General features: G+C 39.6%; 32 protein-coding genes, 1 tRNA gene and 1 other RNA gene (2 of these 34 cut by a window edge). 24 read left to right on the forward strand and 10 right to left on the reverse strand.

The features are described 5' to 3' along the window. The 5 genes from Q0192_RS14310 to Q0192_RS14330 all read right to left on the reverse strand — a co-directional run. Positions 1 to 745: the 5' portion of an aminotransferase class III-fold pyridoxal phosphate-dependent enzyme gene (locus Q0192_RS14310; RefSeq protein WP_299290286.1), read on the reverse strand. 413 nt of this gene lie to the left of the window's left edge; the window shows 745 of its 1158 coding nt (coding positions 1-745); the start codon lies at positions 743 to 745; the stop codon falls past the left edge of the window. Between the two features lie 54 nt (positions 746 to 799). Next, a complete protein-coding gene (locus Q0192_RS14315) occupies positions 800 to 1159 on the reverse strand; it encodes a four helix bundle protein (RefSeq protein ID WP_299290288.1) in 360 nt (119 codons plus the stop codon). 71 nt (positions 1160 to 1230) lie between these two features. Then, positions 1231 to 2292, reverse strand: a complete 1062-nt coding sequence (gene argC / locus Q0192_RS14320) for an N-acetyl-gamma-glutamyl-phosphate reductase (RefSeq protein WP_299290290.1) — start codon at positions 2290 to 2292, stop codon at positions 1231 to 1233. Positions 2293 to 2296: 4 nt separating this feature from the next. Continuing rightward, complete coding sequence (argG, locus tag Q0192_RS14325; RefSeq protein WP_299290292.1) at positions 2297 to 3496, reverse strand: argininosuccinate synthase; 1200 nt, start codon at positions 3494 to 3496, stop codon at positions 2297 to 2299. A gap of 2 nt (positions 3497 to 3498) precedes the next feature. Beyond that, positions 3499 to 4179 (reverse strand): GNAT family N-acetyltransferase, encoded by a 681-nt coding sequence (locus Q0192_RS14330; protein WP_299290294.1) that lies wholly within the window; start codon positions 4177 to 4179, stop codon positions 3499 to 3501. Between the two features lie 593 nt (positions 4180 to 4772). On the opposite strand from Q0192_RS14330, the gene Q0192_RS14335 reads away from it, so the two are divergent. The 8 genes from Q0192_RS14335 (at position 4773) to Q0192_RS14370 (ending at position 10893) form a co-directional block, all read left to right on the forward strand. After that, positions 4773 to 5351 (forward strand): 2'-5' RNA ligase family protein, encoded by a 579-nt coding sequence (locus tag Q0192_RS14335; RefSeq protein WP_299290296.1) that lies wholly within the window; start codon positions 4773 to 4775, stop codon positions 5349 to 5351. Between the two features lie 16 nt (positions 5352 to 5367). Next, on the forward strand, positions 5368 to 5562 hold the full coding sequence (locus Q0192_RS14340; protein WP_299290298.1) for a hypothetical protein: 195 nt from the start codon (positions 5368 to 5370) through the stop codon (positions 5560 to 5562). Between the two features lie 59 nt (positions 5563 to 5621). After that, positions 5622 to 5721, forward strand: an RNA gene (ffs, locus tag Q0192_RS14345) — signal recognition particle sRNA small type. 149 nt (positions 5722 to 5870) lie between these two features. Continuing rightward, complete coding sequence (locus Q0192_RS14350; protein WP_299290301.1) at positions 5871 to 6851, forward strand: YpdA family putative bacillithiol disulfide reductase; 981 nt, start codon at positions 5871 to 5873, stop codon at positions 6849 to 6851. Positions 6852 to 6970: 119 nt separating this feature from the next. Next, positions 6971 to 8176 carry a DEAD/DEAH box helicase gene (locus Q0192_RS14355; RefSeq protein WP_299290302.1) on the forward strand — a complete coding sequence of 402 codons (1206 nt, stop codon included), beginning with the start codon at positions 6971 to 6973 and terminating at the stop codon, positions 8174 to 8176. Positions 8177 to 8498: 322 nt separating this feature from the next. After that, positions 8499 to 9848, forward strand: coding sequence for an OmpA family protein (locus Q0192_RS14360; RefSeq protein WP_299290303.1), 1350 nt, complete (start codon positions 8499 to 8501; stop codon positions 9846 to 9848). 207 nt (positions 9849 to 10055) lie between these two features. Beyond that, on the forward strand, positions 10056 to 10526 hold the full coding sequence (locus Q0192_RS14365; RefSeq protein WP_299290304.1) for an RNA-binding protein: 471 nt from the start codon (positions 10056 to 10058) through the stop codon (positions 10524 to 10526). A gap of 295 nt (positions 10527 to 10821) precedes the next feature. Continuing rightward, positions 10822 to 10893: transfer RNA gene (locus tag Q0192_RS14370), tRNA-Glu, on the forward strand. A 360-nt stretch (positions 10894 to 11253) separates the two neighbouring features. Here Q0192_RS14370 and Q0192_RS14375 read toward each other — a convergent pair. Both Q0192_RS14375 and Q0192_RS14380 read right to left on the reverse strand, forming a co-directional pair. After that, positions 11254 to 13455 (reverse strand): GH92 family glycosyl hydrolase, encoded by a 2202-nt coding sequence (locus tag Q0192_RS14375; RefSeq protein WP_299290305.1) that lies wholly within the window; start codon positions 13453 to 13455, stop codon positions 11254 to 11256. A 375-nt stretch (positions 13456 to 13830) separates the two neighbouring features. Next, entirely contained in the window at positions 13831 to 13974 is a 144-nt protein-coding gene (locus Q0192_RS14380; RefSeq protein ID WP_299290306.1) for a hypothetical protein, read from the reverse strand. 258 nt (positions 13975 to 14232) lie between these two features. Here Q0192_RS14380 and Q0192_RS14385 point away from each other — a divergent pair, with 258 nt between their 5' ends. Together Q0192_RS14385 and Q0192_RS14390 are read left to right on the forward strand one after the other, a co-directional pair. Then, positions 14233 to 15657: an inorganic phosphate transporter gene (locus Q0192_RS14385; RefSeq protein ID WP_299290307.1), complete on the forward strand. Its 1425-nt coding sequence runs from the start codon at positions 14233 to 14235 to the stop codon at positions 15655 to 15657. A 344-nt stretch (positions 15658 to 16001) separates the two neighbouring features. Further along, entirely contained in the window at positions 16002 to 17030 is a 1029-nt protein-coding gene (locus tag Q0192_RS14390) for a LacI family DNA-binding transcriptional regulator (RefSeq protein ID WP_299290308.1), read from the forward strand. 244 nt (positions 17031 to 17274) lie between these two features. Here the strand turns inward: Q0192_RS14390 and Q0192_RS14395 are convergent, their stop codons facing one another. Both Q0192_RS14395 and Q0192_RS14400 read right to left on the reverse strand, forming a co-directional pair. Next, positions 17275 to 18948, reverse strand: a complete 1674-nt coding sequence (locus tag Q0192_RS14395) for a RagB/SusD family nutrient uptake outer membrane protein (RefSeq protein ID WP_299290309.1) — start codon at positions 18946 to 18948, stop codon at positions 17275 to 17277. A 10-nt stretch (positions 18949 to 18958) separates the two neighbouring features. After that, complete coding sequence (locus tag Q0192_RS14400) at positions 18959 to 22174, reverse strand: TonB-dependent receptor (protein ID WP_299290310.1); 3216 nt, start codon at positions 22172 to 22174, stop codon at positions 18959 to 18961. A gap of 1363 nt (positions 22175 to 23537) precedes the next feature. Between Q0192_RS14400 and Q0192_RS14405 the strand changes: the two genes are divergently transcribed. The 5 genes from Q0192_RS14405 to Q0192_RS14425 all read left to right on the forward strand — a co-directional run bounded on the left by Q0192_RS14405 (position 23538) and on the right by Q0192_RS14425 (position 34270). Further along, a complete protein-coding gene (locus Q0192_RS14405) occupies positions 23538 to 26297 on the forward strand; it encodes a glycoside hydrolase family 2 TIM barrel-domain containing protein (protein ID WP_299290311.1) in 2760 nt (919 codons plus the stop codon). A 542-nt stretch (positions 26298 to 26839) separates the two neighbouring features. Further along, the gene (locus tag Q0192_RS14410) at positions 26840 to 28255 is read left to right on the forward strand and encodes a glycosyl hydrolase family 28 protein (RefSeq protein ID WP_299290312.1); all 1416 of its coding nucleotides are present in this window, start codon (positions 26840 to 26842) and stop codon (positions 28253 to 28255) included. Between the two features lie 105 nt (positions 28256 to 28360). Continuing rightward, positions 28361 to 30322 carry a glycoside hydrolase family 97 protein gene (locus Q0192_RS14415; protein WP_299290314.1) on the forward strand — a complete coding sequence of 654 codons (1962 nt, stop codon included), beginning with the start codon at positions 28361 to 28363 and terminating at the stop codon, positions 30320 to 30322. A gap of 711 nt (positions 30323 to 31033) precedes the next feature. After that, the gene (locus Q0192_RS14420; RefSeq protein ID WP_299290315.1) at positions 31034 to 32410 is read left to right on the forward strand and encodes a glycosyl hydrolase family 28 protein; all 1377 of its coding nucleotides are present in this window, start codon (positions 31034 to 31036) and stop codon (positions 32408 to 32410) included. Between the two features lie 357 nt (positions 32411 to 32767). After that, positions 32768 to 34270 (forward strand): glycoside hydrolase family 76 protein, encoded by a 1503-nt coding sequence (locus tag Q0192_RS14425; protein WP_299290316.1) that lies wholly within the window; start codon positions 32768 to 32770, stop codon positions 34268 to 34270. Positions 34271 to 34420: 150 nt separating this feature from the next. Here Q0192_RS14425 and Q0192_RS14430 read toward each other — a convergent pair whose 3' ends face one another. Further along, positions 34421 to 38494: a hybrid sensor histidine kinase/response regulator transcription factor gene (locus Q0192_RS14430; protein WP_299290317.1), complete on the reverse strand. Its 4074-nt coding sequence runs from the start codon at positions 38492 to 38494 to the stop codon at positions 34421 to 34423. A 906-nt stretch (positions 38495 to 39400) separates the two neighbouring features. Between Q0192_RS14430 and Q0192_RS14435 the strand changes: the two genes are divergently transcribed. The 9 genes from Q0192_RS14435 to Q0192_RS14475 form a co-directional block, all read left to right on the forward strand. Next, a complete protein-coding gene (locus tag Q0192_RS14435; protein WP_299290318.1) occupies positions 39401 to 42670 on the forward strand; it encodes a TonB-dependent receptor in 3270 nt (1089 codons plus the stop codon). 17 nt (positions 42671 to 42687) lie between these two features. Continuing rightward, positions 42688 to 44427: a RagB/SusD family nutrient uptake outer membrane protein gene (locus tag Q0192_RS14440; protein ID WP_299290319.1), complete on the forward strand. Its 1740-nt coding sequence runs from the start codon at positions 42688 to 42690 to the stop codon at positions 44425 to 44427. Positions 44428 to 44519: 92 nt separating this feature from the next. Next, positions 44520 to 46754, forward strand: a complete 2235-nt coding sequence (gene bglX, locus Q0192_RS14445) for a beta-glucosidase BglX (protein WP_299290320.1) — start codon at positions 44520 to 44522, stop codon at positions 46752 to 46754. Between the two features lie 344 nt (positions 46755 to 47098). Beyond that, positions 47099 to 50389 (forward strand): VCBS repeat-containing protein, encoded by a 3291-nt coding sequence (locus tag Q0192_RS14450; RefSeq protein ID WP_299290321.1) that lies wholly within the window; start codon positions 47099 to 47101, stop codon positions 50387 to 50389. An 83-nt stretch (positions 50390 to 50472) separates the two neighbouring features. Continuing rightward, the gene (locus Q0192_RS14455) at positions 50473 to 52125 is read left to right on the forward strand and encodes a peptidylprolyl isomerase (protein WP_299290323.1); all 1653 of its coding nucleotides are present in this window, start codon (positions 50473 to 50475) and stop codon (positions 52123 to 52125) included. A gap of 47 nt (positions 52126 to 52172) precedes the next feature. Continuing rightward, positions 52173 to 52526 (forward strand): hypothetical protein, encoded by a 354-nt coding sequence (locus tag Q0192_RS14460; RefSeq protein WP_299290325.1) that lies wholly within the window; start codon positions 52173 to 52175, stop codon positions 52524 to 52526. 6 nt (positions 52527 to 52532) lie between these two features. Next, entirely contained in the window at positions 52533 to 53054 is a 522-nt protein-coding gene (locus Q0192_RS14465; protein WP_299290327.1) for a hypothetical protein, read from the forward strand. 164 nt (positions 53055 to 53218) lie between these two features. Next, on the forward strand, positions 53219 to 54553 hold the full coding sequence (locus Q0192_RS14470; protein ID WP_299290329.1) for a vanadium-dependent haloperoxidase: 1335 nt from the start codon (positions 53219 to 53221) through the stop codon (positions 54551 to 54553). Between the two features lie 495 nt (positions 54554 to 55048). Next, positions 55049 to 57671 carry the 5' portion of a glycoside hydrolase family 2 TIM barrel-domain containing protein gene (locus tag Q0192_RS14475; protein WP_299290331.1) on the forward strand. The gene runs 566 nt beyond the window's last position, so 2623 of the gene's 3189 nt are visible here — the first part of the coding sequence; it begins with the start codon at positions 55049 to 55051; its stop codon lies off the right edge, out of view.

The raw sequence follows: 57671 nt of genomic DNA on the forward strand, positions 1-57671 counted from the left end.
AAATGCCGCCAATCGGGAAACCATTGCCCATGCCTTTGGCCATCGTATAAATATCGGCATCAACGCCAGCAAAATCATGCGAGTAAAATTTACCGGTACGGCCGTAACCGCACTGTACAGAATCGGCAATAAAAACAGCACTATAATGATTGCAAAGCGAACGGATTTTTTGCAGAAAACTTTCCGCAGCAACTTGGATTCCACCAACGCCTTGGATGCCTTCAATAATCACCGAAGAAATTTCATTTTCTGCAAAAGCCTGTTCTAAAGCAGCTTCATCATTCCAAGGCAAAAAAATAACGTTATCCGTTTCATTTACCGGCGCAACAATTTTAGGATTATCGGTAACCGAAACCGCCAGAGAAGTACGGCCATGAAAGGCTTTCCTAAATGCAATTACTTTCTTCCTGCCATTGTAAAAGGAAGCCAGTTTCAACGCGTTTTCGTTTGCTTCTGCACCAGAATTGCATAGAAACAATTGGTAATCTTCCCGACCGGAAACTTTTCCTAATTTTTCTGCAAACTCTTTTTGGATAGGAATTTCGATGGAATTACTATAAAAACCCAACTGGTGCAACTGGTTTTCCAATCGCTCCACATAATGCGGATGCGTGTGGCCGATAGAAATTACCGCGTGGCCGCCGTATAAATCCAAGTATTCCTGGCCTTGATCGTCCCAAACTAAACTGCCTTGTCCGCGAACAATATTTATGTGGTTGATTGGGTAAACGTCAAATGGTTTCATGTTTTAAAGGTAAAAGGTATTGAGGTAAAAGGATAAAGGTGAAAAGCAAATTTGCTAATTGGCGCGTAAATATTTGATAAAAGAAATCAGCATTGCTTTCACTTCATTTACTGATTTATTGATTGCATCATGAAGGGCAGGTAAAATATATGAAAGATCAAAGATTAACAGGCAAGTATATTCAACTTCGTTTGCAGAACCTAAAGCAATATCTAAATAATGAACAAAATCTTTATTGGTATTTTTGCCGCAACCTTCAGCAATATTTAAAGGTATAGAATAAGTAGAACGGCGTAGTTGACTGGTCAAAGCAAACTTTTCTTCGACAGGCATTTTGGGCAAAACTTCTTTATAAATAAACAATGTAAGTTGATGGCCTTTCGACCATACATCTAATTTTTTGTAATCTCTCATACTGTTTTTATCACCTGTTTTTGTGTGAAGTTGATTTCTGCCTTTTACCTTTCAACCCTTCGCCTTTCACCTTAAAACGCATTGGCCTTCAATTTTAGCCCTGCGGTTTCTTCCAAACCAAACATCAAATTCATGTTTTGTACTGCTTGTCCGGATGCGCCTTTTAGCAGGTTGTCCATAATGCTGATAACGAAAATTTTGTTGCCGTGTTTTTTGATTTGGATAAAGCATTTGTTGGTGTTTACCACCTGCTTTAAATCAATATCGCGAATTGTAACATGCGTAAAAGGATGTTCGGCATAATAATCCGAGTATAACTTTAGTGCTTCCTCTTCGGTTAAATTACATTCGGTATAAATGGAAGCTAAAATGCCGCGTGTAAAATCGCCGCGGTAAGGGATAAAATTAAGCCGGTTTTCATCGCCGGGATAAACCGGAAAATCGGATTGCAACTGGTTTAACGACTGGCTGATCTCTTTTAAATGCTGGTGGTTAAAAGCTTTGTAAACTGATAAATTATCATTGCGCCACGTAAAATGCGAAGTAGGTGAAAGGCTTTGCCCAGCTCCGGTTGAGCCGGTTGTTGCCGAAATATGTACTTCTTTTACCAGCATATTTTTTGCCGCTAAAGGAAGCAAGCCCAACTGGATGCAAGTTGCAAAACAACCGGGATTGGCAATGTTGAATGCTTCTTTTATGGCACTTTTATTGAGTTCGGGAAGACCGTAGACGAAGGAGCGGGGAGCGGAATTTGAGGTGTGCGTTTTTCCTTCCAACCTTTCACCTTTTACCTCAAAACCTTTCGCTTCCTTCAACCTAAAATCCTGACTTAAATCAATAACTTTTATATGTTCTGCAATTGGATTTGCTTCCAGAAATTTCTGTGCATCACCATGCCCAACGCATAAAAACAAAACATCTATTTCATCCGATAATTCGCTGCTAAATTTCAATTCTGTATCGCCAAAAAGATCCGTATGAACTTCGTACAAAAAGTTTCCGGCGTTACTTTTACTGTTTACAAAAGCGATTTCTACGTTTGGATGATTGAGTAAAATGCGCAACATTTCGCTGCCAGTATAACCTGCGCCGCCAATAATTCCGGCTTTGATTTTTTGTTCTGTCGAAGCCATCTGCTTAGTTTTCTTTCGCTCCGTTTACTTTATGATAAATCACCGTTTGGTTGCCAAATATTTTGGAAAATCCTTTCACATCGTCGCCGGTCCAGGTGTTGTTCATTTCGCCGTAACTGCCAAACTTGTTTGACATTAAATCATATGCCGATTCAATTCCTAAAACCTGAAAACGGTAAGGATACAATTGTACAAACACTTTTCCCGAAACGTTTTGCTGTGTATCAGTCAGAAAAGATTCAATATTGCGCATAACCGGATCGTGAAACTGGCCTTCGTGCAGCCAATTTCCGTAGAAAGACGAAAGCTGGTCTTTCCAGCTCAATTGCCATTTGGTAAGTGTATGTTTTTCTAAAGTATGATGCGCTTTGATGATAACCATCGGCGCAGCAGCTTCAAAACCAACGCGGCCTTTGATGCCAATAATGGTATCGCCAACATGAATATCGCGGCCAATGGCATAAGGCGAAGCCAGCTCCTGCAAGTGTTGGATGGCTTTGGTTGGATGATCGAAAGTTTCATCGTTAATGGCAATTAGTTCACCTTGTTTAAATTCAAGCGTTACTTTTTCCGAGCCTTCTTTCGTGAGTTGTGTTGGCCAGGCATCGTCCGGCAAACCTTCGTGCGAAGTCAGCGTTTCTTTTCCGCCAACAGAAGTTCCCCAAATACCTTTGTTGATGGAGTATTTGGCTTTCTCGAAATTCATTTCCACACCGTGCTCTTTCAGGTATTTAATTTCTGCTTCACGGCTCAATTTTAAATCGCGGATTGGCGTGAGGATTTTTACTTCCGGGATCAGGATATTAAAAATCATATCAAACCGAACCTGGTCATTACCCGCGCCGGTGCTTCCGTGGGCCACATAATCGGCACCTATTTTTTTTGCGTACAAAGCAATTGCCGTAGCCTGGCTCACACGTTCAGCACTTACAGAAAGCGGATAAGTATTGTTTTTCAACACGTTTCCGTAAATCAAATAGCGGACGCAGGTGTTGTAAAAGTTTTCTGTTTCATCAACAACCGCGTGCGAAACAACGCCCATTTTATAAGCACGGCGTTCAATATCGGCCAATTCTTCGGCACCAAAACCGCCGGTGTTTACAATCACGGAATGAACTTCCAAATTCAAATCCTGCGACAAATAAATGCTGCAAAACGAAGTATCCAAACCTCCGCTAAAAGCTAAAACTACTTTTTCTTTCATGGTTAAATATCAGTTAGTTTGGTAATGCCCAAACCTAAAGTTTCAATTGTTTTGGTAGATTTTTTCAGCGCATTTTCGATACGTTCCAGCAGCGTTGCTTTGTGGCTTAGCTTTTTCATTTTATCTTCAATCTCTTTTGCCTTTTCTGCCGGATCAAAAAGCATGGCCGTACACATGCAGTTTTTGCGTTCTTTGCTCATCAAAATATCGTAGTTAACGCAGCTTTTGCAGCCTTGCCAAAACGCTTCATCTTGCGTTAATTCTGAGTAGGTAACGGGTTCGTAACCTAATTCAGAGTTGATTTTCATCACAGCTAAACCAGTAGTTAAACCGAAGATTTTGGCATCAGGATATTTTTTGCGGGACAATTTAAAAACTTCTTCTTTAATGGCTTTTGCCAACCCGACTTTCCTAAACATCGGATTCACAATCAAACCGGAATTGGCCACAAACTGCCCGTGGCTCCAGGTTTCGATGTAACAAAAACCTGCCCAGGTGCCGTCTTTGTGCAGCGCTATGACTGCTTTGCCTTCCAGCATTTTATTGGCTACATATTCAGGCGAACGTTTGGCAATGCCGGTTCCGCGTGCTTTGGCAGATTCGGCCATTTCATCACAAATCTGCGGGGCATAATCTGCGTGTTCGCCTGTGGCTACCTGTATTTTAAAATCTTGAATGGTCATGGAGAAATACAAATATTTTCCGTTAAAATAAAAATGCTTTTAACGCCGGAAGTTAATTTTAAGGCAATTGCACAAGCCTTTTTTCCGACAGGTGAATGTGTATTTGCAGGAAACGGTTTAAATCCGGGAAATGTAAATCCGTCGTCGTTTTAACGAAAAGAGGCGGGTAGAAACCAAAACTAACGCAGTTGCAACCGGAGCAAAAACCGCTCTGACAGTAGGCAAAATATAGCGTTGTTGATTCATTATTTGTCTAATTTAAAATGCTGCAATTATCGCGTTAATTTTTTGATTATACTACGTGCATTTTCAAAAGTTACATTAAAGACAAATTCTTTGCCGCGAAGTTTAAAACCTGTTTAAAATTTACTTATTCAGGTTTACATACTTCTTTTACCCTATAAAAATTGGTGTAATTGGTTTGTGCTTTGTTAAGTTGGCGCAGGCACCAATTTTTATAGGGTAAAAGAAGCATCGCCGTTTTTACTTGGATCTGTTTAAACAGTTTCCTTAACTGCAAATGTTGATAAGTTTGTTGATAAAATGTGGAAAAGTAGCAATATTAAAAGCTAAAATTATTGGTAATTATGTGAATGGAAACATTCAAACTAAACCCATTTGCCAAGTTAGTTAGCCAGGACTACCTGCTTGTTATCACACCAAGCGAAGAAGTTGTTTCGGAAGTGCGAAAATTGAAAGACTTCGCGAAAAAGCTGATCGGCTATTATCACTCCTTTAATAGTAAAGCGCATATCACGGTTAACCATTATTACGACGGTAAAGCTTTGTTTTTTGATGAACGCGTGCCAACTTGCAAAAGCATGACGGGCCGGATAGATGTTTTCGAGATCAAAATTTGCGGTTTTGATTTTTTTGAACACCAAGGCAATTACACCATTTATGCCAAAGTGGAATTAAGCCAAAACATCAAAGCAGCTTTTTCCAGGTTTAAAAAAGTTTTTGGTGCTGATGTTCCGCAAACGCCGCACATTACCATTGCCAGGTCTTTGTCTTACAATCAATATAAATTATTGTGGTATTATTTTAAAAAGCAAAGCTTTGAATGCTCTTTTTATGCCGATGAAATTGTGGTGCTGAAAACACCAACACGCAGGTTTTACAAGTTGCCGATGGAAGTTGAAACAGGGTTTAAGCTGAGAAACGTAGTTTAGTTAAATGTGTTAGGTAATGCCGCCGCACATTACAATTGCAAAAAATATTTCTAAAGAAAAAGCCGATTGGTTATGGCAGTATTTTGCAGGCCTGAAATTTGAATACTCTTTTTATGCCGATAAAATCAGTGTGCTGGAAACACCCACGCGCAAGTTTTTCAACCTGCCGATGCGTGTAAAAGCAGAGATCGGATTGGCGGCCGCATCATAAAAAAAATAAGGATTGTTATTTTGATGCGCTTGTTTTAATAATTTTTCTACTTTTGTGGCGGGTAAGTCTTCTACGACCAGCTCCTCTTGAACTCCCTCAGGGTGGGAACGCAGCAAGGGTAGAGAGTTGTAGCGGTGCGATAGGAGTAGCTTACCCATTTTTTATTTTTCAAACAACCTTTCCCTTTTTTAAATTATATCGTAGCCGGAGTTTTTTCCGGCTTTTGTTTTTTAATGATTTTTTACCGGTAAAAGAAGCATCAGGAATTTGTTAAAACCGATGATGCTTTTTTTATCACACTAAAATTTATGTTGGATTTATTGATTATCGGCGGCGGGCCAATTGGTTTGGCCTGCGCACTCGAAGCAAAAACTAAAGGTTTAACTTACCTGATTGTAGAAAAAGGCACGCTGGTTAACTCCTTATATAATTACCCTGCGGGGATGACTTTTTTTTCCACTTCGGATAAATTGGAGATTGGCGGCGTTCCGTTTGTTTCCAACAGCATCAAACCAACGCGTGCCGAATCGCTGGAATATTACCGGCGCGTAACCACTTCCAATCAATTAAATATCCATTTGTTTGAAGCCGTTTTAAGCAATCAACTTAAAAACAATCATTACGAAATCACCACAACCAAAGCAGTTTATCAGGCTAAAAACATCATTATTGCCACCGGTTTTTACGATGTCCCGGTGAAGATGAATATTCCGGGAGAGGATTTGCCAAAGGTTAGGCACTATTATAAAGACCCGAACTTTTACACCTTTCAAAAAGTTTTGGTAGTTGGCGCCAGTAATTCTTCGGTTGATGCCGCGCTGGAAACTTTTCGAAAAGGCGCAGAAGTAACGATGGTTGTCCGCGGCGATGACATCAGCGAACGTGTAAAATATTGGGTTAGGCCGGATATCATCAACCGGATTAAAGAAGGAACGATCAAAGCATATTATCATTCTAACTTGGTTGCAATCCAGGAAAACGAAGTGGATATCCAAACGCCAGAAGGATTTATTACGATTCAGAATGATTTTGTGCTGGCTTTAACCGGTTATCAGCCTGATTTTTCTTTCCTTCAAAAAATGGGCATTGCGCTTTCTGCGGATGAAAAACGGCTGCCCGAATACGATCCCGGAACGATGGAAACCAACCAAAAAGGCATTTATCTGGCTGGCGTGGTTTGCGGCGGAATGGACACGCATTCGTGGTTTATCGAAAATTCGAGGGTCCATGCCGAGCAGATTATCTCTAACATTGTAAAGCAAAATGTTCCGGTTTCAGCCCAAATTTAAAAGCTTCTTTAATGCTATTTTTATGCGATAAAAGAAGCATTTGGGTAAATTCAACAAATTTTATATATTTATCAGGTTCTAATAAGCCAACAATACATTCATTACCATAGCTCAGACTTTTGACATTTACCGATTTTAACTTCGATCCAAAACTACAGGAAGGATTGGACAGCATGGGTTTCCGAAAACCTACGCCGATACAGGAACAAGCCATCCCAATTATTTTAAAAAAGCACGATTTGATTGCCTGTGCGCAAACCGGCACGCGCAAAACGGCCGCTTACTTATTGCCGATCATGCACCAGATATGTGTTGCCGAGGAAAAAAGCTTGGTTAATACGTTGATTTTGGCGCCAACACGCGAACTGGTTCAGCAAATTGACCAGCAAACAGAAGGGCTGGCCTATTTTGCAGGCATCAGTTCCATTGCCGTTTATGGCGGCGGCGATGGCATCAGTTACGAGCAGCAGCGCCGGTCGTTGAATGAAGGCGTAGATATTATTATTGCCACACCGGGCCGTTTAATTGCGCATTTAACTTCGGGCGTGGTAAAATTGGGCCAGTTGCAGCATTTGATTTTGGACGAAGCCGACCGGATGCTGGACATGGGTTTTCATGATGATATTGTCCGCATTATTAGTTATCTTCCTCAAAAACGACAAACGCTGCTTTTCTCGGCAACGATGCCTGGAAAAATCCGGGCACTTTCCAACAAAATTCTAAATCAGCCGGAGCAAATTAACATTGCCCTTTCGCAGCCCGCAGTTGGCATTTTGCAGCAGGTTTACATGACTTTCGATCACCAGAAGTTAGCGTTGATCAAATCTATTTTGAAAGAAGGCAATTACGCAAGCACCATCGTTTTTGTATCTACCAAAGAAAAAGTAAAGCAATTGCACCAAGCTTTGCAACGGTCGGGTTTAAAGGTCGAAGCTTTTCATTCGGATCTGGAGCAGGAGCAGCGTGAAAATATTTTGCGTGCATTTAAAAGTCGGCAGTTGCCTATTATCATTGGCACAGATGTTTTGTCGCGTGGAATTGATGTGGAAGGGATTAGTTTGGTGATCAATTATGATGTGCCGCACGATCCGGAAGATTATATTCACCGCATTGGGCGCACTGCGCGCGCCGAAACTACCGGTACAGCGATTACTTTTATAAACGAACGCGACCAGCGGAAATTTAGCGATATTGAAGCATTGATTGGGAAACCAATTAAACGAATGCCTTTGCCGCCAGAATTGGGCGAAAGTCCAATTTATCAACCGGAAGTTAAAAGGGCATCGGGCGGTTTTAAAAAGCCCTGGCGCAAAAAGAAAAGTTAAATGCTTCTTTTACCACCTAAAAATTGATGTTGGCCTGCATACCAAAACGGTTTTCTGTCTTAAATTTAGTCCTAAACTAAATATTGTCTGCTTAATTAGTCAATCCTGCACTACGTTTCTTAATCGTTTGATTAGTTTTTTGTCATCCTTAACTAACTTTTCGCTTTTAAAAGTCAAACACTTAGCTATGGCAAAGCATATTTAACATTATAACTTCAGCTTTTGGCTCATTTTTTAATGAAAGTGTTGTGTTGCAAGTACAAATTTTAAATCGACCATTTGTACGAAGCAGCATAAGAAGTTTAAATAATAACAATTGAAAATGAAACTAAAAGTTACAAAATTAGCCCTCACGCTATCTGTAGTTGGGCTAACAACAGCAGCATTTGCCCAAGACGGAAATTCGGACACAACAAAACGTTTTGACAAAAAAAGTTTTCGCACTTGGTCCATCGGGCTTAATGGTGGTATGCTAACCCACTTTACACCTTTTAACAATGCTTTAAACGGCGATTTTCGTACGCCCGAAGAAACATGGGGCTATGGTGGCTACATCAAAAAGCAAATTTTGCCAGGTTTTGGTATCCAGGCAGATTTCTTAGGCGGTAAAGTAAGGGGTTATCAGGCCAATTATCTTCCTTCCCCAAGTGCAGCACAAAACAACAGCAGTTTTACTACTAATATTGACTGGTCTGCAGCAGTAAGTGCCAACCTTACTATTGCAAATTTAAGCCTTAACCATAAAAGGAGTGCTTTGTCCCCTTATGTAACTGGTGGTGCAGGTTATATGTCTTCCAGTGCAAACGTTCAGGGCCTTCCTACTTCAATCGTTGAAGCTGGAACTTATCACAGAAATTGGTTTGTACCGATTGGCGCAGGTTTAAAATTTGGTTTGTCCAAAACCATCAACATTGATTTAGGCTACACCGTTTCCTTTATGAAAACACCTATTTTTGATGGTGTTCGTGGCGGTTCAAATGATAGGTTTTCTTATGCACACGCAGGTTTAGAATTCTCTTTAGGCAGAAAAAAATCTTCCCAATTAGCCAATTACAGTCCAATTGCAGCACTTAGAGAAGAAAGCGCAGCCGAAAGTGCAGAGTTAAAAGGTTTACTTTCAACATCTGAGCAAAAACGATTGGCAGATGAGCAGGCACAACAACAATTGCAACAGCAATATGCCAAAGATTTGGGCGATGACGATGCCGATGGCGTTGCCAACAAATTTGACAAATGCCCTGGAACACCTGCCGGTACTGCAGTTGATGGTTCTGGTTGTGCTTTGCCAATGAACAAACCTGATGTTAAAGTTTTTGTAACCGAAGAAGACAAACAAGTAGTGAGAGAGGCGATTGCCAACTTGGAATTTGATTTGGGCAAAGCTACTATCCGCCAACACTCTTTTGCCAGCTTAGATAAAGTTGCCAATCTGCTGGTTACCAAAAACTTTACTTTAAAACTTGCCGGACATACAGATAACACGGGTTCTCCAGCGCTTAATTTAAGCCTTTCTAAAGACCGTGCAGAATCTGTAAAACAGTATCTGGTAAGCAAAGGTGCAAACCCATCACGAATTGAAGCAACCGGTTATGGCCAAACCCAACCTATTGCAAGCAATAAAACTGCTGCCGGACGTCAGAAAAACCGTCGTGTAGAGTTTACTATTTTCTAAGGTTAAGAATTAATAACCATTGAAAAAGGTGTGCAGATAATAATCTGCACACCTTTTTTGTGCGTTGGTTTTTGTTGTCAGGAATTAAGGTTTAGGTTTTCGGATACCTTAGCAAACTAAATTAAAATAAAATTTTTTTTAATAGTAAAATATAAATTTAATATAAGTATGTTTGAAATAGATATACAATCAAATTAAAAAACAATAATGAACATTTTTGTAGGAAGCCTTCCATTTTCTTTGGAAGAAACCAAGTTAAAAGAAGTTTTTGAAGCTTATGGTGAAGTGTCATCAGTCAAAATTATCATCGACAAGTTTTCAGGAAGAAGTAAAGGGTTTGGGTTTGTTGAAATGCCGGACGATGCCATGGCGCAGAAAGCAATTGACGAACTAAACGGATCTACAGTTGAAGGCCGTTCTATCGTAGTCAACAAGTCTGAAGACAAAAGGGACGACTCTAGAAAAAGCAGTTTTGGCGGCGGAAACAGTGGTGGCGGCGGCTACAAAGGTGGAAACAGCGGCGGCGGTGGCTATGGCGGTGGCAACAGCAGAGGCGGAAGTGGCGGCTATGGCGGCGGCGGTGGCAGAAGTGGTGGCGGTGGCTACGATAAAGGTGGTTACAAAAGCGGCGGCGGTGGCGGTTACAATAAAGGTGGTGGCCGTAAAGACGAATATTAAACACAATAAGTTTTGCCCGACATTTTAATAAATGTATCCGGCTTTATTGTTTATTTGTACATACTTCTTTTATCTTAAATAAAGGTAAAAGTGAATCTGGATATCATTTTTGCAGTGATAAAAACAGTATAGGTTTATACTGTTTTTATCACTGCAAAAATGATATTTCCTATATTAATGCAATTTTTATAGCTATTGTATTGCCGGTCAATACAGGATTTATATCTTTGCCGAACAATTAGCAAAAAGTGATTTAAAGGTTTAACTACTTGCTAAATGAAGCCAAATACAAATTGGCCCGTTCGTCTAGGGGTTAGGACGTTAGATTTTCATTCTAGAAACAGGGGTTCGATTCCCCTACGGGCTACCCGATGGGACAAGCGTAAACCATTACGGCTTGTCCCTTCTTTTTTTAAAGCCTAAAGCGTTAGAAATCATTACAAATAATCAAATTCACATCCCTGCCGAGAAAACTCTTTACACAAAATCGGGAATGCCCCCGGTTACAATTGATGTGATCTATAAAAGGTTTACTACACAATTATAGTATCTGTAGGAATAGGTAGATTTGTGTTTAAAGGATACCAATACTTTTCCAGGTACTTACAAGTTAGATATATCGAAATTACCGCAATCTGTAGCGACAGAAAATCGGCCCATAGTATTAGTTATAAGTTAAGTACCTGCCAACAGCAAAACTTTTTTCTCCATTAAAATTTTAAAGTATTTAGTTCCTATTATACATTTGAAATACCAAATGCCCTCCACGTACAAGTTGCCGGTGGTTAATCGAGTTCTTTGTATAAGGTTTGTTGTTCCAACTGATAGACCGTACATATTTGTTTTGGACAGAAAGGTTTTTTGCCTCAATTACCAGTGGCTTGCCGCCTGGTAACGCGATTGTTATTTTTTTAAATTGAGGAGCGCCAAACACGTAATCACCGCCAACTGGGTTTACCGGATAAAATCCCATAGCAGTGAAAATATACCATGCAGACATTTGGCCACAATCATCATTGCCGGAGAGTCCGTCTGGTTTATTGAGATAAAACTTTTCGTTGATTTGCCTAACCAGCTCCTGTGTTCTTTGAGGTCGTCCAAACAAGGTAAACAAATAGGCAACATGATGGCTTGGCTCATTACCATGAGCATATTGTCCTATCAAACCCGTAACATCACCAATAAACCCATTTCCTTCTTGCACCTCTTTAAGTTTAAATAATGAATCCAGCTTGGCCCCGGCTTTCTGCTGCCCACCCATTAAACGAATAAGACCGTCAACATCTTGCTGTACAGACCATGTATATTGCCAGGCATTGCCTTCTGTATAATCACCACCGGCATCTCCAGCATGCGCCAACTGCAAAACATTAAAAGGGGTGCGCCATTTGCCAGATGAATCTTTGCCTCTCATTAGGGTAGATGTTGGGTCCAGCAAATTCTTGTAAAAAGAAGCCCTTTTTTCAAAATAAACTTCATCGCTATGCAATCCGAGTTGGCCGGCTAATTTGGCCGCAGCATAATCATCCAATCCAAACTCCAGTGTTCGTGATACCGATTCCTCTTTAACCAAGTCAAAAGGGAGATACCCATATTTGTTATAGATATCCCATGATGATTTAAAATGATTAATGGTGAGGGAGTTTTTAATAGCTTTAAAAGCTTTATCTACATCATATCCTCTGAAACCTTTAAGATAAGCGTCAACAATGATCGGAACAGCATGGTTACCAATCATACAATAATTTTCTTTGCCCCAAAGCGTCCAGATTGGCAAATAACCGCGCTTTTCGCTATGCAGTAACATCGTGTTCACAAAATCGTTCACCTTTTCCGGAGTTAGTAAAGTATAAAGCGGATGTGCTGCCCGATAGGTGTCCCAAAGGGAAAATGTAGAATAATAATTTTTTGTTTTACTTTGGTAAACCTGGTTGTCCGGCCCTCGGTATTTTCCATCTACATCTGCAATGTTGTTTGGTTGGATGAGCAAATGGTAAAAAGAAGTATAAAAACTTGTCTTTTGGTTTGTAGTACCTTCCACGTTAACGCGCGACAGATATTTTGACCAAGCTTTTCTTGCAATATAATGGATTTGATCAAAATCCCATCCTTGTGATTCAGCTTGCAAATTTTTCCGGGCACCATCAATGCTTACGGCAGATATTCCTATTTTAACTTTTAAAAGTTCGCCCGGTTTCAAATTAAAATCAAAAATATAACGGGGAGCTTTTTCACCTCCGGCAATAGGAATAAGGGTTTTCTGGCTAAAAGGCTTGTTAAAAAGAATTACATAATAATAATTCCTGTCAACCCATTGTTTTACCCTGCTGTAGCCTTCAATCGTATGTTGATCAGGAAAGTTGGTACTATTCTCTAAAACATGCTCCTTCAATTGCTGTGCGGATGATACTAACCCCGATTGCAGATCAACCAGCAAATGAGCAATTTTACCATTTGCTGGAAATGTATATTGATGAAAAGCGGTATGCGCGGTTGCTGTCATTTCAGCCTTAACCCCAAAATCGCTAAGTACAACGGTATAGTACCCTGGGCTCGCCTTTTCGGTACGTTTGTCAAAATTACTTTGAAAGTTACCTCTATCCGCACTTCCAGTAAATGGTTGCAGTAAAATATCGCCCAAATCAGGAATCCCTGTTCCGCTTAAATGCGTTTGCGCAAAACCCCATATTTTCTTGTCTTCATAACGGTATCCCGAACAATAATTCCATCCACCGTTACCTGTTTCCGGGCTGGCTTGTACCATGCCAAAAGGTACCGTTGCACCCGGAAAAGTGTGGCCATTATCTGCAGCGCCAATAAAGGTGTTCACATATTTTAGGTTAGTGGTTACCTGAGCCTTGGCTGCTTGATAAGTAAATAGGACTGCCGCAGCAAATAACAGGGTTTGTTTGATTGAGATTTTTGTCACTATTTTAAGTTCAATAAGTAGTATTATTCTCTATATAAAAATTTATTGGGCAAGATTGCATTATGTATTTAGCAATAGCCAAATTAATACATTTTTGCTTTCATGTTTATTAAGCGCCTGTTTAAAAATTAAATGAAAGAAATATTACAGGTTTAGATAAACCAGTTAGGCTGTTCTTTTTGTGGTGGCGAAACCTTAAAAAGATGTACCCGACCAATCTATCAGAAACCCCGTGGCAATTTATAAAGAAAACCTTACAGTTAAGGGAAAGAAAAAGGAAGCATAGTTTACGTTCTGTTTGGAACGGCTAACTTTTGCTTAGCGAAAACAGGAAGTTTGAACGGCTATGACGGGAACAAAAAAGAGTAAAAGGCATCAAGCGGCGCGAAGACCATTACCGAGAGCAAAAAGATAAAACGCTGAAAAAGCCAGGCCGGTAAGAAGGTTACTTTGTTGGTCAATTTCCAATGCTTCTTTTACCGCATAAAAATTGGTGGGTTTTATAGCTATTGCAATCATGAAATTTTAGTGCTAAAAGAAGTATCGTTATTAAAAATGATTTTTAAATTTTCCTTTTGAGGATAAAAACCAACATAAATAAAGTATTGGATTAATTATTTTGATGATTTGCTTTTTTCAAAAGCATCATATTTTCTTAACACAGATTTAACTTAGAATCCACATAAACTGTTGTAATTTGAGCCTTATTGTTTAAAAGCCAAATTGCTTTTTGTTGTACACTGAGCATAGTTTTTTTAAATCTCTATCATTCAAATTATGCTCCTGGTGTTAAACGCAATCAACTTTCCTTTTGTCGGTGCAATCGGTTTAAGCGGTTTTATACTGGTTGTGTTCTTCATCTGTTTTTTTGCTGTATTGGCCTTTGAGTTTGTCAACGGTTTCCACGATACGGCCAATGCAGTGGCAACGGTCATTTACACTAAAACGCTTAAACCTTATCCGGCAATTGTGTGGTCGGGTTTGTGGAATTTTCTGGGTGTTTTTGTAATCGGCACAGCAGTAGCCATGAGCCTGCTCAAGTTAGTGCCTTTAGAAAAGCTGATAACTTTGCCGGTGCAGGTAGGCGCCTGTTTGGTTATTGCCATTCTTTTAAGTTCCATCATCTGGAATTTAGGCACTTGGTATTTGGGCATTCCCTTATCCAGTTCTCATACTTTGATTGGCGCAATGGTAGGGGCAAGTATCGGCTTTACTTATTATTACGGCGGAAGCGGCGTTAACTGGGGCAAGGCCAAAGAAATAGCCTTGTCCTTATTCATTTCCCCGGTTATTGGTTTTGCAGGTTCGGCTTTGCTGATGTATTTGGAAAAGAATTTTATCAGATCGAAAAGGTGGTTCCACGCACCCAAAAGCGATGAAGATAAACCACCTTTTGCAATCCGGGCATTATTGGTTGCCACCTGCACTTTAGTAAGCTTTTTTCATGGCAGTAATGACGGGCAAAAGGGCGTTGGTTTGATGATGCTGGTTTTGATAGCCTTTTTACCTGCTTCGTTTGCATTGAACAAAACGGTCTCCAACGAAAAAATACTTGTCCTGCTTAACAATACAGAAGAAACTTTGCACAAAATACCTTTAGAAACCAGTAAACAAAAAGCCGTCGTTTTTAAATTGAAAACGCAAATAGAACAAGCCAAATTCCAATTATCGAAGTTAAATTCAGACAACATCAAGCAAAAGTTTGGATTCCGTAAACAATTGCAAACCATAACAAGCGCTATAAAAACAGTGGCCGCCGATAAAGAAACCAGGTTACCAGATCAATTAAAAAAACTGTTGGAGGCCGATGAAAAAGGTTTAGAAAAAGCTACCGATTTTGCACCGCTGTGGGTACTTGCCGCTATTTCTTTGTCTTTAGGTTTAGGCACGATGATTGGCTGGAAACGCATCGTTGTAACCATTGGCGAAAAGATAGGGAACGAAAATCTGAACTACGCGCAAGGCGCCACTGCCGAAATTGTGACTGCCGCAACCATCGGGTTAAGCACCGGGCTTGGCTTGCCGGTAAGTACAACCCATGTACTTTCAAGCGGGGTTGCTGGTGCCATGGCTGCTTCAAAAGGTACAAAAAGTTTAAACTTTAAAACACTTCGCAGCATTGGTATTGCCTGGCTGCTTACTTTGCCTGCTGCTATTGTTTTATCTTTGCTTTTGTTTATGTTCTTCCACCTTTTTGTTTGATTGTTTGCGCGTAAGTGTATTTCTTGACAAGAAAAAGTAACCATAAAACCGTTAGCCAGAATTTTTTTCAAAACATTTATTAAAGTTGTTTAAGCTTTTTTCCGGGCCCTCTTTTTTGGGTTGATGCTTCTTTTAGCACCTAAAAATCATTGGCTCATTGTTTTTGTGCCGATGCAACAGTAAACACCAAATTTACCGGCATAAAAGAAGCATTGTGATTTTTTACGATATAGGCTTAAACAGGCCCTTAATGCATTGCATTCTTTTTTTTTGATAAGTATACCTATATTAGGTTCCCAAACTTTTGTCGGCAGGATGCCCTAAAGTTTAATTATCAACCTAAAATGTATAAACCGGCTACCATTAAAGATATTGCGCTTGCATTGCACCTGTCCTCATCAACTGTTTCAAGGGGCTTAAGCGATAGCTACGGGGTCAGCGAGAAAACGAAAAAGATTATTACAGAATATGCCAAAAAGGTTAATTACCAGTCAAACCCGATCGCTTTGGGCCTTAAAAAGAGGCGTAGCTATTCGATAGGCATCGTAGTCCCCGAATTGGCCAACAGTTTTTTTTCGCAGGCCATAGCCGGCGTTGAATCAATTGCCTACGAGAATGGCTACCATATCATCATTACCCAAACACATGATTCGTCTGAAAGGGAACTGATCAACGTAAACCACCTGGCGCAACGATCGGTTGACGGCTTGTTGATATCCATGTCGTCCGGCACTTCCGATTACAGTTTTTTAAAAAAATTGCATGACAACGGGCTGCCTATCGTTTTATTTGATCGGATCATCAACGAGATTGAAACTTTTAAAGTTACTTCCGACAACTTTAGCGGTGCTTTTGATGCAACTGTATCTTTGATCCGTTCGGGGCATAAAAAGATTGCACTTTTGGCAAATGCGCCGCAACTGTCTATTACGAATGAACGTTTTTCTGGCTATAAAAAAGCTTTGGCCGATCATCAAATCCCTTTCAGGCCGGAGTTGGTAAAAAACTGCTGCAAAGGCGGAAGCGATTATCAGGAGGTGGAAGATGCGGTTAAGGAATTACTGGCCCTGACCGACAAACCAAATGCGATATTTATCAGCAGCGACCGGATTAGTATCTCGTGTATCAGGGCGTTAAAAAAAATAAAATTTGATCCTCAGAAAATAATGATTGTTGGTTTTTCAAATTCCGACATCGTTGATCTTTTACAGCCCTCTATTTCTTATGTCAGGCAAAAAGCTTTTGAGATGGGCCGGACCGCTGTTGAAATGCTGTTAAAACTTATTAACAGCAAGTACCCCATTACTGAATTTGAGACAAAGATATTGGATACAGAATTACACTGGAAAAATGACGCCCCGAAAAATATATGATGCTTCTTTTATGCCTGTAAATTTTAAATCGGTAATTATAATCCTGTTTAAGTTTTTGTCATAAAAAATTACAATGCTTCTTTTATGCCGGTAAATTTTGTTTTGTAAGATGCTATTCCGGTGCGGAAAGTGCCATGAGCCAATGATTTTTAGGTGCTAAAAGAAGCATGAAAACTAAGCTGAACTATAAAAAAAGCCGCTCCATTTTTTGATGAAAGCGGCTTTTTTTAAAAGAAAGGTTAGATCAATACCCCGGGTTTTGAACTAATTTAGGGTTTTTAGCAATATCTGATTGTGGGATTGGCATCCAGTTCATATAATCCCTGAATATATTATTGTAGATGTTAACGGTTGTGTATGTAGGGACACCCGCAGTATAAACTATTTTAATGCCATATTCCGGGTTAGTCAATACACCTTTAGGGCCTGTTGTAATCAGCCAACGCCTGATATCGTACCAGCGTTTTTCTTCAAAAGAAAGTTCGATCCTGCGCTCCCTCCTGATATTGGCACGCATATCACTTTGCGACAAACCTGCCGGAAAATTTGGTAACCCGGCCCTTTGCCTTACCAGTGCCAAGGCGGCATATACGGATGCATCCGGACCGACAGCCTCATTTTGTGCCTCGGCATAGTTCAGCAATACTTCTCCGTAGCGGAAAATTACCCAATTAGACGAACTTGGTGAAGTGGCGAGGCTTGTTTGGCCTTGTATGCTTTCGTCCAGCAGTTTGCGCCCGTAATAGCCGCTGGTGGTAATATCCCCGCCACCTGCCCGTTGGTTATTGCCACCAACACGGGTGGTAATAATATCCCCCTGCCACGGTGCGCCATCATAAATAATGGACTGATAAAAGCGCGGTTCACGGTTTACGTATGGGTTTTGAGGATTGTAACCTGAAAGGGGATCAGTAATAGGCAAACCATTTTTCATGGCATAATCATCAACTAAGCTTTGTGTAGGCTGAAAATTTCCCCAACATTGCACAGTCCCTTTTACTACTACCGGGCCTTCCTGGCCTTCAGCTTTGCTTCCTTTAGAAGGTGGGGCATATTGTTTGGCAAAGATAGTTTCGCTATTATAATTATTTGGAGCCAGAAATTGAGCAGCATAATCGTTAAACAAGGAATAAACTTTTAAATCCATCACCTGTTTATTGGTTGCAGCAGCTTTTGCCCATAAGGTTCCATCATTGGTGGTATTGACCAAAGGGCTGGCTGCAAAAAGCTCTACCCATCCTTTAAGCGTTAATGCGGCACCTTGGGTTGCGCGTCCGCTTTTATCAATAGTGGTAGGCAAGTTAGCAGCCGCAGCATCACAGTCAGCTTCAATAAAAGCGAGTGTTTGCGGGATTGTAGCCCGGGCATAAAAAATATTTGTTCCGTCGGTATTATCCAAAGGAGTGGTAATAATCGGCACACCGCCATAATTGGTAAATAACAGCGAGTAAAAGTATGCCCTTAAAAAAGTAACCTCGGCAGTGCGTTGTTTTAGCCAAGCTGCTGAAAAATTAGATTTGTTTAAACTTGTTTGTTGGAAAAAGGTATTACATTTTCTGATGTAGGCATAAGTATTATCCCAGTTCCACAAACCACTTGGTCCGGTAGGAACGTTAGCTGGGGAGATAGAACCATTTCTTACCGTATTTGCACCGGTATGGGTTTGTTTTGTCCAACTGTTATCGGCGTATGAATCTGTATGGTTATAATCATTTTTTTCATCAGCTAACGAATTGTAAATATCGTTTACAAATAAATCAGCATTAGTTTCTGTGCTAAATGTTAGTTCATTTGTTAACTTTCCTTTTGGTGGCACTGTTAAAGAATCATCATTTTTACAAGAGCCAACGGTTAATAAGAGCAGACCAAGCATGATCATAACCTTGTTATATTCATGTGTGAATTTTTTCAATTTCATATTTTAATAATTAAAATGATGCATTAATACCTACAGAAAGTACACGTTGCTGGTAATAATTCTGATCGCTGCCACTATTTTCGGGGTCTACAATTTCCCTCATATAAGGTGTCCAAGTGAATATATTTTGCCCGGCAACATAAATTCTTAATGAACTGATCGTATTATGAAGCATTTTATTAGTGAATGTATAACCAAGTTCTGCACTCTTTAAACGTATATACGAGTCATTCCTGACATACCAGGAAGATGTTTGCGTATTGTTTGTAGTTGGCGAATTTGAAAGGCGCGGATAAAGTGCATCTGTCTTGTCAGGTTGCCAGTGTTCACTAAAGCTCAATTCTGATGCAGAACCGGACATTACAAAAGGCCAAACTATGAAGTTGTTCAACTGAATAGTAGAGTTTGCACTGCCTTGAAATAACAAATCCAAATCAAAGTGCTTAAAACTTAAACGAGGTTCTAATCCATAAATAATACCAGGAGTTTGTGTTTTACCGATAACTGTTTGGTCATTAATGTCAATTCTTCCGTCAGGAACGCCATTAGGGCCGGAAAGATCGGCATATTTAATGTCGCCGGGACGAACAATGCCGAAAGTAGGCACGGGTATTCCTGGTTTAAGGACTGGTTGTGCGATATTAGGGTTAACAAAATCATTTGCTGAAAAATAACCCAATGCCTGGTACCCAAACTGAGTTCCGTATGGTCGCCCTGTTTGCCGCCTGTTAGGGTTATTATAGGTAGAAGCGTTTTCAATAAAATTTAATAATTTATTTTTAGCATAAGTGAATGTTCCGGTAATATCAAACCTTAAATCATTGGAAAACGTATGCCCGCTTCGCACGGTGAGGTCAATACCATGGTTGCTCATTACACCGGCGTTTACCAAACCTGTGCCAATACCATATTCACCGGGCAAAGCCGCAGTATTACCTATCAGCATATCCGACCTTTTTTCATAAAAATAATCAGCTTCTATGCTAAGCGCACCTTTCCATAAGGTAGTTTCAATACCGATATCTGATTTGTTTGCCCTTTCCCAGGTAATATTCGGATTTCCCTGAAGGCCCTCACTAATACCTTGGGTAGGGGCACCGTTGAGAACTGCTGAATTGGTATTTAAATTATACGGGCTTAAATACTGATAAGTCAAAATATTACCGCCTGATCTTGGATAAGCACCTGATTGACCGAACGAACCCCTTATTTTTAAATTGTCAATCCACTTAATGTTTTTCATAAAGTTTTCCTGGGAAATAACCCAGCCCGCAGAAAACGCCGGGAAAAACCCATAACGCTTGCCTGGTGCAAATAAATAACTGCCGTCATACCGGCCGGATGCCTGGAACAAGTATTTTTTTGCATAGGCATAATCTACACGGTAAACGTACCCGATTTGTTTTTGGCCGGTAGAAAAACCGCCGTTTGTTAAATCGGTTGTGGCCGGGCCACCATAATCCAGTTCATCAATCCCTAAATTATAGTTTATCCTTGAAGCGGTAAACTGTTGATATTTTACTATTCGCTCTTCTGCAACACCGGTAAAGCCAATATCACTATTACCAAAGGAACGTTGAAAATTTAAAATCCCCTGGTAGGTGAAAGAGTGGTTTTGATAATACTCTTCCCTGAAACTTGGTTTACTGCTTCCCTGGAAACCAAGTACATAAGTATAAGGCTTTGTATTTTTGTTAACGGTATAAAAAGGGATAGGCGTAGTATAGTTCCTTGTTGTCCCGTTTCGGCTGCCAAACAATACATCAGGCGCCGCATCATAGCTTGCAACGCCCTTTATGCTTAGCCCCTTTAACGGTAACTGCTGGGTTATGCTAAATTGGGACTGCGTTCCGGGATTTTCGTTAAATCCGTAACCGCTGTTGTAAATTTCCCCCCAAACCGATTGGGCGATATAACCTGCACTTAAACCGTTACTATAACGCACCGGAAAATCCGGAGTTTCCCTTTGTGCCTGGTTAATAATTGAACCCGATCCAACGGAAGGAAAATGCTGGTCTTCTACCCAGCTATTAACTGTGAAATTAACTGTTGTGGTTTTGGTAGGGTTTGAGGTAAGGTTTAATGTAGCATTGTACTTATCCAGGTAAGTAGGGTCCCACATCCCATCTTGATGGGTATAGCCCAATGAGGTAAAATACTTAAAATTATCTGAACCGCCCGAAAGCGAAAGGTTATGATTGGTCAACAATCGGTTAAGTTTAATTATTTCCTGTAATGGGTGTGCATCGCCATGTACATCAGGGTCAGAGTGGTCCAGGAATTTTTGCAGATCATCCGCAGTATAAGGCACACCAGATTGAAAATCATTGATGTTGGCCTCATTTTTCATTAATGCGTATTGATACCCAGTTACAAAAGTAGGCACCCGGGTAGGGTTTTGAATACCTACATAGCCATTGTAGGACAACACAGGCTTGCCCGAATTGCCTTGCTTGGTGGTAACTAAAATTACCCCATTGGCACCTGCCACACCATACGGGGCCACGGCCGCTGCATCTTTTAGTACGGTTAAAGTGGCAATGGTGTTGGGGTCTAGCCGGCTGAAATCACGCGGCACGCCATCAACAATCAACAAAGCCGCAGACCCGCCGATTGATCCTACGCCCCGGATCTGGATGCCCGAGCCATCAAAGCCAGGCTCTCCGCTTCCCTGTGTACTGATCAAACCGGAAACCCTTCCAACCAGGGAATTTGTTAAATTTACAACTGGTTTTTGTGCAATGTCAGCAGTTTTTAAAGTAGATACCGCTGCCGTTACCGATGTCTTTTTTTGTGTGCCATAGCCAACTACAACTACTTCATTCAGGTTGTTGGTAGCCGCCTTTAACCTGATGTTTAAACTTGCCCTTCCGCCTACAGCCGTTTCATACGGGCTGTAGCCGATGTAAGAAAAAACCAGTGTTGCATTGTCCGGCACTTGCAGGGTAAAATTTCCGTTCAAATCGGTAACGGTCCCGATGGTTGTTCCTTTAACCTTTACAGAAACGCCGGGCAAAGATTCGCCCGTTGAACTATCGGTAACTTTTCCTTTTACAGTTGCCGCATTTTGCCTGGCACTATGGGCGGCAGCATAAATTGCTTTAGGCAAAACACCATCCGGGCTTTTGGCATAGCTGAAACCGGAGATACATAAAAGGACAATACCACTCAGGTAAAACTGAGGCTTTTTGACAGGAATAAATTTCTTAAGTAAAGTCTTTTTCATAATTGTATTTTAATTGAACATGTTAAAGGAATAATTTTGAATGTTGGGTAACGATGGTAGTTTCTTTTTACTTTCATTGGCTTTTTTTAGAATTATATAATTGTTTAATTGTTACTTATTTATTAGCAAGTTGGTTGATGAAAATCATTTTTCTAATTAAAACTAAAGTTCATTGTTGTTGCAATTTTCAGTATCGTTAAAAACAAAACCACTAAAAATTATGGTTCAGGCTTTATAAAAACGGTTTACAATTTAGGCTCAATTCAAATTAATACAAGCAAAATTATTCATGCTTCTTTTACCCTATAAAAATTGGTATACGCATCAATCTTTATAAATCAAAAACTAAATACTTACCATTTTTTAGGTGATAAAAGAAGCATAGAAACCTTGTTAAGCAAATTTTAAAAAAAGCTTAAGTACACATTTTATATTGGTTGTAACATTGGGCCTGTATTTAATTGTGCCCAAAGTACTTGACAAATTTTCTGTTGCAAATAACCTGATTGTTATACATCAGGCTTAGTTATAATTGGTTTATTTAACTGGCAGCTATATTAGTATTTTATGGTTGTATAACCATGCGTTTTTCAATTAAAATTTATGCAATCGTTACCGAAAATTGTTTTGGCTCATTCTTTTGGGTTACATTAAATTGGTATTGCCGTACCCTTCTTGCTGCCCAAAAGTTAATAGCCGTGAAGAGGTTTTAATTTTGAAATGAATATCAAGTTGGCTTCCTTAAATTGGATGTTTCATTATACCAAACATATAAGAAAGAAAACACAGATAAACAGCTTTACTTAGAAAGATATTTTTATTTTAGCCTTAAAGTATCGGCAATCAAAATCTTCAGCTTGTATTAAAACCATAAATAATTGTATGTTGCAACACCCAGAAACAGTAATCCAAATTAAGAAGGTATATGGCAAATAAATGGTTAACCCGAGTGGCCAAATTTGGGCAATAAAGGAAGCATCCAAAAAGTGGGGTTTTGTTAAAGGCCGATGTTAAAATTGCAATGATTCTTTTATACCGGTAAATTTTGCAGGTACAAACAACGGTACAAGAAGTACAATTATACACTAATTTTTATACGGTAAAAGAAGTATTGGCGATAAGGGTGAAATTTATTTGTCCTATCAGCACCGTTACAAGCAGCAATAAATAGACGATAAAGCGGTTTCGGTAACGATTGCAAAGTTTTAGTTGGTTATATTCTTTTTTTGTTGATTAGTAGTGATTAATCTTGTCTGCTTGATCAAAAGTTGTCATTGTGCAAATATTGCCGGGCTCCGGCAATGAAAAAACTGCTATTATTGATGAGCCTAATAAACCAACCAAGCCTAATAAATAACCGGTTATGAAAAAAATATTGCTGCAATTATTGTTCACGGTGCTTTGCTTTAGCGCGTTTTCGCAAGGAACCATTACAAAGTACCTGTCCGGTACAGATAAAGACCATACCTTGCAATGGGATTTTTATTGTACCGGTGGAAGGCAAAGCGGCAAATGGACTAAAATTGCAGTGCCATCAAACTGGGAACTGCAAGGTTTTGGCACGTACAACTACGGGCATGATAAAGTGAAAGCCAATGAACAAGGGCTTTACAAGCACGAATTTTTTGCCGAAAGCTGGAAAGGTAAAAGGGTTTTTATCGTTTTTGAAGGGGCGATGACGGATACCAAAGTTACGATCAACGGCAAACAGGCAGGCCCAATACATCAGGGCGGTTTTTACCGCTTTAAATACGATATAACAGATTTGCTTAAACTGAATGCCCAAAACCTGCTGGAGGTTACGGTAGATAAAACATCAGCAAACACTTCTGTAAACAATGCCGAACGCAAGAACAGCGATTTTTGGGTATTTGGCGGTATTTTTCGGCCTGTTTACCTGGAAATTGTTCCCGAAACTTTTATTGACCGGATGGCCGTAAACGCAAAAGCCGACGGCTCTTTCCAAGTAGATGTATATCCGCAAAATTTAGAAAATGGAGAAACGGTTGAAGCCCAGGTACAAAAACTAAACGGAGAAAACGTAGGCAAAGCTTTTTCTGTTTCCACTAATACCACAGCAGATCATTTGGAACTAAAAAGTAGCTTTAACAAGCCTTTGTTATGGAGTGCAGAATTTCCTAACCTGTATCAGGTTGTTGTGGCTATAAAAAATAAACAAGGCGTTATCCACCAGGTTAAACAAAAGTTTGGTTTCCGTACGGTAGAGTTACGAACTAACGATGGGTTTTATGTAAATGGTGCTAAAACAGTATTAAAGGGAACCTGTCGCCACAGCTTTTGGCCCGAAACCGGGCGTACGCTTAGCCATCCTGTACAATTACTGGACGTGAAGATGATGAAGGAAATGAACAACAATGCAGTGCGCATGTCTCACTATCCCCCTGACCAAGATTTTTTAAATGTATGCGATTCATTAGGCTTATATGTACTGGATGAGTTAACCGGTTGGCAGGCGAAATATGATACCATTGTTGGCCGTAAGCTGGTTAAAGAAATGGTGGTGCGTGATGTAAACCATCCATCCATTATATTCTGGGACAATGGCAATGAGGGTGGCTGGAATACCGGATTAGATAATGACTATGCATTATACGACCCACAAAAGCGTACGGTTTTGCATCCCTGGTCGGATTTCAACGGTGCCGATAACCATCATTACCCTGACTATAATTATATCCTAAAAACAGTAGCTACAGGAAAAGATGTTTTTTTCCCTACCGAGTTTATGCACGGCTTGTATGATGGCGGTGCAGGGGCAGGGCTGGAAGATTTTTGGAACCAGATGACGATATATCCGCACAACGCAGGCGGTTTTATTTGGGCTTTTTTGGATGAATCTGTTATACGTACTGATAAAGGCAATATTTATGATGGTGATGGCAATCATGCACCGGATGGAATTGTAGGCCCGCACCGCGAAAAGGAAGCCAGCTTTTATACCATCAAAGAGATTTGGTCGCCGGTATATATAGACCCGCAACCGATTGATAAAACATTTAATGGGAAAATAGCAGTTGAGAACAGATACTCTTTTACCAACCTCAACCAATGCACCTTTAAGTGGAAATTAGTTAAATTTCCATCGGCACAAGAAAAAACCACAGCGGCAAATGTAAAAGCAACAGGTTCGCCCAAAGCACTTGATTTAAAACCGGGCGAAAAAGGTATGCTGAACTTAGCTTTACCTGTGTCTTGGTCGCAAAACGACGCATTATACCTTACTGCATTTGGGCCAGATAAAAAAGAAATATTTACCTGGGGCTGGGCGATTCATGCTCCGGCAGTTATTGCAAAAAGTATGGTTTCAACGCCAGCTAAATCTGCAATAAAAGCAGAAGAAACAGATAAGCTGCTTCGTGTAAAATGTAATGGTATCAACTATGAGTTTGATAAAACCACCGGGTATATCCAAAAAGTGGTTAAACCTACAGCTACGATCTCTTTATCAGGCGGACCGGTTTTAGCGGGGGTAAATACTGAGCTAAAACAGTTTACACATAAATCCATTAATGGCCAATACATCATAGAAGCCGATTACCAAGGTGCAGGCTCATTGCATGTCAAGTGGATTTTCGTGCCTGGGCATCCCGTTAAACTGGAATATCAGCACGCCCAGCAGGGAGACGCTGATTTTATGGGGATTACCTTCAATTATCCCGAAGAAAAAATTACCGGTATGAAATGGCTTGGCCAGGGTCCGTACCGTGTTTGGAAAAACAGGCTGAAAGGGCAGCAGTTTGGTGTGTGGCACAAGGCATACAACAATACAATTACGGGCGAAACCTGGGGATACCCGGAATTTAAAGGTTACCATGCCGACGTTAACTGGGTAACGATCGAGAATAAAGAATCGCCATTTACTGTTTATACAACCGATAAAAACATGTACTTCCAAATGCTGCACCCGGCCAGGGAAATGGACGCGCCAAAAAATAACAATGTTGAACCGGCTTTCCCCGAAGGCAGCATTGGTTTTTTAAATGCTATCAGTGCTATTGGCACAAAGTTTCAGGCAGCAAAAGCGATGGGGCCGCAAAGTCAGATAAACCATGCCAACGGCGAACAGATCAGTGGAACGCTTTGGTTTGATTTTAGCCATTAATGATAAATGAAGAGTTTGTTTATATTTATACGATTTATCTTCAATGCTTTTTTTATCGCATAAAAAACATTGCAACTTTCTATAATTGATCGTTCACAACCAGTTTGGGTTTCTATCAAAAATTTAATAATGCTTCTTTTATGCATATAAATTTTGTGTTTATATTTTTTATACAATATGAAAAGCAAGATAATTTTTAGGTGGTAAAAGAAGTATAGATGATAAATCGAACACCATTCAAAAAAGTTTTATCAAACTAAAAAACTTTATCAATAAAAGAAGTTATCCTTTTTAAAACGGCGCTTATAACTAGTGATGTACAAATATTGCCACATTATGTACTGTGGGTAAAGAAAAATGTACGATCAATACTGATATAAGGTAATTAAATTGGGTTATTTGTTAAAACCAAAATGTGATTGCTATATAGTTCGTCAAGAATTAATAGCATTAACCAATTAGATTAGGACAATACCTTATCGTTAATATATGTTATTATGAAGACCAGTTTTTTTTACTTCCGAACAACCCTGGCAATCTTTATGATGCATATTTTCACTGTTTCGGCTAAAGATTACCCGGCATCTTTTTTTGCCGTCAGCCCTGGCGATAATTTTCTTAACACCCGTTCTATTCAATTTGGTATAGATTATATCAGCCAAAACGGAGGAGGAAGGTTGGTTTTTGCTGCGGGAAAGTATTTTACCGGTTGTATCCACCTTAAATCAAACGTAACCCTGCAATTAGATGAAGGTGCAATTTTACTGGGTTCTGTAAACCCGTTTGATTACGACCGGCAAAACACACCTTTTGACCATAACTTTAATACATCCCTTGCCCTTATATTGGGGCTTAACCAGCATAACATTGGCATAACCGGCAAAGGCACTATTGATGGCCAGGGAAAAGAACTTGCTGCCAATGTAGGCGAATTAGTGAAAAAGGGATTGGAAAAAGGTGGTTCGGTAAGCCGCCCGGACGAGGACAGGCGGCCCATGATCATTAATCTTTTTGGTTGCGAAAATGTAACGGTTAAAAACATCACCCTAAAAAATTCGGCTTGCTGGACAGAGTGTTACAACCAATGTAAAAACGTAATTGTTGATAGCATACGCGTAGATAGCCGGACGTTTTGGAACAACGATGGGATAGATATTGTTGATTGCAACGGTTTTAAAGTAAGCAATTCGTATTTTAACGCCAGTGATGACGGCATTTGCCTAAAATCGTTAGGGCCTGATGTTGTCAACCAAAATATTTTGATCCAAAACAACAGCATGACTACAGAGGCCAGTGGTATTAAATTTGGCACTGCATCGCTGGGCGGTTTTAAAAACATCCGTATATTGAACAACAAAGTGTTTGATACCAACCGCTCGGCCATTGCGCTAGAGGCAGTAGATGGCGCGGTGATTGAAAATATTGAGGTTGATGGCATAAAAGGAGTTAATATTGGCAATGGTATATTTTTACGTGCCGGCGCACGCAAAGGCACCCGTAAAGGCAGGATTGAAAATGTATCTATCCAAAATGTTGATGTTGAGGTACGCACTGAAAAAAACCCGCTTAAAGCCATGCCCGGCGTAGTAATTGCCGGTATGCCAGATCAAATCATATCCAACATTAAGCTTAAAAATATTGTGATGAAATTTCCGGGGGGAGCGGAGAAAGCGTTGGCAAAAATATCTATTGATAACCTTAAAGATATACCTGAAAAGGCAAACAGCTATCCTGAGTATTCGATGTTTGGAGAATTGCCTGCATGGGGCGTTTTTATCCGCCATGCCCGCAATGTTGAGTTTACAGGGCTATCTATAACTGCTGCTAAAGCCGATTACAGGACGGCTATTGTTTTAGATGATGTTCATCAAGCGGCGTTTAAAAAACTAAGGGTTAAAGAACCTGAACATAAAAAAACCAGTTACATCAATAACGCTACTGATATTACCTTTCGGTAGAAAAAACCAACTAAAAACAGCAATTATATTAGGCACAAAATATACGAAAGTAACAACAAAAACTACTTTTAACACGATTTACAAACTATAAACTAACCATAAACCATGAATTTGATTAACAAATCTACAGCATGTTTCGTCCTGTTTTTAGCATTGGCCATTCAAACCTTTGCTCAAAATAAACCAATTGATCTGATGTCGCCCAACGGACAGTTAAAAGTATCTGTTACTTTGGGAGACAAAATATACTACTCAATAGCAGCTAATAGCCAGGAGCTGTTAACAAAGAACCATTTGGCACTTACGTTAAGCGATGGCACACTTGGCGAAAACCCTAAATTGATATCAGCGAAGAAGACTAAGGGTGAAGAAACGATAAAGCCCTACATCCCAATAAAATTCTCTACCGTTAAAAATAATTACAATGATTTGTTAATGACATTTAAAGGAAATTATATAGTAGAGTTTCGCGCTTTTGATGATGGCATTGCCTATCGTTTTATCACCAGCAAAAAAGGTAGTGTAGAGGTAATGAACGAGGATTTTGCTATTAATTTTCCTAATAACTATTTATTGCATTTGCAGCAGAATAACGGGTTTAAAAGCGCTTATGAAGAACTTTACCAACACGTAGAATCAGACAACTGGAAGCAAACGGATAAAATGGCCAACTTGCCGGCGCTAATTGATACCAAAAAACAGTATAAAATATTGATTAGTGAGTCTGACCTTTCTGATTATCCCGGCATGTTTTTGAAAGGCACCGGAAACGGTGCTGAGGGCGCTTTCCCAAAAACGCCGCTCGAATTTGGCCCGGATGGGGACCGTAGCCAGAAAATTTTAAAATCTGCAGAGTACATTGCCAAAACAACCGGAACCAGGAATTTTCCGTGGCGCTATTTTGTGATCACCAAAGACGACAAGCAATTATTACAAAATACCATGACCTTAAAACTTGCAGCAAAAAGCGTAATTGCCGACCCATCATGGATTAAACCCGGACAAGCAAGCTGGGAATGGTGGAACGATGCCGCACCTTATGGGCCTGATGTAAATTTTGTATCAGGCTATAACCTGGATACCTATAAATATTACATAGATTTTGCTGCAAAATATGGCATTAAATACATTGTTATGGATGAAGGCTGGGCCAAAAGCACAACCGACCCTTATACACCAAACCCAAAAGTTGATGTGAAAGAGTTGATCCGTTATGGTAAAACCAAAAACGTTGACATTATCCTTTGGCTAACCTGGCTAACGGTACATAAAAACATGGATGTATTTAAGACTTTTCATGAATGGGGCATAAAAGGCGTTAAGATAGATTTTATGGAGCGCAGCGACCAATGGATGGTTAACTATTATGAAAATGTAGTAAAAGAGGCTGCCAAATACCAGATATTTGTTGATTTTCATGGCGCGTTTAAGCCTGCGGGTTTAGAGTATAAATATCCAAACCTGATTTCGTACGAAGGTGTAAGGGGACTGGAGCAAATGGGCGGCTGCTATCCGGACAATAGCATTTATCTTCCGTTTATGCGTAACGCCGTTGGCCCTATGGATTTTACCCCTGGCGCAATGATTAACATGCAACCCGAAGTTTACAATGCATCACGGCCAAACGCGGCAGCAAAAGGCACCCGGGTTAACCAGCTTGCTTTATATGTTGTTTTTGAGAGCGGCATACAAATGCTATGCGACAACCCGTCCCTTTATTACCGTAACCCGGATTGTACCGAATTTATTACCAGCGTACCAACTACCTGGGATGAAACCAGGCCACTTGTAGCTACGGTTGGCGAGGTAGATGTAGTTGCCAAACGTAAAGGCGAAAAATGGTTTATCGGAGGTATTACAAACGGGAAAGAAAAGACAAGAGAAATGGAACTGAACTTTGATTTCTTACCAAAAGGCAGAACTTATACCATGACTTACTTTGAAGATGGCATAAACGCCGGCAGGCAGGCTATGGATTACCGCCGTAAAACGAAACAGGTTAAATCGGGTGATAAAATGACGATTACGATGGTGCGCAATGGTGGTTGGGCAGCAGCGCTTAAATAGGCATTTGATTGTAGTATATGCGCAGCCCTAAATTTTAAGTTACTAATCCCGTCGTTTTTATAGGAATAGAACCAAATAGTTTTTAAGTGAAAATATAAGAGCCTGTTTAAAATTTTTCCAATCAATGTATTTTATATGCTTCTTTTACCACATAAAAATTATTGTCTCACAGGTACTGTTTTAACCATGGCAGAATTTACAGGCATAAAAGAAGCATTATAAATTTTTATGATAGAATTTTAAACAGGCTCTAAACAAATTTTAAAAAAGCACAAGCAATTTTTATAGAAAGCCAAGCCATCTGATAAAAAGCAGTTTTAAATCTGTGCCAGTATTACATTAACAGATCACTAAAGAATTAATCTGTTAATGATGAAGACCATAAAAACGGCTTTCTTTTTGCCTTGTTCTTAACCGTTTTATCAAATTTGCTTATATCGTAAAAGGCAACTAACATTAAGGGCAAATCAAAACAAGTACTTCTGCAACACCTTGTATGGATGTACTTAAACTTTTTACGGCCGCTAACGTGCTTTTGCTTCTTTTACCACATAAAAATCATTAGTTTGTAGTACTTTTTGCACCTATATAACACAGAATTTATAGGCATAAAAGAAGCACTATAAATTTTTATGACAGAAATTTAAACAAGCTCTTATTTTTCTTATGATTGGCAAATTATCATTACAAATCATTATTCACACTTAGGTCATGAATAAATTTATACCAAAACTTTGTACTGCATTTTTGTTTTTTCTTTCGGTTCGATCCTATTGCCAGTCGCTTGATATCACGAAATTTGGGGCTAAAGAAGGAAACGACGTAAACAACGCTGTAGCTATCCAAAAAGCGATAGACAAATGCACCATTAAAGGTGGGGTAGTATTGATACCGCCTGGAAAATTTTACACCGGGACCATTCTTTTGAAAAGCAATGTAACCCTATCGCTAATGAAAGGGGCAGAACTGATAGGGACGCCTATTCTAAAGGATTATCCGGAAAATACCATATCCGTTAAAACCAGGCCGCCCCACCGCCCACAATGGCCGTCTATGCCCAGCCGCGCATTAATTTATGCCGATGCCGCTGAACACATCAGCATCATTGGCGAAGGCACGATCAACGGCAACGGAAAAGCCAAGGAGTTTAAGACCCAAGATGATGACCCAAGGCGGCCAAAACTGCTGATGTTTGTTGGTTGTAAAGATGTGAATATACAGGATATCCATCTGATAAATTCTGCATTTTGGATGCAGCACTATTTTGCCTGCGACGGTGTGAAAATCAGGGGGATTTCTGTTTACAACCATGGCAATTTAAATAACGACGGAATTGATATTGATAGCCGCAACGTTACTGTATCAGACTGTATATTTGATTGCGACGATGACGGCATATGTTTAAAAAGCGATGGTTTTGACCTGGTCGAAAATGTAAGCATTACCAATTGTGTAGTGGGTTCCAACTGTAATTTAATTAAAACCGGCACCGCCAGCTATGCCGGGTTTAAAAATATCGCCATCAGCAATTGTGTGTTGAAAAAGGCTTCCGTTTCTGTTATGGGAAAAAAGAACAGGCGAAACAATAGCGTTGCCGACAGTATTTCAGGGGAGGCAGGAATAGCTTTGGAAGCAGTTGATGGCGGTCTGTTAGACCAGATCGTTATCAGCAATATCAGCATGACAGGCATACAAACCCCAATATTCATCAAACTTGGGAACCGGAAATACCAGCCAAAGCCTGTTGGCCATATCATTATCAGTAATGTTACAGCTACGTCAAACAGCTTGTTGCCAAGTTCAATTACTGGCATACCCGGTTATGATGTAGAAAATGTTATGTTAAGGGATGTTATGCTAATCAGTACAGGCGGTGGTAAACGTACAGAAACGACTGATGTGAATGTGCCAGAGAATGCAGGGGGTTACCCCGGAAACACCATGTTTGGCAATCAGCTTCCTGCTTATGGGCTTTTTTTAAGGCATGTAAAAAACATTGACCTGCATAATGTAAAATTTTATCTTCTTTCTCCCGACGAAAGGCCTGATATCTATAAAATGGACGTGAAAAATTTTAAGTCTGATTGACTGATCGAGAAGTAATTCGAGGCTTATTTGCAATAACGGTGTTTTGCATATTCCATACAATGAACCTTTACTAATCCGCTTGTTAATTGTTAAATCATACCAATTTCTTGACTTAAAGTACATTTATGCAATTAGATAGCTCAAACAGCCTAAAATAATCTAATTTCGGGTTTCGATAATATCTTACTTTATCATTAAAATTATAATGCTTCTTTTATCCCTATAAAATTTGTTTTTGCAAATTATACTGGCAGGAAAGCTTAATAGTTTTAAAATTTTAGGTGATAAAAGAAGCATCGAAAGTAAACCAGACAAAATCTAAACAGGTCTTAAATATTTTTAATTGTTGAACCAAACATGAATACATTCTATTTGCGTATCGTATTACTGCTGCTTTCCTTTTCAAACATAGCTAATGCTTTTGCCCAGGCATCTGGCATAACCTCCGGGGCGGTTTATACTTTGAAATCAGAAGGAAATAACAAATTGTTAGAGGTAAAAAATTCTTCCATGGACAATGGTGCCAATGTTGATTACTGGACAGACACCAAATCGGATGCCCAAAGATGGAAAGTTACAGCTGTTGGAAAAAATGTATATACATTAACAAACGTGGCAAGCGAAAAACTTTTGCATATCGCAGGAACGCCAACGGATACTTTAAAGGCAGATCAATATGATAATACCAACAACAACGATGTTAGATGGAATATTAGGAAAGCCGGGAATGGATATTATTTAAACCCTGCCGCTAACTCAAAATTTTCAGTTAAATCACCGGCAGGCGATATTGCCGATGGTACAAATGTTAGTTTAAGCCGTTTTTCTGCCAAAGACTCACAAAAATGGCTATTTCAGAAAGAAACACAGCAACAGGATGCTGTGCCTACTGCAGCTTCAGCTGATAAAGTATTTGACGCCTGGTACACCCAGTATCAAGTAGAAACAAGCAAAGGCTTTTGGGACCGGGCAGAGATGATGGAAATCCTGTTGGATGCTTATGAAGTTACTAAAGATGTTAAATACATCAACCGGTTTAAAACCATGTACGACAATTTTATTACAGATAATAAAACCGATTGGATGTACAACAAATACAACGACGACATTACCTGGGCCGTACTTTTTTGCGTGCGTGGCTATCGGCTTACCGGCAACAAAACTTACTTGGAAAAAGGCAAAGAGCAGTTTGATAAAATGTATGCACGTGCAGCTACTGATACTTACGGCGGTGGGCTAAACTGGTACGAAACAAAAACCTCTAAAAACGCCTGCATCAACGGGCCTGCCATGGTGGCGTGCTGCTATTTGGCCCAGGCTACCGGCGATAATACTTATTACGATAAAGCCATTGCCTTATACACTTGGTCTAAAACCTATTTGTTAAATACCGCTACCGGTAAAGTAAACGACAACGTTGATACCGATAAAAAAACAGGGACACTTAAAATCAGTACATGGAGTTCATCCTACAACCAGGGAACTTATTTGGGTGCCGCGGTTATGCTTTACAATTATACCAAAAAGGACAGCTATTTGGCAGATGCAGAAAAAATTGCCCAATACACGCGGGACAGTATGTACAACTCCAAGGTAATGAACAATGAAGACGGAGGCAATGATTTGCCGGGTTTTAAAGGGATTTTTGCACGATATGCACGTACTTATACTATGGAAGGCAATAGAAAAGATTTGGTGAAATGGCTTCAGCTAAATGCTAAAGTAGCGTACAACAACCGCAATTCGAACAATATCACCAGTACAAAATGGGGAACCAAAACAAGTGAGGTAAACCCGAAATCAAGTTTTGGGGCCTCGACTGCGGTATCGCTCTTAATGAATACGTTTCCATTGAAATGAAGTTGTTCAAACCGATTCTTTTGTACTTTACACCATGCTTCTTTTACCCTATAAAAATTGGTATGTGCCTGGTTTTTGGTTTGTTCGGGCCGATGTCAATTTTTATAGGGTAAAAGAAGTATTGGCCTAAAAAAAGATGCCGGAAAAAGTTTAGGCATTGCTGTTTCTTTTTAAAGACTGCATAAACTCTGATGGCGACTTTCCGAACTCTTTTTTAAACACGCGCGAAAAATAAGCATGGCTTTGAAGCCCGATCCTGAACGCTACTTCATTAAAAGCTACATCTTCATGGGTCATGATCTGTATGGCTTTTTTCAACCGTATGGTTTTGATAAAATCCCCAATAGACTGGTCTGAAATACTTTTGATTTTTTGATAAAGCTTGGTGCGGCTAATGTTCAGTTGGTTGCATAAAAAGTCAACATCAAGGTCAGGGTTTTGGATATTGTCTTCAATAATTTTGAGGAGTTTGTTCATAAAATCCTTGTCTTTTTCCGAGTGTACTAATTCGGTTGCGTCGGCAAGGTAGTCCTTTGTGTATTTAAGTTTAAGTTTCTCGCCTTGCTGTAGGATGTTGTGAATGGTCAACAGCAACAAGTCAATACTCAATGGTTTTGCAAAATAATAGTCCGCCCCGGATTCCATTCCTTCAAGCTTCGTGTCTAAGGCGTCTTTTGCAGATAGTATAACGAATGGAATGTGGCTTGTTTCAAATTTTTCTTTAAGCAGTTTGCATAGTTCGATACCATTCATTCCGGGCATCATTACATCACTGATAATCAAATCCGGTATTTTGCTGGTCGCTATTGCCAAAGCGGATTCCCCGTTTTCGGCTTCCTCAACATAATAAAACTTTTCTAATGATTGCCTTAAAAAGATACGCAACTCCTGGTTATCGTCTACTAATAATATATGTTTGGAAATTTTCTCCGGCACAGGCTGCCTGTCTTCCGCTTTGTATGTGGCCGGGGATATGATCGCAATATCGGATAGTTCAAGTTGTGAGGCATTTGGTTCGCTTTCCGGTGTCAGGATCTCGTTAGCCGCATAGTTTTCTTCTCCCCAGGGAAGTGCAACAAGAAATTCTGTCCCTTTATTTCGTTCGCTGTAAACCGAAATATTCCCTTTGTGCAATTGGGTAAGGCTTTTTACCAGTGCAAGGCCTACGCCAGAGCCTAAATGGTTTTTGCCAATTTGGTAATAACGGTTAAATATGCTGCTGATGGAATCTTTTGAAATGCCGATGCCTGTATCAGAAACCAGGAAGTAAATGTATTTATCGGCAGAGAATTGTTCATTCGGCAAATAAAACTCATTGCTAAAAGACGGTTTAAAATAATTGGGGTCAAAAAACAACTCCAGTTTTACCTGTCCGCCTGCATTGGTATATTTTAAGGCATTGTTCAGCAAGTTAAACAATATCTTTTCAAGTATTTGGGCATCGAAAAAGTTTGACACCGGTTGACTGCTTTCCGTTTGGGTATGGTCAGTAAACTGAAGTTCAATATTTTTGCCTAAGGCAAAGTTTTGAAATTCCTGGTAAATGTTTTTACAGAATACACTTATCGCCAACTGCTGAACCTGTAGTTTAATTGCACTATCGGCAACTTTCTTAAAATTCATCAGTTCATTTATCAGGTTGATCAGTCTTTTAACATTCCGAAACATTAACTGATAAGAATTATCCAATACAGGGTTTTTATTGTCGTTTATCAGGCTTTCAAGCGGACTAAGAATTAGCGTAAGCGGCGTGCGGAACTCATGGGAGATATTGGTGAAAAACGTTAATTGCTGCTGATAAAGCTCCTCGCGGTGCTTATGCATTTCCTCACGCTTTTTTTCGTTGACTTCGCGCACTTCCATTTCCCTTTTAAGTCGGTGCCACCTTGCCTGGTACAAATAGATCAACAACAGGCCTGAAATAAACAATAAACAATAAATTACTTTAGCAAGATTAGATTTCCACCAGGGAGCGGTAATTATAATGGATGTTTGAGCCCTGCTTTTGCTCCATATCCCATCATTGTTTGTGGCCTCAACCACTAATTTATAGCTATTGTAGTCCAAGTTACTATAAGCGGCACTTGGGTTTTTTCCATCGGTAAGCTTCCAGTCTTTATCAAAACCCATAAGTTTGTAGCGGTACTTGCATTTTAATGGATTGGCAAAGTGCATGGCAGAGAAAAAAACTACAAAATTATTTTGCAAATAACTGAGCTTTATATGTTTACTATAGCTGATCGCTTCATCAATAACATTTTCTGACGAATCCTGGCTTCTGTAATTGGGTTTTAAATTATCAATCAAAATATCGGTCAGGATAGGGCGGGCATCAATACTGTTGGCTTTTATCTGGTCGGGATAAAAATAATTCAGCCCGTTTATCCCTCCAAAATACAACCTTCCGCCAGCCCCCTTGTACGATGCGCCCACCTTAAAACTGTTGCCTTGCAAGCCATCGTTTTTGTCGTACTTAATTAGCTTTTCTGTTTTTGGGTTAAAGCATTCCAACCCGTTTCCGCCTATCCATATGTTTCCTGCATTATCAATTTCCATACTTTCCACATCATTAAAAACCCCATAACTGCCTGTATAAGATTTGATGCTGTAGGAATTATCTTTTGGCCGCAAGATAAGGCGGTTTAAACCGCCGCCAATAGTCCCAACCCAGTAAGTACTGTCATTTTGCTTACAGATTGGGTAAGTATAATTGGAACTTAAAGAATTGGGTTTTGAAGATGCTTTATAATAGAAAGTCTGGGTAATGTTTCCTTGCGCGTCAATAATTGCCCGTTTTAACCCATGTGTGCTGGAAATAAACAATTGTGGTTTGGTTTTATCAGCCAAAATGAAATAGCCTTCACCATAATACTTTACATGATAATAATTTAGTTTATCCTTCCAAATCACGCCAAACCTATCAGTATGGTTGCCAAACCAGATATTTCCAAAACAATCTTTTACAAATGTGTCTATTGTGTAGGTTGGAAACTGGCTATAACCAGGTGGCTTCCATAATTCCTTTCTGTTTGGCTTTAATATCTCGATTCCAGCACTGCTCCCTATCCATAAATTATGGTCATTATCAAGCGTTAATGAACTAATGGCATCATTTTTTAATTTTAAAGCAGAACTGTAGGTATTGTAGTAGGTAAATTTTTGTGTTTTTAAATTGTATAAGTTCAGCCCGTTCGCAGTAGTGCCGATCCATAGGTTTTCACCGTCTTCCAAAACGGAACGGATATGGTTGCCGGCCAATGAATTTGAAATTTCAGGATTATGCCGAAGCGTATAAAACAATTTTTGGTTTAAATCGCAATAATTAACGCCTCCGCCAAATGTACAAATCCACAGACAGGCTGAACGGTCAATAAAAATTTTGGACAAGGAATATGAATTTAAACTGCCTTGCGAACTTTTATTGTTTACTGTTTGGATAAAATTCAGGTTGCTGTCCAGTCTCAGCAGGCTCGAACCTGTGTTAATCCAATAATCAGACTTGTTGTTAGCAGCAATATCTTTTATCGGGTTATAACCATTTGCAACAAACCGTTTATCAACAATTAAATTTTGGCTTGCACCTGAAATTTTTGTCAATTGCTTTTTATTGACCAAAAACAATGTGTTTCCTGCTGCTGTCAACAAATTATTTCGATTGTCAAAATATACAAGGGACAGATTTTGATCAGTTATATTTGATATAGCAATAGGTTTGAATTTTCTGTTTTGATCAATGGTCCAAAGCCCCTTATTGCTTGATAAATAAAGCATGCCATTTTGGTTAGGTGCCATGTCTGAAAACTGAACACCCGGCGGTACTTCTAATTTTTGCTCTTCAACAAAATTCCCCTGGACAGAATATAATCTTATCTGGCTACCTGAAAGCCCATATAGTAAGTTTCCGGTTGGCTTAAATAGTTTTCTAAAAACAACGTTCCCCTCTTTATTTGGGTTTTTAAAATCAATGTACTTTTCTAATTTAGAATTAAAGTATTGTAATCCATCTTCAGTTCCAAGCCATACATTGCCCGTTCCGTCAGGATAAATACACATGATACGGTTTTTGAAGGCATTATTAACCGGTACATTATTATTATAATACTTTTTAATCGAATAACCGTCATATCTGTCTAATCCAAAAAAGGTTGCAATCCAGATAAAACCTTGTTTGTCTTGTGCAATATCATTTGCATCCGTATGCGACAAGCCTTCGTCAACTGTCAAGTAATTAAATTTGTAAGGGAATGACTGACAATTAGCAGTATTGCTTACGATAAAAATAAACAGTACACAAAAAACAAAATTTTTAAAAAAGTTTGATCCGCTCAAACCCTTATCCTGGTACATAAAACCTGTTTGCAATTGAATTGATTAATAATTGATTTAAAGACAAAGAACACAAAAATCCGCCAAATTATCCGAAAGATAAAGCACAGAAACCTTAGGGCCGGTTTAAATGCTGTTTAAATGCTTGCCATGCTTCTTTTACCGTATAAAAATCATTGTCTTTCTATACCGATATACCATTTATACCATTTATACCATTTCAAGGCAAAATTTATGGGCATAAAAGAAGCATGACAAAAATTTAAATAGGTTCTTACTAAAAAACGGCTGCTAAATATGGTTAGTATAAAACAAACGCGTTAGAACTTATTCTTTGTCGAAATAAGACAATTTACAATGACCATCAAATCATTTCCCTAACCCATTAAAAGGGGCAATCCTGTTGCCCACCTTTATAAAGTTTAAAAATTCGGAAAGAAAACAGCTTCTCTGCATAAATATGCCCTATTGTACAAGAAATATGTATGATTTTACAAACAGTTCTACAGAGTAATTAAGGTTATTTGTCTTAACCAATTATTTCGTTTTAAACCTGATTACACCAATTATGCCCTGTAAAGGTACTTTTGTAGCACTTCTTTTACATAGACCGCCTTTTTGTCTATATATTTCTATGCCATTTGGGCAAAAAGAAATCCATTGACCTGAAATATAAACACCTATAATAATTCGATTAAAATAAATTAACCCATTAACCTTAATGATAAACCAATAAACCCAAAAAAAGAAAATGCTAACCCCTAATCAAACCAAAAGTCCATCATGTTTAATTAATACCCAATTATGAAAAAGATTTTACCTGAAAAATTTCTTCTTGTTAAAAAGCCCCCGTTTTATCTGGGGTGTATCATCCTTTTATTTATTTCCAGTTTTGGCTTTGCCAAAGGTTCAAATGGCGTTTTAGCTAAAAACGTTTATGTTACGGGTGAAAATGCAAAGAAAATTGCTGTACCTATTAAAGGAAAAGTAACCGAACTTCTAACTAATCAAGCTTTGCCCGGTGTTTCCGTAAGAGTTAAAGGAACAAGCATTGGCGTTGTTACAGACATAAACGGAAATTTTACCATTGATGCCCCAGCCAAGTCAACATTAGTGTTTACTTATATTGGGTTTGAAACAGTTGAAACACCTGTTGACGGGAGGGGAAATTACAACATCCAATTAAAGGCATCTTCCAGTAACTTAAATGAAGTGGTCGTAGTTGGTTACGGTACGCAGAAAAAAACTTCAGTTACTGCATCGGTGTCAACGATTAATACGGCAGAAATTGCTCAGAAACCTGTAGTAAATTTAACTAATTCCTTGGTTGGACGGGCTTCAGGGCTTATTGCAACACAAGGAAGCGGTGAACCGGGTAATGATGGTTCTGGCCTTTTGATAAGGGGCCCTGCAACCCCTGGCCGTACCGCCCCGTTAACCGTTGTTGACGGTGTACCGCGTGATTTTAGCCGCCTTGATCCAAATACAATCGAAACCCTTACGGTATTAAAAGATGCGGCCGCAGTTGCGCCCTATGGTGTGGCAGGTGCAAACGGTGTAATATTAATTACTACAAAAGCAGGTAAATCCGGCAAACCAACCCTAACTTATAATGCTTATTATGGCATTCAGAATCCTACAAGTGTTCCAAAATTTGTTAATTCTTATCAATATGCTATGTTAAGGAATGAAGCAATAGTAAATGATTTTACGTACAAGGGTATAGGTAGCATTGTTAATGGCAGTCTTGCAGGACTTTACACTGCAACAGATCTTGCACTGTTTCAAAATCACCAGGATCCGGACGGCCATGCTGATGGCCACCCATTAGATGACATTATTAAGAAAAACCGGCCAATCCAATATCATAACCTTTCCCTTTCAGGCGGTACGGATGATATTAAATATTTTGCGTCTCTTGGCTTTAACCGTCAGGATGGAATGTGGGACCCAACCTATCTTAATAAATTCAACGGTTCATTAAGTGTAACTGCAAATGCCACAAAAACAACAACGGTAAACTTAAGGGTAAACAGTTATGAGGAAGACCAACATTATCCTGGATATAGTGCCGGAAATATCATAGGCTTGGCACAACGCCAAAACCCGACCTACCCTCTTCGGTACACGAATGGATTAGAATCCGGCTATATAGGCGCATCGTTATATGGAGAAGTTTATAATAGCGGCTATGTAGTAAATAAAAATACAGACTTGTTTACGCAGTTATCAATTGATCAGAAACTGCCGATTAAAGGATTAAGTATAAAAGGGGTAGTAACTTATGAAAGTGGGCCTGATCCTTTAGGATTTAGTGGTAATCAAACATCTTTCAGCCGTGCTTATATTTTGCCTGTTCCTTTTACCAATCCCCGTCTTCCTGCAGGTGTTCTGACCCCTGGGCCTGGGGTAAATTACGTTTATACGATTGGCTACCAAGGTTTTCAAAAACCTACTTTCCAAGAAAATTTCGGTGTGAATAAAATGTTTACGTACCAGGGATTGTTAAATTACGCCCGTACATTTGGTAAGAGTGATATAACTGCTGTAGCAGTAGCTGAATACCGTATAGTGAATTATCAGAATTTTTTTGCCAGGAGTATAAATTATAATTTAAGCATAGATGAGTTGAATTATGGTGGCCCTCTTCCCACTGATGCAACTGTTGGCGGAAGTTCAGGCGGACAAAAGCAGCTTGGATATGTTTACAGGGTAGGGTACGCCTATGATGGTAAATACCTGTTTGAAGCTGCCGGAAGGTATGATGGAAGCTATGTATTTGCACCGGGACATAGGTTCGGGTTCTTTCCCGCGTTTTCTGCTGGATGGCGGCTTTCCGAAGAGAAATTTATAAAAGATAATTTTACATGGGTTGATAACCTGAAACTGCGTGCATCGTATGGACAGTCAGGTAATTATCCAAACGGAGGCCAATATCAATATCTAAGCCAGTTTGGTGCTTATTCAAATTCTGCTGTAATTGGGCCCAGCGCTACACAAGGTATTAGCGAAAACCTTCAAGGAAACCCAAATATTACCTGGGAAAGATCCAAAAAAACGGATGTAGGTTTTGAAGGAAGTTTTTGGAAAGGGGCGTTTGGCATTGAAGCGGATTATTTTTACGAAAAGCGGTCTAATTTCTTGGTTGGGATTGGTGCAGTTTTACCCGCAGAATATGGTGTTAACGTAGGCCAGGTTAATGGGGGTATTTTATCAAATCATGGAGTTGAATTAACACTTACCACCTTCAAAAACTTTTCAAAAGATTTACGATTAGATGTAAAAGGTACTTTTACCTTTGCTAAAAACAAGATATTACAAATTTTTGAAAATACCTCGACCTTTAATAACCCTAACCGACGCCAGACCGGCAGGGCTCTGGGCGAGCAATTTGGGCTTAAGGCTTTGGGTTATTATACGCCTAATGATTTTATAAATCCGACTTCTAAAAATCCAACATTAAAGCCAGGAATACCTACTCCGATTATCCCTCAGGTTTATCCTGGTGATATAAAATATGCTGATTTAAGCGGCCCTAATAATGTACCGGATGGAAAAATTGATGCAAACGATATTACTGATATAGGCCCTCCGCAAACTCCGCAAATTATTTACGGTATTGAACCAAGGTTGACCTATAAAAACTTTGATCTGGACCTTCTATTTCAAGGTTCTGGGTTGAGCAGCATCGGATTGAGCAGTTATTATGTATTCCCTTTTGTAGATTCAGGTTCGGCTACAGAACTGGTTTATCAGAATCATTGGACACCAAATAACCCAAATGCACGATATCCCGTAATAAGTGGTACTCCCTCTCCAAATAATACACAATACTCCAGTTGGTTTTTGAGAAATGACTCTTATATCCGGTTAAAAAGTGCTGAACTGGGCTATACTTTCTCTAATAAATTACTTGGCCATACCATACGATCGTTGAGAGTATATGCTGCCGGACAAAACATATTTTTCTGGACTCCTGCAATGAAAGAAACAATTGACCCAGAAAATAGCGGAAGTAACCAGAATTATTATCAGCAACGGGTATTATCATTAGGACTTAATGTAACCTTTTAACTTTTAAAAGATAAAACATGAAATTTAAAAATATTAAACACACGCATATCTTTTTATTTGCTTTGCTTATTATAAGTATTGGCTCATGTAAAAAAGATGACTTTTTAAGCGTAGCCCCTAAAGGTGTATTAACAAGTCTTTCTACTTTTAATTCACAACCTAACACTGAACTTTTTGTAAATGACATTTATAACAATTTGCCTGACCCAAATGGGGCTGAAGGGGAACGTATACTTGATTCCTGGACTGATAACAGTAATGCCACGGCTGCAGGCCATGAGGGACAGGCAAAAATACGGTCTAATGCATTAAGTGCTGGTAACGCAACCGGTGGCCCGGGAGGTACTTTGGATTGGGGCGGCAATTATGGTAAAATAAGAAAATGTAATGTGTTTCTTCAAGGTGCTGCTGCCAATAAGAATGTATATGATCCAAACTGGTACAAACAGCGGGTAGCAGAAGTAAGGTTTCTTCGTGCCTTCTTTTATGCAGTTTTATTTAAAAATTACGGCGGTGTCCCATTGATTACGATACCTTTAAATAACCTCAACGGGAGTGATATATTTACACCAAGAAGCACATCTGATCAAACGCTTGCCTTTATAGAAGCTGAATGCGACTCGGCAGCCGCAGTGTTACCTTTAAAACAGGGAATGGCAGACCTTGGCAGGCCTACAAAGGGAGCAGCATTAACCTTAAAAGGGGATGTTGAGCTTTTTGCTGCGAGCCCGTTGGTTAATACGACTAATGATGCTACTAAATGGGCAAAAGCAGCCGCAACTGAACTGGCTGTAATGAATTTGGGTGTTTACAGTTTATTTACCACATCATCAGCTACGCCTATTATTTCCACCACAGGTTCCGGTACAACCAATACCGCATATAGGGACCAGTTTTTAGCAAAAAACAACTGGAACTCGGAAACTATATTTGCACACCCGTATGCTTTGCCAAACAAGGGTAGTAAAAGGGAAGGCCTTTTAGGGCCCGTTATTGTAGGCGGGTCAGAGCAGGCTTGGGGCGGTATTTCTCCTACCCAAAACCTGGTAGATGATTATGAAATGGACAACGGCAAACCAATAACGGATCCAACATCAGGCTATGATCCCCAACATCCTTATATGCACAGGGAATCAAGATTTGAACAATCTATTGTATATGATGGTTCTTATTGGCAGGGAGAAGTGTTTATGTCAAGGATAGGTGGTGCTAATCAAATAGATCTTGGCTCAAGTAGTGATATTTCAAACACAGGATATAACGCCCGTAAAACATTGGATGAATCTATTAACGGTCAGTTGAGCCTTAGTCAGACCCCTAATACTGCTAATTACCAGTATTACCGTTACGCAGAAACATTACTGAGCTATGCTGAAGCTCAAAATGAGGCAGTTGGTCCTGATCAGAGCGTTTACAATGCAGTTAACCAAGTTCGAGCAAGAGTTTTATTGCCAGCGCTTCCTCCAGGGTTAAGCCAGGTCGACATGCGGACAAACATTCGCCGTGAACGCCGGGTAGAATTGGCATTTGAAGACAAACGATGGTATGATATTAGGCGATGGGATATTACCGTTAAAGGTCCTGCCGTTTTAAACACACCAGAGTATGGTATGTACATCACTGCAACTGGCGGCATCTTAAAATATACACCTGTCATTGTGTTTCAGAACAAATACTCAGAGTATATGAACTTTCTACCCCTATCGCAAGGTGTTTTAAGTCAAAATACAAAACTTACGCAAAACCCCGGATATTAAAATTAATCTGGTTAGCAATCACAGTTCTATAATTTAGGGCTGTGATTTTTTATTTAACTACTTTGACAAATGACCCCACCTATTGTACCAAAATGAAAACATTATTGTCCTGCTCTTTGCTGTTTTTATCCATAGTTGTTTTTGCTCAAAAGAGGGTGCGTCCGGTTGACCCAATTGATCAAAAAGTAAAAGCCTTATTAGCAAAAATGACTTTAGAAGAGAAGGTTGGGCAACTCAATCAGTATTCAGGAACGCGAGATGTGACCGGCCCCGCAGGCGATAAAACCACAAATAAATTAGAAGATATCAAACAGGGGAAAGTTGGCGCCATGCTGAACATACGCGGAGTTAAAGAAATTCGCGCTGTTCAGGAAGTGGCTATGCAATCAAGGCTCAAGATACCCCTGATATTCGGTTTAGATGTTATTCACGGATTTCGTGTTACCTTTCCTGTGCCATTGGGAGAAACAGCCAGTTGGGATTTAAATGCTATAGAATTATCCGCAAGATATACCGGAACGCAAGCTGCTGCAGCCGGTGTTAACTGGACATTTGCGCCAATGGTTGATATTGCCCGTGATCCCCGTTGGGGACGGGTTATGGAGGGTGCAGGTGAAGATACCTATCTTGGCTCCCTGGTTGCTAAAGCGAGGGTCAGAGGTTTGCAGGGGAAAGGCTTGGGTAACTTGGATGCCATTATGGCTTGTGCCAAACACTTTGCTGCTTATGGTGCTGGTTTGGCAGGCCGCGAATATGCTGCTGCTGATATAAGCGACCAGACATTATTGAATGTGTACTTGCCTCCGTTTAAAGCAGCAGTTGACGCCGGTGTAGCTACGTTAATGAATTCTTTCAACACGGTCAACGGTGTGCCTGCAACCGGAAATAGTTATTTACAGCGGGATATTTTGAAAGGCCAATGGCAGTTCAAAGGTTTTGTAGTTAGTGATTTTGGTTCTATCGGAGAGCTGGTTGCACATGGTTATGCCGAAAACCAGGAAGATGCCGCACGACTGGCAATTACGGCAGGCAGCGATATGGATATGGAGAGCAGAAGTTATATCTTAAATCTTACTCGGTTAGTAAAAGAAAGGAAAATACCGGTAAGTGTTATAGATGATGCTGCTGGTCGGATTTTGCGCAAGAAATTTGAATTAGGCTTGTTTGATGATCCATACCGGTTTTGTAACGAGGAACGGGAAAAGCAAGTGTTGGGTGACTTGAATGAAAGTCTTGAAGCTGCCCGTAAAGTCGGAGCAAAAAGTATTGTACTGTTGAAAAATGAAAACCAAGTATTACCCCTTTCAAAAAAACTGAAATCAATTGCGGTGATCGGACCGTTAGCGAAATCAAATGACCTAAAAGGCGGCTGGTCTCAAGGGTGGAAGAACGACCAGATAGTATCGCTTTACGAAGGCTTGGAGGCTAAAGTGGGAAACGGAACGAAATTGCTTTATGCGCGTGGATGCAATTTTAATGATACCCTGCGTACCGGTTTTGCGGAAGCTGTTGAAACCGCAAAAAATGCAGATGTTATTATTGCGGCTATCGGAGAATCATCCGGCATGACCGGTGAAGCCACGAGCCGTACAGATATTTCTATTCCCGGGGTTCAGGAAGATTTAATTAAAGCGTTAGTGGCAACGGGCAAACCTTTGGTGGTATTGATTATGAGCGGGCGGCCGCTAACCTTTAACTACACTGCAGACCATGCCAATTCCATTCTTTACACCTGGTGGCTGGGAAGTCAGTCCGGTAATTCCATGGCAGATGTACTTTTTGGGGATTATAATCCCTCCGGTAAATTACCTATTACGTTTCCAAGAGTACTTGGTCAAATCCCTATTTACTATAATGAATTAAGTACGGGCAGGCCGTTGCTAAACCCTAAAGACAGGGCTTGGAAATCAGTGTATATGGACCAGCCAAACACACCAAAGTTCGCTTTTGGCTATGGGTTAAGTTACACAACGTTCGAATATCAGAATTTAAAACTGGATAAGACCAAAATGAAAGGCACTGAAAAGCTAACGGTTACTATGGACTTGACAAATACAGGGAAATACGCTGGTGAAGAAGTGGTACAGTTATATTTACAGGATAAATTTGCGAGTATCGCCCGTCCGGTCAAGGAGCTTAAAGATTTTCAAAAGGTGATGCTGAAACCAGGCGAAACAAAAAAGCTCAGCTTTGTGATTGATAAGCAGAAGCTTTCATTTTTTAATCAGAAGCTGAAATGGGTTGCCGAGCCGGGCGAGTTTAAGCTGATGATCGGAACCGCTTCTGACAACATCAAATTGAAAAGTAACTTTGAGTTGATTAATTAAGCATCGGGGAAGTTGGACGGATGCTAAACATCGTAGAGTACGGGTGGACAATAGTTTCCTGTGAAACGCCTAATTCAATAGATTTTATTTAATTTTAATGCTTCTTTTATCCTATAAAAAACATTGAACTTTCACAAATTACAGTTTACTGCATTATCGTTAAACATAAATTTATAGGGATAAAAGAAGCATTATTAATCTTATAGTTTTACAAAGAGTTTCCTGATATAATTTTAACAGGTCCTATCAATATATTTATGTTCAATGCTTTTTTTGATTTTTTGGCCAAAGCAAATAGTCGTTCAATCCAAAAATTATTAACGCTTTTATATTTAGTATTAATAATGACATCTATTTATGGATGTCATGGTTCCGGCACGAATGAAAAAAATATAGGCCAGAACAACGAAAAAACACTGTTCAAGCTACTTCCTCCCGAACAAACGCATATTGACTTTGCCAATACTTTAACCGAAGGATTAAACACCAATGTATTAGTTTACCAATACTTTTATAATGGTGGCGGCGTGGCAACAGGTGATTTGAACGGCGACGGTTTACAGGATATTTACTTCACCGGCAACATGACCGATAATAAATTGTATTTGAACCAGGGGCATATGCAGTTTAAAGACATTACAGCAATTGCAGGTGTGGCGGGACGACCGGGACCTTGGAAAACCGGCGTAACCCTGGTTGACATAAACGGTGATGGCAAACTGGATATTTATATTTGCTATTCTGGGAAACTGCGCGATGAAAAAAGGATAAACCAGTTGTTTATCAATCAGGGAAACGATGCCAGCGGTACGCCTCAATTTAAGGAAATGACGGCAGATTATGGCCTCGATTTTCCTTCGTACAGTACCCAGGCTTATTTTTTTGATTATGACCGGGACGGCGACCTCGACCTGTTGCTGGTAAACCACAACATACAACGCCTGAATATTTTGGATGATATTTCTGTTAAACAGTTATTGAACCAGCGCGATAACCAGTCCGGGATACGGTTATTAAGGAACGACAATGGCCACTTTAAGGACGTTTCGACAGAGGCTGGCATCGTAAACACTTCATTATCTTATGGTTTGGCTGCTGGTATTGCAGATGTAAACGGAGACGGATGGCCTGATATTTACATTTCCAACGATTACAGCGTGCCAGACAGGTTATACATCAACAATGGTAAAGGAAAATTTACGGATAAGCTGACAAGCCAGATCGGGCATACTTCCTTTTATTCTATGGGCAATGATATTGCCGACATTAACAATGATGGCGCGCCTGATATTTACACGCTGGACATGCTCCCGGAGGATAATAAGCGCCAGAAATTATTGTTCGGGGCGGATAATTATGAATCGTTTGATCTGAATGTAAAGGTTGGCTTTTATTACCAATACATGCGTAATATGTTGCATGTTAACAATGGCAACAATACTTTTAGCGAGGTTGGGCAACTGGCAAACATCTCAAATACCGATTGGAGCTGGTCGCCTTTATTTGCCGATTATGACAACGACGGCTGGAAAGATCTTTTTGTAAGCAACGGTTATACCCGTGATTATACCAATATGGATTTTCTAAAATTTATGGGCGATAATTTACGGAACAGGAACATAATGCGGCAGGATCTGCTGAATATTGTAAACAAAATGGAGTCATCGCAGGTGAAAGGCTATTTTTTCAAAAATAACGCCAATGCTACCTTTACGAATACCAGCGAAGATTGGGGCATAAACCGGCCTTCAAACAGTAACGGTGCAGCTTATGCAGATTTGGATAATGACGGCGACCTTGACCTGGTGGTTAACAATACCAACCTGCCAGCCTTTGTTTACGAGAACCAAGCCAGCAAACAAAATGGCAACCAAAGTTTAACGGTCAATTTAAAAGGAGCTGATGCAAATACCCAAGGGATAGGCGCGAAGGTGGTTATCTATTCGGACAATAAAAAGCAATACCTGGAACAAATGCCTACCCGCGGTTTTCAATCCAGTGTTTCCCCGCTTTTGCATTTTGGGTTGGGAAAAGACAGACAGGTAGATTCATTGCGCATTACCTGGCAGCGCGGCAAATCGCAATTGTTGCAAAATATTAAGGCAGGCCAGCAAATCACTTTAAATGAAAAGGATGCAACTGCCATCTACACTAAAAAACAATCGGTAAAAACAGTATTCAAAGAAGTGCAGTCGCCGGTTGCATTTAAACAAAATGATAATACCACCAATGATTTTAAACGGCAGCCATTAATGGTTAACCCGATTTCCTTTTCCGGTTCGTGCCTAGCAAAAGGCGATGTAAACGGCGACGGGTTGGAGGATGTTTATGTCGGCGGACATGACGGCAAACCGGGCACATTGTACCTGCAGCAAAAGAATTTAAAGTTTGTCAATAAACCGCTTCCTTGTTTTTATGCCGATAAAAACAGTACTGATGCGGCGGCTGTTTTTTTTGATGCCAACGGCGATGGCAAGCCTGATCTTTATGTTTGTTCGGGAGGTTATGCTGATTATAAACCGGACGACGCGCTTTTGCAGGACAGGTTGTATTTGAATGATGGCAAGGGAAATTTTAGTAAATCAACAAACGCGTTGCCAAAAATGATCAGCAGCAAAAGCTGTGTAAAAGTAGCTGATCTAAACGGGGACGGGTTTCCTGACTTGTTTGTTGGCGGCAGGGTAGTTCCCGGAAGGTATCCCGAAACACCAGAAAGCTATATCCTGATCAATGACGGCAAAGGGCATTTTACCGATGAAACAACAAAATATAATGCTTCCTTAAAAAACATCGGTATGGTAACGGATGCTGCGTGGGTTGATATGAACGGCGACAAGAAGTTAGATTTGGTGGTTGTAGGCGAATGGATGCCAATCACTGTATTTGAAAATACCGGCGGAAAACTAACAGAAGCAACTTCTAAATATTTTGATGAAAAATATGCAGGCTGGTGGAATTGCCTGCAGGTGAGCGATATTAACCATGATGGTCGCCCTGATTTAATTGCAGGTAACTTGGGACTTAACACCCAATGCAAGGCAACAGACCAGGAGCCGGCAGAAATGTACTACAAAGATTTTGATGACAACGGTTCGATAGACCCGATACTTTGTTTTTACATTCAGCACAAAAGCTACCCATACGTAACCAGGGACGAGTTGCTTGACCAGATTAGCATGATGCGCACACGTTTCCCAGATTATAAAAGTTATGCCGATGCGACAATTGACAAGGTATTTACGCCCGAAGAAATGAAAGGGGCAAAGCAGCTTAAGGCAAATTACTTAGCTACCGCTTGTTTTATCAGCAATGCCCAAGGGAAATTGCATTCAGTTTTATTGCCGATACAGGCACAATATTCTCCGGTATATACCATTACACCGCTTGATTATGACCACGACGGGAACGAGGACTTACTGCTTTGCGGCAATATCAACCACGGACGGCTTCGTTTTGGTAAATATGATGCAAATTATGGTGTGTTGCTTAAAGGCGATGGCAAGGGCAATTACCGGTATGTCAACCAGCAGCTATCCGGTTTTAATTTGTGGGGAGATGTCAGGAGTGTAATCAAGTTCAACAAAACACTGCTTTTTAGTTTGGATAACAACAGAATAAAAGCATACGAACAGTAGTAATATTCATTCAAAATATTTATATATTTAAATGATTTTTTATTAATAAGCTTAGCTGTTACCACGACCTTAAAATAATAGCAATGACTGCAAAAAATAGAACATTAACCATACTGATCTTGATTTCGGTTTACATATTTGCATCCTGTGAGGCTAAAAAAAATAAACCTGGCGATGTTAATGAGATCATATTAAAAACCGGGACAATTGAAATAACCAGATACGAATTCGAGAAGAATAAAAAAAAGGAACTCAGCCAGCAAAAGGAAACTGACAGCCTATCTTGGATAAAAAAATATATTGCTGATTCGTACTTTTTAGCCGATGCGTATAGCAGAAAATATGACAGTGCTACAGTTATTAGTAAAAGGGTGAATTATGCAGCAATCACCATGATGGGTAAGTATAAAGGTTACCTCTGGAATAAAATAGAAGAACCGAAACTAACCTTTTCAGATGATGAACTAAAGGCAGTTTACCAAAAGAAGGATAAGTTGTTTCATTTGGAGTTTCTCTTATTTGACAGTAAAGATTCTTTTGATGTAGTTTTGCGAAACAGGGCACAAATTAAAACAGAAGCTGAATTTAGAAAGATCGTTGATATAGGCACTAAAAGCCGGATTCAATATAGAAAAACTCAACTTTTTTTTCCTTTTGGTGAACTTTCACCGGTTAAGGATGAGATTTACAGATCAACTCAGGGAAATATTATCCAAGCTCCTTTTGAAAATGGCAAAATGCTGGTGGCATATATCAGCAAAGTTGAAAAGAAAAACCAACAGCCATTTGTGGCTGAGAAGCAGAATATCTATTCGAATCTGCGACGTTTAAAAGAAAGGCAGATTATTGACAGAAAGCATGACTCTATATTCCACATAGCCGGGATAGTGATGAATGAAAGCGTAGTCCAAGCACTTTCAAAGAAGATAAAGGGTCCTTTTATTCAGGATATTCCTAAAACTATAAAGAATGATACGCTGTTGACATATTTCTTTAATAAAAAAAATCAGGCTCTTTTAATGAGAGACTTTGCGGATTATTATCAAAATAATCCTTTTAACAAAATCATTACAAATAAAGAGGCATTAAAAGAAACGCTGAAAGGCATAGTAATAGAGAAATATCTATATGCCGACTGCCTTAAGTTTGGGCTAACAAACGACAAGCAATATATCTTAGATAGAAAGAATTTTAAAAATCGCCTTGTACTTGATGCATATTCCCGTGATAACTTTTATAATACAAAGCCCTCTGAACAGGCTGTTTCTGATTATTATAAAGTAAATCAGCAACACTTTTTAGCACCCAAAGCGTGTCATGTTTCTGTGTTTACCTTCAAAGATATAATTGCGGCTGGGACTAACCTTTTTCATCTTGATAAAATGCTTCTGGCAGGAACAGGCAATTTTTCTGATACTTCAGCATTGAAAGGCTTATTATCATACCGGCCTGATGTACTGCTGAGTAATAAGAACTACCCATATCAAGCAAACATGGTTGCAAATGTATTTACCGCTAAACCAAACACGGCCATTGGGCCTTTTGAATGGAATAACCGGGGATATGTTTTTGTCAAAACAAAAGAAGAAGGACAGGAACCTCTGCCCTTGGACGTTGCGAGAGAAGCAATAGAAAGGGAACTGATAGCCGAGAACGCAGAAATATTGAAGGAAAAGAAATTAAAAGAGCTAAAGAGTAAGTATGCTCTAACAATCAATAAATTAACAACAGAATAGGAGAGAACAACTATATATTTAAATTTTAACAACTTAAAACAAAAATTATGAAAAAGTTATTAATGATTTTAGCACTTGTAGCAATTACAACAACCGGAGCATTCGCATATGACGGCTATGTTGAATGTCCTACTGATTTTCAATATCCTGATTACGGATATAATAATACAAATTCAGCAACTTATTATGATGGTATCAGCACTAGTGGCACGTTAAGTTATTCGTTATATGTGGAATATATGGGTCAAACTCAAATAGACGTAGGCGGGGGAAGAACTTGGCGAAACGGAACACCGAATTCTTACCAGAACGGTTTTTTTACAGGCCCGTTTTCTTATGTTTATTTGTCAGCCTACTTAGGTGGCCCCGAAGGCTATTGCTCTGCCTCAGCCACATGGTAAATATAGGTGATCAATAACAATACGTTCTCTCCTATTATTTTATTTGCCATTTTTGACCAAATCAATATGATGCGGACGCGTTTTCCCAATTATAAAAGTTACGCAGATGCAACAATTGACAAGGTATTTACGCCCGAAGAAACGGAAGGGGCAAAGCAGCTTAAGGCAAATTACTTATCTACCGCTTGTTTTATCAGCAATGCCCAAGGGAAGTTGCATTCGGTGTCATTGCCGATACAGGCACAATATTCTCCGGTATATACCATTACACCGCTTGATTATGACCACGACGGGAATGAAGATTTGTTGCTTTGCGGCAATATCAACCATGGTCGGCTCCGTTTTGGTAAATATGATGCAAATTATGGCATATTGCTTAAAGGGGATGGCAAGGGCAATTACCAGTATGTCAACCAGCCGCAATCCGGTTTTAATTTGTGGGGAGATGTCAGGAGTGTGCTGAGTATAAATCATACATTGTTGTTTGGTATGGATGAAGGCAGGTTAAAAGCATATAAACAACAGTAAAAGCCGGATGAATCTATAGCTGAAAAAACAATACTTCTTTTAGCACATAAAAATTAGTGTCAGGAATCCGGTTTCAAAAACACAGAAAGCTTCACTGTTTTTTATGCGATAAAAGAAGCATTGAAAATAAATCTCAATAAAATTTAAACAGGCTTTATAGACAGATGAAAAAAAGTTATTTAATCATATTGTTATTATTCGGTTTGTTTTTTATTGGTAGTAGTTGCAACAAAAAGGGTCAGCCTGAATTAACGAACCGTGATGTGGGCAAGGTAATCAGCCAAATGAGCGGGCTGATGGTTCACGACGTTACCAACCCGCCTTTGGCTGCAAGATTCTTTGCCTATACCTGTTTGGCAGGGTATGAGGTTGTATCCGAAAACGATAAGCATATCAAAAGTATGCAGGGCGTATTAAACGAGTACCCTGCTATCAAAGCCCCAAAACAAATATCCGGTTACAATTACCAGTTAAGTACGGTGCTTGCCATGATGGAAACTGCCGGGAAATTACAACCATCCGGCAGCCTGCTCCTTAAATACGAAGAAAATTATTTAGATTCATGCAGAAGGATAGGTTTCAGCGATGAGGTAATTGATAGTTCAAGGCATTATGCACAATTTATCAGCAAAAAAATATTGGCTTATGCAAAGGCCGACAGATATAGGCAGATCAATAATTACCCGCGTTATAAACTTAAAAATACGCCCGGAAGCTGGGAAATTACACCTCCGGCATATTTGGTTCCGGTTGAGCCTTATTTTAATACCATCCGCCCTTTAACCCTTGATTCGGCTTCGCAGTTTTTGCCCGGTTCGCCAATCCCTTTTTCTACGGATAAAAAATCTGCCTTTTATAAGTACCTCCTTTTAAATTATGCCAAAAGCGGCAATGGTTTAAGCCAGGAAGAAAAGAACATTGCCAATTTCTGGGATTGCAACCCGTTTAATGTTCAAAACGACGGACACATGCTTTTCGGTTTAAAAAAAATCTCACCGGGGGCACACTGGATGGGAATAACCGGAATTGCCTGCAACCAGGCTAAAACTAATTTTTCTAAAACGGTAGAAATAAATACAGCAGTGGCCGTAGGTTTACTGGATTGTTTTATTTGCTGTTGGGACGATAAGTACCGCACCAACCGCATCAGGCCCGAAACAGCTATACGCAGGTATATTGATGCTAATTGGAAGCCATTGTTGCAAACTCCGCCATTTCCCGAATACATCAGCGGGCATTCGGTGGTGTCAACAACCTCTGCTGTAATCCTTACCCATTATTTGGGCGATAACTTTAAATATACGGATAATGTTGAAGTAGATTTCGGAATCCCGCCAAGGCATTTCAACTCATTTAACCAGGCTGCAAAAGAAGCTGCCATTTCAAGGTTTTGGGGAGGCATCCATTTTATGGACGCTATTGACAACGGTATTATCCAGGGTACAAAAGTTGGAAATTGGGTTATCAATAAAGTTAACAATGGAGAGAAGAAATCTTAACGGGATAATAAAAGCATAGCAAGGCGAAGATGGTGCCAAAAAGCCACGGACAAAAATTATAAAAAACATCCCTGAACATTTTAATACTTTTTCGAAACTTTTTATTCTTTAATTGTACATTATGACAAGAAATAAGTACAAAAAGACATGTGATGTAATTGATTTTTATAGTTCTTTGTTTAATGTAATTATAGCCAATTAAATTCCATTCAATTTACTACATGCTTCTTTTATCACCTAAAAATCATTATGTCTTAATACTTTTTTACTTTTTTGTTCCCTATTTTACGGAGAGGGCTTGGGTGAGGTTACGCCAAATTTATAGGCATAAAAGAAGCATTGTAAATTATTTTAATATATATTTAGCACGGCCTTAAAAAATTAAACAAAACACAAAAAGTACAGCAGGTATAGCCGCAAGTTAAAACAACCGAAAAAAATTAATATTACCTGTATAAACAATCCTTTCCAAGTATAACATTTATAATCAAACCCATGTTTAAGAAACATACTTTCAAAATTTTAATACTTTCCATTTTTGTTTTTAGTCAAAAAGTAAGTTTTGGCTTTCAGGTACAGGCAGAAGACGGATTGTCAAAATCAGACACCGCATTTGTTCCGAAAGAGATTCAGGACCCGGAAAATATTGGCATACATAAAGAAGCATACCATGCCACTTTAATGCCTTATGCTTCGCTGAAAGAAGCTCTGGCTGCCAACCGCCATGCTTCTTCTTTTAGCCGTAGCTTAAACGGAACGTGGAAATTTAATTGGGTAGATTGGCCTCAAAAGCGTCAGGTTAATTTTTATGAAACCAATTACGATGTTTCCGGCTGGAAAGATATCAAAGTGCCGTCAAGCTGGCAAATTCAAGGTTACGGTACGCCGGTTTATAGTAATATCACTTACATTTTTAAAAAGGATTTCCCAAATGTAATGGGCACGCCGTCAGAGCGGTACACCTCTTTCAAAGAGAGGAACCCGGTTGGCAGCTACCGCCGTGATTTTACCGTTCCTGCCGAGTGGAAAGGCCGCCGTACGTTTATCACTTTTGATGGTGTGGATGCCGGTTTCTTTATTTGGGTAAACGGTCAAAAGGTGGGTTACAGTGTAAACAGCCGTAATGCCGCAGAATTTGATCTGACCAAGTATGTTAAACCAGGTAAAAATACTTTAGCGGTCGAAGTTTACCGGTTTACCACGGGCAGTTATTTGGAAGACCAGGATATGTGGAAAATGAGTGGCATATTCAGAAATGTAACGTTGTGGAGCGCACCGCAAGAACACATTCAAGATTATTTTATCAAAACCAACTTTGATAAACAATTTCAAAATGCAGAAGTAGTAGTTAACACCAAAATTAAAAACTACGGTTCGGCACCGATAAAAGCTCAGGAACTAAAAGTTGTTTTATATAACGGCAATACCCAGGTATCAGGAGCCACAGCTAAAAAGGCAATACCAGCATTGAAACCAGGCCAAGAAGTAAACGTTAGCCTTAGTTTTCATGTAAACAACCCACAAAAATGGACGGCAGAAACGCCTAAGCTTTATACTTCAGTAATCACCCTAAATGATGGAAACCGTACTGTTGAAACTTTGTCTTCACGCACCGGTTTCCGCCAGATAGAGATAAAAGGCCGGTTATTTTTGGTGAATGGTGTTCCGATAAAATTGAAAGGTGTAAACCGTCATGAAAACTGGCCGAACGATGGCCATGCCATTACGGAAGATCAAATGATCAAAGATATTGTGTTGATTAAACAGGCAAACTGTAACCACGTGCGTACCTGCCACTATTCAGATGATCCGAGATGGTATGAGTTGTGTGATGAATACGGTATTTACTTGGTTGCCGAAGCCAATCTGGAATGTCATGGTGCCTGGGATCAGTTTAACGAAGAACCGAGAATTAAAGCTGCTTTGATTGACCGAAATGTAGCCAATGTGGAGAATTTTAAAAACCATCCATCGGTTATCATTTGGTCTTTAGGCAACGAGTGCGGCAGCGGCGGTTCCAACTTCAGGGCTATATTAGCAGCAATTAAAGCTATTGATGACCGGCCAACACATTATCAAGGCTTCGGAATAGGAAATGATAAAAATCCGGCCGATATAGACAGCGAAATGTACACCCAAGTTGGTCCGTTGGAAAAAAACGCCAATGACAAAACTTTAACCAAGCCGTTTTATTTATGCGAATACGCTCATGCGATGTTTAATTCTATGGGATCGGTAGATATCTATAACGATTTGTTTGATAAATATCCTCAACTATTGGGCGGCGCTATATGGGAATGGCAAGATCAGGGTCTTTATAATGATCGCAACCCTCAGCATCCGATCATTGCTTATGGAGGTGGTTTTGGCGACTTTCCAAATGATCATTACTTTATACATAAAGGTGTTGTTTTTTCTGACAGATCACCTAAACCTCATTACCCTGAATTGAAACATGCTTACCAATGGGTTAGCATTCGGGCAAAAGATCTTAAAAACGGGTTAGTTACCATTAAAAACCGCTATCAATTTATTAATTTGAATGGCTTAAACGCTAAATGGGATTTAAGCGAAAACGGCACAGTGCTATCATCAGGTAATCTTACCTTGAACGAAATTAAGCCAGGTGCAGAACAGGATGTGAAAATACCATTTAAAGTTAACCCAAAACCGGGAGCTGAATATTTCCTTCGAGTTTCATTTGATTTGGCGAATGATATGCTTTGGGCTAAAAAAGGATTTGAAGTTGCTGCCCAGCAATTGGAACTTCCGATAGCTATACCTGCTGTTAAAGAACAACAAACAGGCGGTGCATTAACATTAGCTGATAATAAAGATGTTATCAAAGTAAACGGAACAGGTTTTAGCCTTGAATTTAATAAAGCCAAAGGCACTTTTACAAAAATGGAAAGTGGCGGCAACAGTTTATTGCAAGACAACGGTGGCCCAATGCTTCATTTATGGCGCGCTCCGCATCAAAAAGATGATATGTGGGCTTATCAAGACTGGCAAAAAAATGGTTTAAAAGAAATTACTTGGGTAGTAGATGAAGTGAAAAGCACACAACTTTCTACCCATGCAGTAGAGATCAGGGCAAGTTTAACCGGAACAGGCAAGC

Origin of the sequence: uncultured Mucilaginibacter sp., from assembly GCF_937859865.1 — a bacterium.
Taxonomy (GTDB): domain Bacteria; phylum Bacteroidota; class Bacteroidia; order Sphingobacteriales; family Sphingobacteriaceae; genus Mucilaginibacter_A.

Excerpts from the sequence above, each read along its gene's own strand:
- Q0192_RS14315 (WP_299290288.1), bottom strand. The coding sequence starts at position 1,159 with ATGAGAGATTACAAAAAATTAGATGTATGGTCGAAAGGCCATCAACTT.
- argC (WP_299290290.1), bottom strand. The coding sequence starts at position 2,292 with ATGGCTTCGACAGAACAAAAAATCAAAGCCGGAATTATTGGCGGCGCA.
- argG (WP_299290292.1), bottom strand. The coding sequence starts at position 3,496 with ATGAAAGAAAAAGTAGTTTTAGCTTTTAGCGGAGGTTTGGATACTTCG.
- Q0192_RS14330 (WP_299290294.1), bottom strand. The coding sequence starts at position 4,179 with ATGACCATTCAAGATTTTAAAATACAGGTAGCCACAGGCGAACACGCA.
- Q0192_RS14335 (WP_299290296.1), top strand. The coding sequence starts at position 4,773 with ATGGAAACATTCAAACTAAACCCATTTGCCAAGTTAGTTAGCCAGGAC.
- Q0192_RS14340 (WP_299290298.1), top strand. The coding sequence starts at position 5,368 with ATGCCGCCGCACATTACAATTGCAAAAAATATTTCTAAAGAAAAAGCC.
- Q0192_RS14350 (WP_299290301.1), top strand. The coding sequence starts at position 5,871 with ATGTTGGATTTATTGATTATCGGCGGCGGGCCAATTGGTTTGGCCTGC.
- Q0192_RS14360 (WP_299290303.1), top strand. The coding sequence starts at position 8,499 with ATGAAACTAAAAGTTACAAAATTAGCCCTCACGCTATCTGTAGTTGGG.
- Q0192_RS14365 (WP_299290304.1), top strand. The coding sequence starts at position 10,056 with ATGAACATTTTTGTAGGAAGCCTTCCATTTTCTTTGGAAGAAACCAAG.
- Q0192_RS14380 (WP_299290306.1), bottom strand. The coding sequence starts at position 13,974 with ATGATTGCAATAGCTATAAAACCCACCAATTTTTATGCGGTAAAAGAA.
- Q0192_RS14385 (WP_299290307.1), top strand. The coding sequence starts at position 14,233 with ATGCTCCTGGTGTTAAACGCAATCAACTTTCCTTTTGTCGGTGCAATC.
- Q0192_RS14390 (WP_299290308.1), top strand. The coding sequence starts at position 16,002 with ATGTATAAACCGGCTACCATTAAAGATATTGCGCTTGCATTGCACCTG.
- Q0192_RS14395 (WP_299290309.1), bottom strand. The coding sequence starts at position 18,948 with ATGAAATTGAAAAAATTCACACATGAATATAACAAGGTTATGATCATG.
- Q0192_RS14400 (WP_299290310.1), bottom strand. The coding sequence starts at position 22,174 with ATGAAAAAGACTTTACTTAAGAAATTTATTCCTGTCAAAAAGCCTCAG.
- Q0192_RS14405 (WP_299290311.1), top strand. The coding sequence starts at position 23,538 with ATGAAAAAAATATTGCTGCAATTATTGTTCACGGTGCTTTGCTTTAGC.
- Q0192_RS14410 (WP_299290312.1), top strand. The coding sequence starts at position 26,840 with ATGATGCATATTTTCACTGTTTCGGCTAAAGATTACCCGGCATCTTTT.
- Q0192_RS14415 (WP_299290314.1), top strand. The coding sequence starts at position 28,361 with ATGAATTTGATTAACAAATCTACAGCATGTTTCGTCCTGTTTTTAGCA.
- Q0192_RS14420 (WP_299290315.1), top strand. The coding sequence starts at position 31,034 with ATGAATAAATTTATACCAAAACTTTGTACTGCATTTTTGTTTTTTCTT.
- Q0192_RS14425 (WP_299290316.1), top strand. The coding sequence starts at position 32,768 with ATGAATACATTCTATTTGCGTATCGTATTACTGCTGCTTTCCTTTTCA.
- Q0192_RS14435 (WP_299290318.1), top strand. The coding sequence starts at position 39,401 with ATGAAAAAGATTTTACCTGAAAAATTTCTTCTTGTTAAAAAGCCCCCG.
- Q0192_RS14440 (WP_299290319.1), top strand. The coding sequence starts at position 42,688 with ATGAAATTTAAAAATATTAAACACACGCATATCTTTTTATTTGCTTTG.
- bglX (WP_299290320.1), top strand. The coding sequence starts at position 44,520 with ATGAAAACATTATTGTCCTGCTCTTTGCTGTTTTTATCCATAGTTGTT.
- Q0192_RS14450 (WP_299290321.1), top strand. The coding sequence starts at position 47,099 with ATGACATCTATTTATGGATGTCATGGTTCCGGCACGAATGAAAAAAAT.
- Q0192_RS14455 (WP_299290323.1), top strand. The coding sequence starts at position 50,473 with ATGACTGCAAAAAATAGAACATTAACCATACTGATCTTGATTTCGGTT.
- Q0192_RS14460 (WP_299290325.1), top strand. The coding sequence starts at position 52,173 with ATGAAAAAGTTATTAATGATTTTAGCACTTGTAGCAATTACAACAACC.
- Q0192_RS14470 (WP_299290329.1), top strand. The coding sequence starts at position 53,219 with ATGAAAAAAAGTTATTTAATCATATTGTTATTATTCGGTTTGTTTTTT.